The 57,430-nt window shown below is 61.8% G+C and carries 49 protein-coding genes and 2 pseudogenes (1 of these 51 running past the window's edge); 18 read left to right on the plus strand and 33 right to left on the minus strand.

Annotated features, from left to right (window positions below; all coding sequences use genetic code 11):
* A partial coding sequence (locus FUU19_RS04330) for an autotransporter outer membrane beta-barrel domain-containing protein (protein WP_230507080.1) occupies positions 1-1,550 on the plus strand: 1,550 nt, incomplete at its 5' end.
* 455 nt (positions 1,551-2,005) lie between these two features.
* Positions 2,006-2,857 carry a helix-turn-helix domain-containing protein gene (locus FUU19_RS04335; protein WP_141972005.1) on the plus strand — a complete coding sequence of 284 codons (852 nt, stop codon included), beginning with the start codon at positions 2,006-2,008 and terminating at the stop codon, positions 2,855-2,857.
* Here FUU19_RS04335 and FUU19_RS04340 read toward each other — a convergent pair.
* From FUU19_RS04340 to FUU19_RS04355, 4 genes are all read right to left on the minus strand, one after another.
* Positions 2,847-4,631, minus strand: coding sequence for an ATP-binding response regulator (locus tag FUU19_RS04340; RefSeq protein WP_141972007.1), 1,785 nt, complete (start codon positions 4,629-4,631; stop codon positions 2,847-2,849). The two genes, FUU19_RS04335 and FUU19_RS04340, sit on opposite strands and share 11 nt — an antisense overlap.
* Positions 4,628-5,122 carry a putative pterin-binding protein gene (locus FUU19_RS04345; protein ID WP_141972010.1) on the minus strand — a complete coding sequence of 165 codons (495 nt, stop codon included), beginning with the start codon at positions 5,120-5,122 and terminating at the stop codon, positions 4,628-4,630. The genes FUU19_RS04340 and FUU19_RS04345 overlap by 4 nt, the downstream gene beginning before the upstream one ends.
* Before the next feature lie 157 nt (positions 5,123-5,279).
* Positions 5,280-6,632, minus strand: coding sequence for a glutathione-disulfide reductase (gene gorA / locus FUU19_RS04350; RefSeq protein ID WP_025304617.1), 1,353 nt, complete (start codon positions 6,630-6,632; stop codon positions 5,280-5,282).
* Between the two features lie 130 nt (positions 6,633-6,762).
* A complete protein-coding gene (locus FUU19_RS04355; RefSeq protein ID WP_004931012.1) occupies positions 6,763-7,605 on the minus strand; it encodes a 23S rRNA (adenine(2030)-N(6))-methyltransferase RlmJ in 843 nt (280 codons plus the stop codon).
* Between the two features lie 135 nt (positions 7,606-7,740).
* Between FUU19_RS04355 and FUU19_RS04360 the strand changes: the two genes are divergently transcribed.
* The 4 genes from FUU19_RS04360 (at position 7,741) to rsmJ (ending at position 11,538) form a co-directional block, all read left to right on the plus strand.
* A complete protein-coding gene (locus FUU19_RS04360) occupies positions 7,741-8,145 on the plus strand; it encodes an ASCH domain-containing protein (RefSeq protein ID WP_230489941.1) in 405 nt (134 codons plus the stop codon).
* Between the two features lie 16 nt (positions 8,146-8,161).
* Positions 8,162-8,623 carry an HIT family protein gene (locus FUU19_RS04365; RefSeq protein ID WP_197811485.1) on the plus strand — a complete coding sequence of 154 codons (462 nt, stop codon included), beginning with the start codon at positions 8,162-8,164 and terminating at the stop codon, positions 8,621-8,623.
* Positions 8,624-8,740: 117 nt separating this feature from the next.
* Positions 8,741-10,783, plus strand: a complete 2,043-nt coding sequence (prlC, locus tag FUU19_RS04370) for an oligopeptidase A (protein WP_230489943.1) — start codon at positions 8,741-8,743, stop codon at positions 10,781-10,783.
* Between the two features lie 8 nt (positions 10,784-10,791).
* Positions 10,792-11,538 (plus strand): 16S rRNA (guanine(1516)-N(2))-methyltransferase RsmJ, encoded by a 747-nt coding sequence (gene rsmJ / locus FUU19_RS04375; protein ID WP_230489944.1) that lies wholly within the window; start codon positions 10,792-10,794, stop codon positions 11,536-11,538.
* 28 nt (positions 11,539-11,566) lie between these two features.
* Here rsmJ and FUU19_RS04380 read toward each other — a convergent pair whose 3' ends face one another.
* The 10 genes from FUU19_RS04380 to FUU19_RS04425 all read right to left on the minus strand — a co-directional run bounded on the left by FUU19_RS04380 (position 11,567) and on the right by FUU19_RS04425 (position 22,706).
* Positions 11,567-12,166 carry a KpsF/GutQ family sugar-phosphate isomerase gene (locus FUU19_RS04380; protein ID WP_141972018.1) on the minus strand — a complete coding sequence of 200 codons (600 nt, stop codon included), beginning with the start codon at positions 12,164-12,166 and terminating at the stop codon, positions 11,567-11,569.
* The gene (locus tag FUU19_RS04385) at positions 12,166-13,803 is read right to left on the minus strand and encodes an FGGY-family carbohydrate kinase (protein WP_038873847.1); all 1,638 of its coding nucleotides are present in this window, start codon (positions 13,801-13,803) and stop codon (positions 12,166-12,168) included. The genes FUU19_RS04380 and FUU19_RS04385 overlap by 1 nt, the downstream gene beginning before the upstream one ends.
* 10 nt (positions 13,804-13,813) lie before the next feature.
* Positions 13,814-14,767, minus strand: coding sequence for an ABC transporter permease (locus FUU19_RS04390; RefSeq protein WP_230489945.1), 954 nt, complete (start codon positions 14,765-14,767; stop codon positions 13,814-13,816).
* A gap of 1 nt (position 14,768) precedes the next feature.
* Positions 14,769-15,758 (minus strand): ABC transporter permease, encoded by a 990-nt coding sequence (locus FUU19_RS04395; RefSeq protein WP_015379367.1) that lies wholly within the window; start codon positions 15,756-15,758, stop codon positions 14,769-14,771.
* Positions 15,751-17,250 (minus strand): sugar ABC transporter ATP-binding protein, encoded by a 1,500-nt coding sequence (locus FUU19_RS04400; protein ID WP_141972022.1) that lies wholly within the window; start codon positions 17,248-17,250, stop codon positions 15,751-15,753. The genes FUU19_RS04395 and FUU19_RS04400 overlap by 8 nt, the downstream gene beginning before the upstream one ends.
* A gap of 105 nt (positions 17,251-17,355) precedes the next feature.
* Positions 17,356-18,342: an autoinducer 2 ABC transporter substrate-binding protein gene (locus FUU19_RS04405; protein WP_141972024.1), complete on the minus strand. Its 987-nt coding sequence runs from the start codon at positions 18,340-18,342 to the stop codon at positions 17,356-17,358.
* Between the two features lie 329 nt (positions 18,343-18,671).
* Complete coding sequence (gene gdhA / locus FUU19_RS04410) at positions 18,672-20,015, minus strand: NADP-specific glutamate dehydrogenase (RefSeq protein ID WP_033649380.1); 1,344 nt, start codon at positions 20,013-20,015, stop codon at positions 18,672-18,674.
* A gap of 199 nt (positions 20,016-20,214) precedes the next feature.
* Complete coding sequence (uspA, locus tag FUU19_RS04415) at positions 20,215-20,652, minus strand: universal stress protein UspA (protein WP_004930988.1); 438 nt, start codon at positions 20,650-20,652, stop codon at positions 20,215-20,217.
* A gap of 267 nt (positions 20,653-20,919) precedes the next feature.
* Positions 20,920-21,828, minus strand: a complete 909-nt coding sequence (locus FUU19_RS04420; RefSeq protein ID WP_141972026.1) for a LysR family transcriptional regulator — start codon at positions 21,826-21,828, stop codon at positions 20,920-20,922.
* A 104-nt stretch (positions 21,829-21,932) separates the two neighbouring features.
* Positions 21,933-22,706 (minus strand): SDR family oxidoreductase, encoded by a 774-nt coding sequence (locus FUU19_RS04425; RefSeq protein ID WP_025304606.1) that lies wholly within the window; start codon positions 22,704-22,706, stop codon positions 21,933-21,935.
* A 432-nt stretch (positions 22,707-23,138) separates the two neighbouring features.
* Here FUU19_RS04425 and uspB point away from each other — a divergent pair, with 432 nt between their 5' ends.
* Positions 23,139-23,474, plus strand: a complete 336-nt coding sequence (gene uspB / locus FUU19_RS04430; RefSeq protein ID WP_016930435.1) for a universal stress protein UspB — start codon at positions 23,139-23,141, stop codon at positions 23,472-23,474.
* 73 nt (positions 23,475-23,547) lie between these two features.
* On the opposite strand, the gene pitA is transcribed toward uspB, so the two are convergent.
* The gene (gene pitA, locus FUU19_RS04435) at positions 23,548-25,050 is read right to left on the minus strand and encodes an inorganic phosphate transporter PitA (RefSeq protein WP_141972028.1); all 1,503 of its coding nucleotides are present in this window, start codon (positions 25,048-25,050) and stop codon (positions 23,548-23,550) included.
* 300 nt (positions 25,051-25,350) lie between these two features.
* On the opposite strand from pitA, the gene FUU19_RS04440 reads away from it, so the two are divergent.
* Entirely contained in the window at positions 25,351-26,550 is a 1,200-nt protein-coding gene (locus tag FUU19_RS04440; RefSeq protein WP_202670441.1) for an aminoacetone oxidase family FAD-binding enzyme, read from the plus strand.
* Positions 26,551-26,824: 274 nt separating this feature from the next.
* On the opposite strand, the gene FUU19_RS04445 is transcribed toward FUU19_RS04440, so the two are convergent.
* The 4 genes and pseudogenes from FUU19_RS04445 to FUU19_RS04460 all read right to left on the minus strand — a co-directional run bounded on the left by FUU19_RS04445 (position 26,825) and on the right by FUU19_RS04460 (position 29,708).
* Positions 26,825-27,247 (minus strand): VOC family protein, encoded by a 423-nt coding sequence (locus FUU19_RS04445; RefSeq protein ID WP_141972032.1) that lies wholly within the window; start codon positions 27,245-27,247, stop codon positions 26,825-26,827.
* A gap of 145 nt (positions 27,248-27,392) precedes the next feature.
* Positions 27,393-27,809, minus strand: a complete 417-nt coding sequence (locus tag FUU19_RS04450; RefSeq protein ID WP_141972034.1) for an SRPBCC family protein — start codon at positions 27,807-27,809, stop codon at positions 27,393-27,395.
* A 36-nt stretch (positions 27,810-27,845) separates the two neighbouring features.
* A pseudogene (locus FUU19_RS04455) lies at positions 27,846-28,644 on the minus strand (SDR family NAD(P)-dependent oxidoreductase).
* Between the two features lie 53 nt (positions 28,645-28,697).
* Positions 28,698-29,708, minus strand: coding sequence for an aldo/keto reductase (locus FUU19_RS04460; protein WP_230489948.1), 1,011 nt, complete (start codon positions 29,706-29,708; stop codon positions 28,698-28,700).
* Positions 29,709-29,849: 141 nt separating this feature from the next.
* On the opposite strand from FUU19_RS04460, the gene FUU19_RS04465 reads away from it, so the two are divergent.
* On the plus strand, positions 29,850-30,749 hold the full coding sequence (locus FUU19_RS04465; RefSeq protein ID WP_141972040.1) for a LysR substrate-binding domain-containing protein: 900 nt from the start codon (positions 29,850-29,852) through the stop codon (positions 30,747-30,749).
* A gap of 16 nt (positions 30,750-30,765) precedes the next feature.
* Here the strand turns inward: FUU19_RS04465 and FUU19_RS04470 are convergent, their stop codons facing one another.
* The 3 genes from FUU19_RS04470 to FUU19_RS04480 are packed head-to-tail and all read right to left on the minus strand — an operon-like array spanning position 30,766 to position 37,138.
* Positions 30,766-32,958 carry a virulence factor SrfC family protein gene (locus FUU19_RS04470; protein WP_230489950.1) on the minus strand — a complete coding sequence of 731 codons (2,193 nt, stop codon included), beginning with the start codon at positions 32,956-32,958 and terminating at the stop codon, positions 30,766-30,768.
* Positions 32,955-35,900, minus strand: a complete 2,946-nt coding sequence (locus tag FUU19_RS04475; protein WP_230490338.1) for a virulence factor SrfB — start codon at positions 35,898-35,900, stop codon at positions 32,955-32,957. The genes FUU19_RS04470 and FUU19_RS04475 overlap by 4 nt, the downstream gene beginning before the upstream one ends.
* Positions 35,900-37,138 (minus strand): SrfA family protein, encoded by a 1,239-nt coding sequence (locus tag FUU19_RS04480; protein ID WP_230489952.1) that lies wholly within the window; start codon positions 37,136-37,138, stop codon positions 35,900-35,902. Before FUU19_RS04480 ends, FUU19_RS04475 begins: the two co-directional genes overlap by 1 nt.
* 292 nt (positions 37,139-37,430) lie before the next feature.
* On the opposite strand from FUU19_RS04480, the gene FUU19_RS04485 reads away from it, so the two are divergent.
* Positions 37,431-38,345 (plus strand): DMT family transporter, encoded by a 915-nt coding sequence (locus tag FUU19_RS04485; RefSeq protein ID WP_230489954.1) that lies wholly within the window; start codon positions 37,431-37,433, stop codon positions 38,343-38,345.
* Here the strand turns inward: FUU19_RS04485 and pdxR are convergent.
* Positions 38,342-39,835 (minus strand): annotated as a pseudogene (gene pdxR / locus FUU19_RS04490) (MocR-like pyridoxine biosynthesis transcription factor PdxR). The gene FUU19_RS04485 and the pseudogene pdxR overlap by 4 nt on opposite strands.
* Positions 39,836-39,996: 161 nt before the next feature.
* Here pdxR and FUU19_RS04495 point away from each other — a divergent pair.
* Positions 39,997-40,908 (plus strand): arginase family protein, encoded by a 912-nt coding sequence (locus FUU19_RS04495; protein ID WP_230489957.1) that lies wholly within the window; start codon positions 39,997-39,999, stop codon positions 40,906-40,908.
* 16 nt (positions 40,909-40,924) lie between these two features.
* Here FUU19_RS04495 and FUU19_RS04500 read toward each other — a convergent pair whose 3' ends face one another.
* The 8 genes from FUU19_RS04500 to FUU19_RS04535 all read right to left on the minus strand — a co-directional run bounded on the left by FUU19_RS04500 (position 40,925) and on the right by FUU19_RS04535 (position 48,374).
* Complete coding sequence (locus FUU19_RS04500) at positions 40,925-41,548, minus strand: LuxR C-terminal-related transcriptional regulator (RefSeq protein ID WP_197834620.1); 624 nt, start codon at positions 41,546-41,548, stop codon at positions 40,925-40,927.
* A gap of 108 nt (positions 41,549-41,656) precedes the next feature.
* Entirely contained in the window at positions 41,657-42,196 is a 540-nt protein-coding gene (locus FUU19_RS04505; protein WP_230489958.1) for a fimbrial protein, read from the minus strand.
* An 18-nt stretch (positions 42,197-42,214) separates the two neighbouring features.
* Positions 42,215-43,219 carry a fimbrial protein gene (locus FUU19_RS04510; RefSeq protein WP_142110654.1) on the minus strand — a complete coding sequence of 335 codons (1,005 nt, stop codon included), beginning with the start codon at positions 43,217-43,219 and terminating at the stop codon, positions 42,215-42,217.
* Positions 43,220-43,233: 14 nt separating this feature from the next.
* Positions 43,234-43,845 (minus strand): fimbrial protein, encoded by a 612-nt coding sequence (locus FUU19_RS04515; RefSeq protein WP_197834621.1) that lies wholly within the window; start codon positions 43,843-43,845, stop codon positions 43,234-43,236.
* 11 nt (positions 43,846-43,856) lie between these two features.
* Positions 43,857-44,603, minus strand: a complete 747-nt coding sequence (locus FUU19_RS04520; protein WP_141972058.1) for a fimbrial biogenesis chaperone — start codon at positions 44,601-44,603, stop codon at positions 43,857-43,859.
* A 24-nt stretch (positions 44,604-44,627) separates the two neighbouring features.
* Positions 44,628-47,129 (minus strand): fimbria/pilus outer membrane usher protein, encoded by a 2,502-nt coding sequence (locus FUU19_RS04525; protein ID WP_430726435.1) that lies wholly within the window; start codon positions 47,127-47,129, stop codon positions 44,628-44,630.
* A gap of 71 nt (positions 47,130-47,200) precedes the next feature.
* Complete coding sequence (locus FUU19_RS04530) at positions 47,201-47,752, minus strand: fimbrial protein (RefSeq protein WP_230489962.1); 552 nt, start codon at positions 47,750-47,752, stop codon at positions 47,201-47,203.
* A gap of 91 nt (positions 47,753-47,843) precedes the next feature.
* Positions 47,844-48,374 (minus strand): fimbrial protein, encoded by a 531-nt coding sequence (locus FUU19_RS04535; RefSeq protein WP_141972064.1) that lies wholly within the window; start codon positions 48,372-48,374, stop codon positions 47,844-47,846.
* A 757-nt stretch (positions 48,375-49,131) separates the two neighbouring features.
* On the opposite strand from FUU19_RS04535, the gene FUU19_RS04540 reads away from it, so the two are divergent.
* From FUU19_RS04540 to fetB, 5 genes are all read left to right on the plus strand, one after another.
* The gene (locus FUU19_RS04540) at positions 49,132-49,545 is read left to right on the plus strand and encodes a hypothetical protein (protein ID WP_038871468.1); all 414 of its coding nucleotides are present in this window, start codon (positions 49,132-49,134) and stop codon (positions 49,543-49,545) included.
* Positions 49,546-49,547: 2 nt separating this feature from the next.
* Positions 49,548-50,675 carry an FKBP-type peptidyl-prolyl cis-trans isomerase N-terminal domain-containing protein gene (locus FUU19_RS04545; protein WP_230489963.1) on the plus strand — a complete coding sequence of 376 codons (1,128 nt, stop codon included), beginning with the start codon at positions 49,548-49,550 and terminating at the stop codon, positions 50,673-50,675.
* Between the two features lie 37 nt (positions 50,676-50,712).
* Positions 50,713-51,000, plus strand: coding sequence for a FaeA/PapI family transcriptional regulator (locus FUU19_RS04550; protein WP_141972068.1), 288 nt, complete (start codon positions 50,713-50,715; stop codon positions 50,998-51,000).
* Between the two features lie 191 nt (positions 51,001-51,191).
* A complete protein-coding gene (gene fetA, locus FUU19_RS04555; RefSeq protein WP_230489965.1) occupies positions 51,192-51,869 on the plus strand; it encodes an iron efflux ABC transporter ATP-binding subunit FetA in 678 nt (225 codons plus the stop codon).
* The gene (gene fetB / locus FUU19_RS04560) at positions 51,856-52,629 is read left to right on the plus strand and encodes an iron efflux ABC transporter permease subunit FetB (RefSeq protein WP_060441406.1); all 774 of its coding nucleotides are present in this window, start codon (positions 51,856-51,858) and stop codon (positions 52,627-52,629) included. The genes fetA and fetB overlap by 14 nt, the downstream gene beginning before the upstream one ends.
* Positions 52,630-52,665: 36 nt before the next feature.
* Here fetB and FUU19_RS04565 read toward each other — a convergent pair whose 3' ends face one another.
* The gene (locus tag FUU19_RS04565; protein WP_141972072.1) at positions 52,666-53,502 is read right to left on the minus strand and encodes a TIM barrel protein; all 837 of its coding nucleotides are present in this window, start codon (positions 53,500-53,502) and stop codon (positions 52,666-52,668) included.
* A gap of 32 nt (positions 53,503-53,534) precedes the next feature.
* On the minus strand, positions 53,535-54,977 hold the full coding sequence (locus FUU19_RS04570) for a sugar porter family MFS transporter (RefSeq protein ID WP_049202853.1): 1,443 nt from the start codon (positions 54,975-54,977) through the stop codon (positions 53,535-53,537).
* A gap of 556 nt (positions 54,978-55,533) precedes the next feature.
* Here FUU19_RS04570 and FUU19_RS04575 point away from each other — a divergent pair.
* Positions 55,534-57,039 carry a CoA-acylating methylmalonate-semialdehyde dehydrogenase gene (locus FUU19_RS04575; RefSeq protein WP_202670431.1) on the plus strand — a complete coding sequence of 502 codons (1,506 nt, stop codon included), beginning with the start codon at positions 55,534-55,536 and terminating at the stop codon, positions 57,037-57,039.
* 77 nt (positions 57,040-57,116) lie between these two features.
* Positions 57,117-57,430: the beginning of a 5-deoxy-glucuronate isomerase gene (gene iolB / locus FUU19_RS04580; protein ID WP_230489966.1), read on the plus strand. Its footprint extends 508 nt past the window's final position; 314 of the gene's 822 nt are visible here — the first part of the coding sequence; it begins with the start codon at positions 57,117-57,119; the stop codon falls past the right edge of the window.

Raw genomic sequence — 57,430 nt, forward strand, 5'->3', positions numbered from 1 at the left:
TGCTGGCCGTCAACGGCTCGGTCACCTCGGCCGTCAGCGTGCAGAACGGCGGCATCGTCGGCGGCAGCGGCACGGTCGGTTCGCTGACCGCCCGTGATGGCGGCACCGTGGCGCCGGGCAACTCGATCGGCACCCTGAGCGTGGCCGGCAACGTCAGCTTCGAACCGGGGTCGCGCTACGCGGTGGAAGTGGGCCCGAACGGCCAGAGCGATCGGATCCAGAGCAGCGGATCGGCGACGATCGGCGGCGGCGAGGTGGCGGTGACGCTGGAGAACAGCCCCAACCTGCTGACGCAAAGTGAGGTGCGCAGCCTGCTGGGCCAGCAGTACACCATCCTGACTGCGCAGCAGGGGGTGAGTGGGCAGTTTGACGCGGTGGCGCCGAACTACCTGTTCCTCGGCACCGGGCTGAGCTACCAACCGACCGGGGTGACGCTGAGCGTCGGGCGCAACGGCACGAGCTTCGCCAGCGTGGCGCAGACCTCGAACGAGCGGGCGGTGGCGGCGTCGGCGGATGCGCTGGCGGCGGGCAACCCGGTGTACGAGAGCCTGCTCACCAGTGGCACGGCAGGTGAAGCGCGGCAGGCGTTCCGTCAGCTGTCGGGGCAAATCCATGCGGATATCGCGTCGGCGCTGGTGAACGACAGCCGCTACCTGCGTGAGGCGCTGAACGGGCGTCTGCGCCAGGCGGAAGGGCTGGCGAGTTCGTCGGCCATCAAGGCGGACGAGGGCGGGGCCTGGGCGCAGCTGCTGGGGGCGTGGGACCACGCGTCGGGCGACGCCAACGCCACGGGTTATCAGGCCTCGACCTACGGGGTGCTGGTCGGGCTGGACTCGGCGGCGGCGGACGACTGGCGGCTGGGGGTGGCGACCGGCTACACCCGCACCTCGCTGCACGGCGGGTACGGGTCGAAGGCGGACAGCGACAACTACCACCTGGCGGCGTACGGCGACAAGCAGTTCGGGGCGCTGGCGCTGCGTGGCGGGGCGGGCTACACCTGGCACCGCATCGACACCAAGCGGTCGGTGAACTACGGGATGCAGTCGGACCGTGACACGGCGAAGTACAGCGCGCGCACCGAGCAGCTGTTCGCGGAAGCGGGCTACAGCGTGCAGGGCGAGTGGCTGAACCTGGAGCCGTTCGTGAACCTGGCGTATGTGAACTTCGAGAACAACGGCATCGCGGAAAGCGGCGGCGCGGCGGCATTGCGCGGCGACAAGCAGCACACGGATGCGACGGTGTCGACGCTGGGCCTGCGTGCGGACACCGAATGGCAGGTGAGCGCGGGCACGACGGTGGCGCTGCGCAGTGAGCTGGGGTGGCAACACCAGTACGGCGGGCTGGAGCGAGGCACCGGGCTGCGGTTCAACGGCGGCAACGCGCCGTTCGTGGTGGACAGCGTGCCGGTCTCGCGTGACGGGATGGTGCTGAAGGCGGGAGCGGAAGTGGCGGTGAACGAAAACGCCACGCTGTCGCTGGGCTACGGCGGGCTGCTGTCGCAAAACCATCAGGACAACAGCGTCAACGCCGGCTTCACCTGGCGCTTCTGACCTTCAACGGTCATCACAATGACAACGGAGCCGGCATGCCGGCTCCGTTTTTATTTGCGGCTGCGGGGTGAGTCCGTATGATGGCGCGGCGCCAGGGCAATAAAAAACCGGGACCCTGACGGATCCCGGCTCAAAAGTGGGTAAAACAGATTAGCGCTAAAGGCTCAAGCCCCGTTTTGCTTGTGCAGTCCGAGCGATGTGATCATCGTCTCAGTAGCGGCAACGGAACAAATTTTCCCTGGTGTTACTATGGTTATTATTAAAAAACGTGCTGGTGTTATTTTTTATAGTGTATTGCTGTATGTCTCTTTTGATACCATGTTTGACGATGCAACATGGTATGTCAAGCAACGTTTTTAACGCATAATTGCATCAGATGCTAGTTTTAGATGTGGCTTTTTCAGCGGAAATAATCAAAACGACTGATAAATCAGTAAAAAAAATCGAAGGAACAAATGGATAACAATCACCAAAAATTCGATTCACAGTCGATTGCCAATCGGGTCAGAGAGCTGTTTTTACATTACGGGATTGGAAAACGTCAGCATGCCCGAGAGCTCAGCCGCATCTTGGATCTGAGTTTTTCACATGCGCACCGCAAACTGAAAGGGCAAAGCCCCTGGACGCTGGAACAGATCAACAGCGTCGCGGCCGCGCTGGGAGAAACGCCGGCGGCGATCGCCGATTTGAGCGCCGAACACGAGACGCCCGAACCCAACATGGCGCGCGATGCCATCTTTGTCGTGGCGGGGGTGGCGATACCTTGCGTCGGGCACATCGGCGATGAGCTTCCTGCCGGGCGGCCGGCGGAATTTGTGGCGCTGCGCGTGGAAGGACAGTGGCATATCTATCGCGCCGATGAGGCACCGGCAGGCCCGCGTTACGGCGTCGATTTGATCGAAATCCGGCCCGGCTACGGCGACGACGAGCGGCTGAGCATTGCGGTATTGGACGATTCGCATCAGGCGGCCGATGAGCTGGCCAAGTACCTCGGCGGCTGCGGTTTCAACGCGGTGGCGTTTTATGACGTCGACAGCTTCTGCCTGGCGTTGCAGCAAAGCCTGTTCGACGGCTACGTGGTGGACTGGCTGATCGGTGAGGAAACGGCGGATCGCTGTATTGCCACTATCCGCGCCTCCGACAACCCGGATGCGCCGGTACTGGTGCTGACCGGGGAGCTGGGGACCGACCGACGCGAGTCGGAGATCGCTCAGGCGATGCGTGAGTATGACGTGCTCGGCCCTTATGAAAAGCCGGTGCGGCTCCATGTGATCGAAGCCGCACTGCAACGCTGTTTTAATCTTTAGCGGGGAACACCTCGGCCAGCGCACTCGACAGCGCATCCAGCCGGACCGGCTTCATCAGGTAGTTGTCGAACAGGGCGCGCTGGTCCGCCGTCAGCTGCTCCGGCGTGTAGGCGCTGATGCCGATGATCGGCACATGGCGGTTGGGGCCGCGACGGTTGCGCAGCTGCCTGGCCAGGGCGGCACCGTCGATGCCCGGCATTTGCAGATCCAGCAACAGCGCGTCGTAAGGGCGTCTAAGCAGCTTCTGCAACGCGCGTTCCGGCGAGTCACACAGTTCGTGCTGATAGCCCAACTTGTCCAATAGCGCCGCAAAGGCGTCACCCACCGACTTGTTGTCATCCACCACCAGGACCTGCTGCGGCTTCTGCTGCAAAGAGGCATTGGCGGCGGCGGGTTCGTCGGCACGTTCGTCTTCACTGATCTGCACCGGAATACTGACGATAAAGGTGCTGCCCTTCTTGATTTCGCTGTACACCGTGATGGTGCCGTCGAGCAATGTCACCAGGCCGTGCACGATCGCCAGCCCCATTCCCACGCCCGCATATTGCTTGGTATGCGACTGATCCAGCTGGGTAAAGGGTTTGAAGATCTGATCGAGCTGGTCTTTTTCGATACCGATACCGGTGTCGGTCACTTCGATGATCAACGAACTGCCGCCGGGTTGGCGGCGCAGGCAGCTGTGCAGCGTGATGCTGCCGCTTTCGGTGTATTTATAGGCGTTGGTCAACAGGTTGACGATAATCTGCCGGATGCGCAGCGGATCGGAGTGCACCAGCAGGTGGCTGCACTCCACTTCGCAGCTCAGTTTGACCTGCTCTTTGCGGGTCAGGGTGGCGATTTCGTTGGCGGTCTCCGCAATCAGCTTCTGCGCGTCGAATGGCACGATGCGCAATTCCATCATGCCGCTGTCGAGGTGCGCGTAGTCGGTCAGATCTTTCATCTGGCTTTCGATTTGCTGCGCGGCGGTCTCCAGCCGTTGGAAGGTATCCGCATGCTCCGCCGACACTCGGGTATTCACCAGCACGTCGATGGCCGACATCACGCTCTGCAATGAGGTGCGCAGCTCGTGGCCGATCGCGCCGAGGAAAGCATTTTTGGTGCGGGTCGCTTTCTCCGCCTCAATCGCCTTGGCCTGTTGGCGAATGGTCAGCCGCTGCTGGCGGAACACGATCAGGGTGATGGCGATCAACGCAATCACCGAGAACATGACGATCACCAACCCATAGAAAATGATGTGCCGTTTCTCGATGTAGTCCTCATAGGCGGCGGTACGCTGCTTCACCTCGGCGTGGTCGGTCAGGTTGGCCATTTCGATGGAATAAGGTTTGATGGCCTTCATGGCGGCGAAAACCTGGTCGAAGTCGATTTTCGGGCTGTCCAGCAGCTTATCGATGCGATCCATCTGCAGACGCATCTGTTTGACCACTTCCGGGTAACCCGGCTCGGCGTACAGCGGCTGGGTCGATTCGGAGACGGTTTCCAGCACGTAAAAGCGCGAATAGAGGATTTCGAACCGCAGCCGCAGATTGTCGTTGTCCACCTGCGGAGCGTGGCTCTGCTGCTCGACGAAGGTGTCGAATTCCGCCAGCTTGATGGAGAACTTGGCGATCGACCACGAGTAGTTCTCCTGCGTGCCGGCGATGGCATACAGCCCTTTCTTCGACAGGGTGGCGCTGTAGTAATAGAGCGTGACGGTCGACGCCACCAAAAACAGCGCGGCGAAGATGGCCGGGATCGCCAGTCTGCTGCCGTTCTTAAAGGTCGTCAGCTTCATTTGATCACGATCCTGTCGACTTGCCAGATAAAGCGCGAGTTGTATAACGGCGAGTTCAGCTCAGGCCCTGCGGCGTCTCGCGGGTACACCAGGAACAGCGGGCCGAAGTTTCTAAGCTTCAACATCTCCCCGTCCATCTTGTAGGCCAGGATCATGTTGTACTTCTTGACGTCGGACAGCGGCACGTCGATGTAATAATCGTTCAGCGCGTAGAAGGTCAGCGTTTCGCCCTTGGCGCCGACGCGCTCCAGGATGTCAGCCACCGAAATCCCTTCGAACTTTCTCTGCGGTGTCCAGGAGGTGGAGGTGGTGATGCTGTGCAGCGGCATCGCCAACAGTTGCTTGTCGGTGAACAGATAGCTTTTTTTGACCGGGTCGGTCACGTTGTCGATCTTGCCCGCCACTTCCAGGGTAAAGCTGAGCGCGCTGCTCTGGGCGATAATCAGGGCCACGCAGGCCATCGCAAGGGTTTTGCATAGTTTGAACAGCATAGGTGTTCTCCAGAGGCGCGGGGAGGTTGTATCAGTCCCGCTAATTTATCAGGCAGAATAATGGCAGAAAAAGCAGGCGGGTGCGAAGGGAATAGTAAACCGCACAAAAAGAACAGGCCGGTATTTACCCGGCCTGTGAGTGGGCTAACCGCAGGGGTTAGCGCATGGTGACGAACTCTTCCGCCGCGGTCGGGTGGATCGCCACGGTGTTGTCGAAGTCCTTCTTGGTGGCGCCCATCTTCACCGCCACTGCGAAGCCCTGCAGGATTTCGTCCATGCCGAAGCCGATGCCGTGCAGGCCGACGATCTTCTCTTCTTTACCCGCGCACACCAGCTTCATGCGGCACGGCTGACGGTGCTGCGTGACGGCGCTGTACATGGCGGTGAAGGAGGATTTGTATACCTTCACGTTGTCCGCGCCGAATTTCTCGATGGCTTCCGGCTCGGTCAGGCCGACGGTGCCGATCGGCGGGTGGCTGAACACCACGGTGGCGATATTGCTGTAATCCAGGTGTTCGTCCGGCTTGTTGTTGAACAGGCGCTCGGACAGGCGGCGGCCGGCGGCCACGGCGACCGGGGTCAGCTCTACCGCGCCGGTGTTGTCGCCCACTGCGTAGATGCCTTTGACGTTGGTGTTCTGGAACTTATCGACGTCAATGTAGCCTTGCTCGTTGGTCTTCACCCCGGTAACGCCAAGGTTCAGGTTGTCAGTCGCCGGTTCGCGGCCGATGGCCCAAATCAGGCAGTCGACGGTGAATGCCTTGCCGTTTTCCAGCTGCAGCGTCAGGCTGCCGTCGGCGTTCTTGACGATCGCTTTCGGCACCGATTCGGTGTGCAGGCTCGGCCCTTCGGTGTTCATCACTTCCACCAGGGTTTCGACGATCATCGGATCGAAGCTGCGCAGCGGCGCGTGCTTGCGCACGAACAGGTGCGTTTCCGCGCCCAGCGCGTTCAGCACGCCGGCGATCTCCACGGCGATATAGCCGGCGCCGACTACGGCGACGCGCTTCGGCATGGCGTCCAGCTCAAAGAAGCCGTCGGAGTCGATGCCGTATTCCGCACCCGGAATAGCCGGATGGCTCGGGCGGCCGCCGGTGGCGATCAGGATGTGGTCGGCGGTGATGGTCTCGCCGTTCACTTCCACGGTGTGCGCATCCACGAAGCGTGCGAAGCCTTTGATCACGTCGACCTTGTTCTTGCCCAGCACGTTATCGTAGGAGTTGTGGATGCGATCGATATAGGCGGTGCGGTTGGCGACCAGCTTCTTCCAGTCGAAGGCGTTGACGGTGGTGTCGAAGCCGTAGTCCGGGCCGTACTGATGGATGGCCTCGGCGATCTGCGCCGCGTGCCACATGACTTTTTTCGGTACACAACCCACGTTTACACAGGTGCCGCCCAGCTCTTTGGCTTCAATCAGCGCACACTTTTGGCCGTACATGGCTGCCCGGTTGATCGATGCGATACCGCCGCTGCCGCCGCCAATTGCTAGATAATCGTAATGTTTCGTCATCTGGGATTTCCATGAGTTGTGAATTTGAAGAGGGTAAGAGTTTAACGCCTGACCGGGGTTTGTCGCAAAGATTGCGTCGATGGCTGCGATAGGTGGACGCAGGGCGCGGCGAACCGCGCCCTGCTGGGGATTATTCCGGTACCACCCAGTTCACCAGATGGTGACCGATGCCCGACGGCACCAGCACCTTGTGCAGCCACGGCAGCACGTTTTTCATCTGCTGTTCCAGCTTCCACGGCGGGTTGATGACGATCATGCCGGAGGCGGTCATGCCGCGCTGATCGCTGTCGGGTTTCACCGCCAGTTCGATCTGCAGAATGCGGCGAATGCCGGTGGCTTCCAGATCGCGCAGCATGCGTTTGATCTGCTGGCGCATCACCACTGGGTACCACAGCGCGTAGGTGCCGGTGGCAAAGCGCTTGTAGCCTTCCTGAATGCCTTTCACCACGTCCTGGTAATCGGTCTTCATTTCATACGGCGGATCCATCAGGATCAGGCCGCGGCGCGACAGGGGCGGCAGCTGGGATTTCAGCTGCTGATAGCCGTCGGCGCGCTGCACTTTGGCGCGTTCGTCTTTCTGGAACTCGCTGCGCAGCAGCGGGTAGTCGCTCGGGTGCAGCTCGGTCAGGTGGATTTTGTCCTGCGGGCGCAGCAGCTGGCGGGCGATCAGCGGCGAACCGGGATAGTAGCGCAGCGTGCCGGAACGGTTGAAGTTGTGCACCACGCTCATGTAGGCCGCCAGCTCTTCCGGCAGATCGTCGCGCTGCCACAGCAAGCCGATGCCTTCCAGGTATTCGCCGGTGCGCTCGGCGTGTTCGCCGCTGAGCTGATAACGGCCCGCGCCCGAGTGGGTATCCAGATACAGGAACGGCTTCTCTTTTTCCTTCAGCGACTCGATGATCAGGCTCTGAACGGTGTGTTTGAGCACGTCGGCGTGGTTGCCGGCGTGGAAACTGTGGCGATAACTTAACATGACGGGTGGCGGTTCCTTGTGCTCCGCAGACGGAGCATTCAATGCAATAAGGCTTATAATCTGCACAGTATAAACTGTCTGGCCGGGAAAAACCGGACTCCGTTGCCGCAGACGTTAACAGAAAGGGACAGGACGATGAGCAAACAGGCGATTTTGGCGAATTACCCCGACGCGGCGCGCTGGGCGTTCGGCGACGGCCCCGCGTTAGCCGACGAACTGCTGGGATTGGTGCTGAGCGGGGATAAAACCGCCACCTGCAGTTCCTATGCGAGCTATCGTCGGGAACAAACCCCGAGCATCGGCGATTACAACATCGTTCTCGATGGCCGCGGCGAACCGGCCTGCGTGATCAGAACGCTGGCGCTGCGCCTGGTGCGCTACGACCAGGTGACCGCCGAGATGGCGGCCAAAGAAGGCGAAGGCGACAAAAGCCTGGCGTTTTGGCGCGAGGGGCATCAGGCATTCTTTACCCGCGAGGGGAGCTTTGTGCCGGACATGTGGTTGGTGTTCGAAGAATTCGAACGGGTTGAAACGCTGTGAATCACAAGGAGAAAGGATGAGCTGCATTTTTTGCGACATCGTGGCGGGCAAGGCGCCGTGCCATAAAATCTGGGAAGACGACGACCATCTGGCGTTCCTGTCCATCTTTCCCAACACCGACGGCTTCAGCGTGGTGATCCCCAAGGCGCACCACCCGAGCTACGCCTTTGACCTGCCGGACGAGGTGCTGAGCGCGTTGATGCTGGCGACCAAGCGTGTGGCAAAGCAGCTGGATCGCGCGTTCGACGACGTCGGCCGCTGCGGCATGGTGTTCGAGGGCTACGGCGTTGACCATGTGCATGCCAAACTGATCCCGCTGCACGGCACCGCGTCGCTGGATCAGTGGCGGCCGATCGAATCGACCTCGCCGAAGTTTTTCGCGCGTTACGAAGGCTACATTTCCTCCCACGACGCCGCGCGCGCCGACGACGAACAGCTGGCGGCGCTGGCCGCACGCATTCGCCAACGCGCCGTTTAAGGCACGAACGATCAACGCCGGGCATTGATTTTCCTGTTGCCTGGCTCCATGTTAGAGATTCATACGCATTTTAAGGCTCGCCCCGTGGCGGGCCCCAACGCTAATCAGGACTGCCCTATGACAAATCCGTTGCTGACCCCGTTTTCCCTGCCGCCGTTCTCGGCGATCCGCCCTGAAGATATCGTGCCTGCGGTGCAATCCGCGCTGGCGGACTGCCGCGCCGCGGTAGAGCGCGTGGTCGCGCAGCCGGGGCCGTTCACCTGGGACAATCTGTGTCAGCCGCTGGCGGAGTCGGACGATCGCCTGTCGCGCATCTGGTCGCCGATCGGGCACCTGAACTCGGTGAAAAACAGCCCGGAGCTGCGCGCCGCCTATGAGCAGGCGCTGCCGCTGCTGTCCGAGTACGGCACCTGGGTTGGCCAGCACGAAGGGCTGTACCAGGCCTATCGCAGCCTGAAAGACGGCGCGGCGTTCGAGGCGCTGAGCGTGCCGCAGCGCAAGGCGGTGGACAACGCGCTGCGCGACTTCGAACTCTCGGGCATCGGCCTGTCGGCGGATAAACAGCAGCGTTACGGCGAGATCGTCGCGCGCCTGTCCGAACTGGGTTCCACCTACAGCAACAACGTGCTCGACGCCACCATGGGCTGGAGCAAGCTGATTACCGACGAAGCCGAGCTGAGCGGCCTGCCGGAGAGCGCCCTGGCGCAGGCACAGGCGATGGCGCAGGCAAAAGAGCAGGACGGCTGGCTGCTGACGCTGGACATGCCGAGCTACCTGCCGGTGCTGACCTACGCCGACAACCGCGCGCTGCGCGAAGAGATGTACCGCGCCTTCGCCACGCGCGCCTCCGATCAGGGGCCGAACGCCGGCAAATGGGACAACAGCGAAGTGATGGCGGAAACGCTGGCGCTGCGCCATGAGCTGGCCCAGCTGCTGGGCTTTGACACCTACGCCGATAAGTCGCTGGCGACCAAGATGGCAGAAAGCCCGGAGCAGGTGATCGGCTTCCTGAGCGATCTGGCCAAACGCGCCCGCCCGCAGGCCGAACAGGAGCTGGCACAGCTGCGCGCCTTCGCCAAACAGCACTATGGCGTGGACGAGCTTGAAGCCTGGGACATCACCTACTACGGCGAAAAACAGAAGCAGCACCTGTTCTCCATCAGCGACGAGCAGCTGCGCCCGTACTTCCCGGAGCAGCGGGTGGTGGAAGGGCTGTTCGAAGTGGTGAAACGCATCTACGGCATCACCGCCAAAGAGCGTAAAGACGTGGAGACCTGGCATCCGGACGTGCGCTTCTTCGATCTGTTCGACGCCGACGGCGAGCTGCGCGGCAGCTTCTACCTCGATCTGTACGCCCGCGAAAACAAACGCGGCGGCGCCTGGATGGACGACTGCGTCGGCAGCCTGCGTAAGGCCGACGGCACGTTGCAAAAACCGGTCGCTTACCTGACCTGCAACTTCAACCGTCCGCTGGGCGACCAGCCGGCGCTGTTCACCCATAACGAAGTGACCACGCTGTTCCATGAGTTCGGCCACGGTCTGCACCACATGCTGACGCAGATCGATACCGCCGGCGTCTCCGGTATCAACGGGGTGCCGTGGGATGCGGTCGAACTGCCGAGCCAGTTTATGGAAAACTGGTGCTGGGAGCCGGAAGCGCTGGCGTTTATCTCGGGCCATTACCAGAGCGGCGAGCCGCTGCCGAAGGCCATGCTCGACAAGCTGCTGGCGGCCAAGAATTACCAGGCGGCGCTGTTCATCCTGCGCCAGCTGGAGTTCGGCCTGTTCGATTTCCGCATGCACTTCGAATACAGCCCGGAAAAAGGCGCGCAGATCCTGCCGACGCTGGCGGAAGTGAAGAAAATGGTGGCGGTGGTGCCTTCGCCAAGCTGGGGCCGCTTCCCGCACGCCTTCAGCCACATCTTCGCCGGCGGCTACGCGGCGGGTTACTACAGCTACCTGTGGGCGGAAGTGCTGTCGGCCGACGCTTACTCGCGCTTCGAAGAAGAGGGGATTTTCAACGCCGAAACCGGCAAATCCTTCCTCGACAACATCCTGTCGCGCGGCGGGTCGGAAGAGCCGATGGCGCTGTTCAAACGCTTCCGTGGCCGCGAGCCGCAGCTGGATGCTATGCTGCGTCATTACGGCATTAAAGGATAACCCGACACGTGAGCGTGTGTTTATTGTGTGAAGCAGGCGCCGATCCCGGCGCCTTGTCTGTTTTGGCGCAGCGCTGGCAGCTGACGTCCGACGACGACGCGCCGATGGCGCTGGTGCTGACCCCGCAGCGGCTGGAGCTGCGTAAGCGCGACGAGCCGAAGCTCGGCGGGATCTACGTCGATTTCGTCACCGGCGCCATGGCGCACCGGCGCCGCTTCGGCGGCGGCCGCGGCGAGGCGGTGGCCAAGGCGGTCGGCATCAAGGGCAGCTACCTGCCGGACGTGGTGGACGCCACCGCCGGGCTGGGGCGTGACGCCTTCGTGTTGGCGGCGCTGGGCTGCCGGGTGCGGATGCTGGAGCGCAATCCGGTGGTGGCGGCGTTGCTGGACGACGGCCTGCAGCGCGGCTATCAGGATGCGGAAATCGGCCCGTGGCTGCGCGAGCGCCTGACGCTGTTGTACGCCTCCAGCCTGACGGCGCTGGCGGATCTCAGCCCGCGCCCCGAGGTGGTGTATCTCGATCCGATGTTCCCGCACAAGCAGAAAAGCGCGTTGGTGAAGAAAGAGATGCGGGTGTTTCAATCGCTGGTAGGCAGCGACGATGACGCCGACGGCCTGCTGGAGCCGGCGCGCCGTTTGGCCACCAAGCGCGTAGTGGTGAAACGCCCGGACTACGCGCCGCCGCTGGCCGACGTGCCGGCGCACGCCGCCACGCTGACCAAAAGCCACCGTTTCGACATCTACATGCCGCTGTAATGTCTGCCGGGCCCGCCGTGTCGGGCCCTCAGTTTTCCTCCCGCAAACTTTTCCCCACGCCGCCGCCCGGATGCACCGCCAGCAAGGTGTCCTTATCATAACCGCTGCGCGTCATCAGGCAGGCGCAGGCGGCGTCGAAGATCGCCAACACCAGCACAATTGAGGTGGTGGCCAGCATGTTCAGCGGATCTATCTCCTTTTGCACCCCGGTGGCGATCGTCAGCTGCGCCGCCTGCGCGATGGCGGAATGCGGGTTTTCCGTCACCGCGATCAGCGTTACCCCCTTGGCCTGCAGCGTCGGCAGCAGGCGGGTCAGTTCGTCGGAATTGCCGCCGCGCGAGATCAGGATCAGCAGATCGTCGGCGCGCAGAAAACCCAGATCGCCGTGCGCCGCGCCGGTGGCGTCGAGGTAGACCGCCGGCCGCTCCACGCAGGCCAGCATATGGGCTATCTTGCGCGCCGCAATCCCCGAGGTGCCGACGCCGGTGACGGCGATTTTACCGCGGCAGTCGGCCAGCAGCGCCAGCAGCCGTTGCCAGGTGTGCGCGTCGAGGCGCTCGCCCAGCTGCGCCAGCTCCTGGCTGTAGGTTTGCCAACCCTGCACGGCCTGCCGCCACTCCTGCTGCATCACGCCTCCTCCTGCATCAACCGGCGGTATTTCATGTGGTCGTTGTACAGCTCGTGGAACACCCGGTATTTGCGGTCGTAGTAGCTTTTTATCTGGTTGGTCTGCGGCGTGACCGTCTTGCCGATGCGGCTCATGGCGCTCATCGCCTCCGGCAGGGTGTCGAACACGCCCGCCGCCACGGTGCCCATCATCGCGCCACCGAGCAGCATCGCTTCGCTTTCCTCCGGCAGCAGCATGGCGCAGCCGGTGGCGTTGGCGTGCTCCTGCACGAAGATCGGGTTTTTGGTGCCGCCGCCGCTGGCCATGATGGTGTCGATGCTGTAGCCGCTGTGGTTCATGGTTTCGATGATGTGGCGGGTGCCGAGCGCGATGGCCTGAATGGTGGCGAGGTAGTGCAGCGCCATGTCCTCCGGCGTGCGCGACAGCTTCAGCCCGGTCAGGATGCCGGTCAGCGTCGGGTTGGCGCGCGGCGAGCGGTTGCCGTGGAAGTACGGCAGCATGTGAATGTCCTGCGTCAGGAAGGCGATATTCTCCGGCTCGCCGGCCATGCGGCGCAGAATGGCGTTCAGCACCTCATAGATGGTCTGCCCCTGGGTTTTCGCCTGCGCCAGCAGCTCCGGGTAGCACGGGTGCGACTGGATGACGTGGTCGATCAGCGCGCCGGTGGCGGACTGGCCGCCCTCGTTCAGCCAGTATTCCGGCAGGATCGCCGAGTAATACGGCCCCCAGACACCGCCGATAAAGCGTGCGGTGCGCGACATCGCCATATGGCCGGTGGAGGTGCCGCCGATCAGCGCGACGCGGCGGTTGAAGTCGGCTACCTCGCCGGAGACGCCGGTGGCGCCCAGCGTGCCGAGGGTGCCGGCGTGCGCGTCGATGATTGACACGCTCACCGCCGTGCCGGCGATCAGCCCCATCTCGCTGGCGGCGCGCTGGGTCAGGCCATGGCCCAGCGGCTCGCCCATCATTTTGACGTCGCTGCCGATCTTGGCCGCGTCGTGTTCCAGCACGTCTTCCAGCCCGATCTGCTGGAAGTAGCTCTTGTCCCAACGCTGCTCGTGGCCGAGATAGGTCCACTTGCACACCGTCGAGCACAGCGAACGGGTGGCGTCCTGGGTGGCGCGCCAGGTGAGGAAGTCCGGCAGATCGAACAGGTAGCCGGCGTTGGCCCAGGTGGTAGGCATGTGCTGTTTCAGCCACAGCAGTTTCGGCGTCTGCATCTCCGGCGAGATAATGCCGCCGACGAAGTCCAGCACCCGGTGTTTGGTGGCGTTGATGCGCTCGGCCTGGGCGATCGCCCGGTGATCCATCCACACGATGATGTTCTGTTCGGTGCGGCCGGAGGGGCTGACGGTCAGCGGCTTGCCCTCTTTATCCAGCACCACCAGCGAACAGGTGGCGTCGAAGCCCAACCCCTTGACCTGGATCGGGTTGATGTCGGCCTGGTTGACCGCGTCGCGTACCGCATTGCACACCGCCTGCCAGATGTTATCCGACGATTGCTCGACGAAATCCGCCTTCGGCCGGTACAGATCGATGGCCCGGCTGGCCTGGCCGACCATGCGGCCGTTGAGATCGAATACGCCTGCGCGCGCGCTTCCGGTGCCCACATCTACGCCAATAAAATAGCTCGCCATTATTTTCTCCTCAGGCTTTTCGATTCTGTAACGCGATAAACAGGATCAGCACGCCGCCCCACAGGGCCATGGTCAGGTAGCTGCTGACCCCCAGCAGATTGAGGCCGCTTTCCAACATTTGCAGCACGATCAGCGCCAGCACCAGCCCCAGAATACGGCCGAAACCGCCGTCCGGGTTAATGCCGCCCAGCACCGAGGCCAGAATGGTCACCAGCAGATAAGATTCGCCGTAGCCGGCCTTGGCCGAGTTGAACTTGGCCATCATCAGCAGGGCGGCGCCCCAGCCGAGCAGCGCCGACAGGATATACACCGCGATCTGCACCCGCGCGGTGTTCACGCCGCTGAAGCGGGTGGCCTGCTCGTTGGAGCCGATCAGGTACAGGCTGCGGCCCAGCGTGGTGTGCTCCAGCAGCAGCCACAGCCCGACCGCCACCAACAGGAACAGGATCAGCGCCACCGGTACGCCGAGCACGGCGCCGTTGCCGAGAAATTGAATCGCCGCCGGGAAGCCGGAGATCACCGCGCCGTTGGACAGCAGGATATTCAGGCCGGTGATCAGGGTCATGGTGCCGAGCGAGGCGAGGATTGGCGAAACACCGATCCAGGCCACCAGCACTCCGTCCAGTGCGCCGATCGCCACCGCCACCAGCAGGCCGGCCAGCAGCGCCAGCACCAGGAACAGCGGCTGGTCGGGATGGCTGACGATGATCGCCGCCATCACCAGCGAACAGGCGTTGGCGCCGGCGATGATCGACAGATTGATGCCGCCGGTCAGCATGGTGATGCCCATGCCGAGCGCCAGCAGGCCGAGGATCGGCAGCTGCGAGGCGATCGACTGGAAGTTGCCGAGGCTGAAGAAGCGCGATCCGAGCAGCCAGGCGAAGAGCAGCGCCACCGCGATGATGATCGCGCCCTGCAGGCGAATGATCCGATCGCTTGGGATCAACCGAGTTAACTGCGTCATGTCAGATCTCCTTGAGCAGCTTGCGTTTTTCGTTCCAGGCGGTGGTGCTGATGCTGATCAAAATGATCGCGCCGCTGAACACCTGGTGCCAATAGGCCGAGACGCTGAGCAGCGTCAGCCCGTTTTGCAGGAAGGCCAGCAGCACCACGCCGAGCAGGGTGCCGGTCAACGATCCGCGGCCGCCGCTCATGCTGGTGCCGCCCAGCACCACCGCCGCCAATACCGTCAGCTCGAAGCCGAGCAGCGAGTTGGGCGCCACCGACTGGGTGATCTGCGCCTGCACCACCGCCGCGACGCCGGCCAGAATGCCCATGTAGCCGTAGACGCAAAAATGCAGCCGCAGCAGGTTCAACCCCAGGCGCGACGCCGCGTCGCGGTTGCCGCCCATGGCGTAGATCTGGCGCCCCAGCCGGGTGCGGTTCATCAGCACGCCGGTGACGACGATGGTCGCCAGCAGGCACAGCAGCGGCAGCGTCAGGCCGTAGTCGTAGCCGTCGGCGCCCTGGAACGAGAACCAGTTGATGCCGTTCATGAACCAGTCCGGGAAGCCGTACAGCCAGGTACCGTTGGTGGCGTATACCAGCAGGCCGTAGAACAGGTTGAGGGTGGCGATGGTGATGATGATCGCCGGCACCTTCAGCCAGTACACCAGGAAACCGTTCACCAGCCCGAGCAGCAGGCCGACGCCAATCGCCAGGGCGAACGCCAGCGGGAAGCTGCCGCCGTGCTGGATCACCCAGCTGGCCATCACATACTGGGCGATGGCGGTAACCGCCGGGAACGAAATGTCGATGCCGCCGGCGATCAGCACCACGAACAGCCCGCAGGCCAGGATGCCGAGAATGGCGTAGCTGGTGGCGACGTCGGTCAGGTTGCCGAGCGTCAGAAACTCGTCGGTGCCGGCGCTCAGGCCGATCGCCAGCAGCAGCACCAACAGGCCGAGATAAAACTCGTGCCGCCCGGCCAGGCGGGCCAATAATGACTTATCCATTCACCACCTCGGCGATCTGTTGTTCGGTACTCTGGTGCGGCGCGAATTCGGCGATCAGTTCGCCTTTGCGCATCACCATCACCCGATGGCTGTTGTAATAGGCTTCCGGGATCTCGTCGCAGATCATCAGCACTGCCATGCCCAGCTGCGCCAGATCGCGGGCGATCTGGTAGATCCCCTCTTTGTTGGCGATGTCCACGCCGACGGTGGGCGAGTCGAGGATCAGGATCTTCGGCTGGGTCGCCACCCACTTGGCGATGGCGATGCGCTGGGCGTTGCCGCCGGACAGGGTTTTCACCGGCAATGCGCTGTCGGACACCTTGATGTTCAGATCGCGGATCAGTCGGTTGACCAGCTCAGTCGCCTTGGCGTGATCCAGCAGCCCGAGCGAGGTATGCAGCCGATCGAAGACGGTGACGATGGTGTTGTCGTAGATCGATTGCTCCATGATCAACCCCTGCGTCAGGCGATCTTCCGACACATAGCCGATGCCGTGGCGCACCGCTTCGCGGTTGTTGTGCAGCTGCACCGTGCGGCCCTCGATGCGGATCTCGCCGCTGTCCGGCCGCGTCATGCCGAACAGGCTGAGGCACAGTTCGGTGCGGCCGGCGCCGAGCAGGCCGACGATCGAAACGATCTCGCCGCCGCGCAGCGCCAGATTGACGTTGCGGTATTTCTCGCCGCGGCTGAGGTTGCGCACCTCGAGCAGCGGCGCCTGTTCGGCCGGCGGCAGCGGCGGCAGCGGGCTGTAGTGGAAGCGTTGGCCGGTCATCAGGAACGCCAGTTCATGGCTGTCCAGTTCGCTGGCCGGCCAGGTGCCTACCAGCTTGCCGTCGCGCATCACGCTGATGCGATCGGCGACTTCCATCACTTCATCCAATCTGTGGCTGACGAACACCACGCAGATGCCGGCCGCCTTCAACTCGTTGACCACCCGCAGCAGGCCGTCGACCTCCTGGCGGGTCAGCGAGGCGGTCGGTTCGTCCATAATAACCAACCGCGCTTCGGCGGCGATGGCGCGGCAAATCGCCACCAGTTGCCGATCGGCGATCGACAGTTTTTCCACTTTTTTATCGGGATCGATGTGTACGCCGACCCGCGCCATGGCGTCCAGCGCCGTCTGGCGCATCAATCGCTTGCGCACCCAGAAGCGGCCACCGGGCAGGTAACGGTGGATGGCGATGTTCTCCGCCACCGTCAGGTTGGGGAACAGCGACAGGTCCTGGTAGATCACCTGTATGCCGTAATAACCGGACAGCTGTGGCGTCAGGGCGTGGAAGAGTTTGCCTTCCAGCGAAATATTGGCGCCTTTTTCCGGCTGATAGACGCCGGAGATGATTTTAATGATGGTGCTTTTGCCGCAGCCGTTTTGCCCGGCCAGGCAGTGCACTTCGCCTTTATTCAGCGTCAGGTTGATCTGGTCTAATGCCAGCACGCCTGGGAATCGCTTGCTGATATTCTCCAGGGTGATAAATGCGGGGGAGGCTGTCATAACGTTAACCTGTGCTTGCGTAGCGGCCGAAGCCCTGGGCGCAGCAACGCTGCGCCCCTACGAGGGTTTAACTACTTTCCCGGTGTGGCGAAATTACGCGAAAAATCAGAATCCGAGCGATTGGGCGTTGTCTTTGGTGACTTCCAAAATCTTATTAAACCGAATCACTTTGTGTTCCATATCGACGTCGGCCTTGCCGAGGCCCTCGATCGACAGGTCTTTGTTCACTTCCTTGCCCTGCAGCAGCTGGTCGGCCACCGTCACCAGCGCATAGCCGGCGTCTTTCGGATCCCACAGCAGCGCTTTCTTGATGTCGCCGCGCATCAGGTAAGGGGCGGCCTGCGCCGGCATGGCGATGCCCACCACCGCGATTTTGTCCTTGGCGCGTTTCTTGGCCACCGCCTGGCCGGCGCCGATCGGGCCGAGCGAGCCGAAGCCGATGATGCCCTTCATCTGCGGGTAGGTTTTCATCAGATCCAGCGTGGTGGCGTAGGATTTGTCGATGCTTTCCGCCACCGGCAGGCGCGAGGTGACTTCAAACATGTCCGGGTATTTTTCTTTCTGGTATTTGATGGCGAAGTCGGCCCAGGCGTTGTGCAACGGCACGGTCAGCGAGCCGACGTAGATCGCGTAGCCGCCTTTGCCGCCCATGTCTTTCGCCAGCTCATCGACGTTGGCCTGCGCATATTTCTCGCTGTCGATGGTCTCGATGTCCCACTGGCCGATCTGCTGGTCCGGGGATTCATGGGTCAGCACCACGATGCCTTTGTCGCGCGCTTTTTTCAGCACCGGCTCCAGCACCTTGGCGTCGTTCGGCACCACGATGATGGCGTTGACGTTCTTGGCGATCAGATCCTCAATCACCTTGACCTGCGCGGCCGGATCCGGCGTAGAAGGGCCAGTCTGGTAGGCGTTGACGTCGAGTTTTTTCGCCGCTTCGTTGACGCCCACTTCCATGCGGTTGAACCACGGGATGCCGGTCACTTTGGCGACCACGGCAATCTCATACTTATCAGCGGCGAACACAGGTGTTGTCGATAACATGCACGCAGAAACCACACATGCATTTAATAATGCGAGGTTAAATTTCATTAGCTGTACCTTTTTTTATCTGTAGGGGTGGCGGTTTTTCCACCGCTGCAGATTACAAAGGAATGGAAGAGGGGGCGTAGCTGAAGTTAATGAAATGTGATCTGTGCACATTTAAGTAAAATAGTGGCTTATTTAATGTTAAATAAATGTTTAATTATTTGGTAGTGGTAAATTTACTACCGATTAAATGGCAATATATAACCATTTATTAACCTTTATTTAACGAGTTGGCATCATTTAGAGGGCGTGAAAGCATAAAAAAATGCCGGCGCAGAGGCCGGCATTGAAGCATTTAATCGATGTGTGAACAAGATCACCTTTGCGCCCGATTACAGTACGCCCTGCGCCAGCATGGCGTCCGCGACCTTGACGAAACCGGCGATATTCGCGCCGTGCACGTAGTGGGTTTGCTTGCCCTCGCCACCGTATTCCACGCAGGCGTGGTGAATATCCGCCATGATATGTTGTAAACGTACATCCACTTTCTCTGCCCGCCAGCCGATGCGCGCGGCGTTTTGCGCCATCTCCAGCCCCGAGGTGGCGACGCCGCCGGCGTTGGCCGCCTTGCCCGGCGCGAACAGCACGCCGGCGTCGAGGAAGGCGTCGGTGGCCTGGATGGTGGTCGGCATGTTGGCGCCTTCCGCTACCGCCTTCACTCCGTTGCGGATCAGCGTCTGCGCCGCCTCGAGATCCAGTTCGTTCTGGGTGGCGCACGGCAGCGCGATATCCACCGGCACGTTCCATGGCTGCTGGCCCGCCAGATAGGTCAGGCCGCGTTCGCGGGCGTAGTCCGCCACCCGGCCGTAACGCTGGTTCTTGATCTCCGCCAGGTGCGCCAGCTTCTCGGTGGTGAAGCCGTCTTCGTCCACCAGGGTGCCACCGGAATCCGATACGGTGATCACGCGCGCGTCCAGTTCCAACGCTTTTTCGATGGTGTACTGCGCCACGTTGCCGGAGCCGGACACCGCCACCCGCATGCCCTCAAAGCCCAGGCCGTGGCGCTGCAGCATGGCGTCGGTGAAGTACACCAGGCCATAGCCGGTCGCCTCGGGGCGGATCAGGCTGCCGCCGAAGGAGAGACCCTTGCCGGTAAATACGCAGGCGGTGTTGTTGGACAGTTTTTTCATCATGCCGGCCATAAAGCCGACTTCGCGGCCGCCGACGCCGATGTCGCCGGCCGGCACGTCGGTGTCCGGCCCCAGATGGCGATACAGCTCGGTCATCAGCGCCTGGCAGAAGCGCATGATCTCCCCTTGGCTTTTGCCCTTGGGATCGAAATCGGAGCCGCCTTTGCCGCCGCCCATCGGCAGGGTGGTCAACGCGTTCTTGAAGGTCTGCTCAAAACCGAGGAACTTCAGGATCGACAGGTTCACCGACGGGTGGAAGCGCATGCCGCCCTTGTAGGGGCCGATGGCCGAGTTGAACTGCACGCGGAAGGCGCGGTTGACCTGCACCTGGCCGCGATCGTCCACCCAGCTGACGCGGAACTGAATGACGCGCTCGGGCTCTACCAGGCGCTCCAGCAGCGCCTGTTCGCGATAGCGCGGATTACGTTCGATAAATGGCCACAGCGAGGTGAACACTTCGCGTACCGCCTGCAGATATTCCGGCTGGTGGGGGTTATGGCGTTGTAACGAGGACAGGAAAGACTCTACCGATACGGCATATTCCATGGATAACTCCTTTTCGCATTAAATTTCCCCCGCTATTTCTTATAGATATGGGTATAGGCGATGCCCGGGGGAGGATGTTGTGTCTTTAGCGACTATATCATCGGAGGGCAGTTGATTATCAAGCGATTAATCGGCGTGGCGGCATGAAAAACGCCCGCAGGGCGCGGGCGTTGGGCAGTTAAGTTAGCAAGTGCTTACTTTATTCGTCTTCTTCATCGCGCAGCGGCACGATCAGCATATCGATGTGCACGGTATTGATCAGCTGGCGTGCGGAAGACATCAGCTTGCTCCAGAAGTCCTGGTGGTGGCCGCACAGCACCAGGTCCATGTCGTATTTCTTGATGGCATCGACCAATACCTGCGCCAGATCGCCGCTGCCGCTCAGGGTCTCGGTGATCGGGTAGCCGGCGTTTTGCGACAGCTCGGTCAGCGCCTGATGGGTTTCCTCGGAGATGCGTTTTTGCATGTCGCCGAGATTGACGTCGATAAGGCCGGTATAAAGGTCGGAATAGTTGACATCGACGTGGATCAGAGAAACTTTAGCGTTGTACGGCCGCGCCATCGAGACGGCTTTTTCTACCAGGATCTTGCTTTCCGGGGATAGGTCCACCGCGATCAGTATGTGTTTGTAAGCCATAAGAATACTCCTTCCATAAACATGCCGATTAAAAAGGGTTAGCAGGCGTTCCGTTTACCCGCCTGGCGCTTTTGGTTCCATAGTATCATTCGGATAACGCAATGATATGTTGGGGCGATCACACTGCGCCGCATCGAAAATCTCTCCGCCCGATACCTTTCGTTGTACACCCGCGCGGCGCAAAAGCCTATGGATTATGCGGATGCTGACGGTCTGACCGCTTGAATTATAAGCGTTATTAAACAAAGTATAGCGCTAAATGTGCAATCAGCGCTCCAGATGCGGCTGCAGCAGGCTTTCAAACCACTCATGAAACACCGCCAGGCGGCGCGATCGCTGGCGGCGATGGGGATAGATCAGGGCGATCGGCATGGAGGCGGCGCGGTGGCCGGGCAGGACTTCCACCAGTTCACCGGCGTCGAGCAGGTGTTGCACGTCGTAGCGCGGGATTTGCATCAGCCCCAGCCCGGCGCGGCAGCAGGCGATATAGCTTTCGGCGTTGTTGACCACCACCCGGCTGGGCAGTTCGAGGCGTTGCGTATGGCCGTCGTCGGTCAGGTATTCCCAGGGGGATTCACGGCCGGTTTTGGGCGAGGCGTAGCCGATGCTCCAGTGTCCCTCGATGAGATCGCCGGGCTGGCGCGGATGGCCGAATTCGCTCAGATAGGCAGGACTGGCGCAGTTGATCAGCGCGATATGGCCGAGCGGGCGCATTACCAGGCTGCTGTCGTGCAGATCGCCGACGCGCACCGCGCAGTCGACCCCTTCCTGCACCAGATCGATGGCGCGATCGGCGGAGCCGAGCACCAATTGCAGGTGGGGATGGCGCCGCAGCAGGCCGGGCAGCGCCGGCGCGATCAACCGGCGGGCGATGCGGCTCGGCACGTCGACGCTGAGCCGCCCGGAGGCCTGGCGCTGGCTGGCCTGAAACGATTGATCGATGTCTTCCACCTCGGCCAACAGCGGGCGCAGCCGCTCGAGCAGCTGTTCGCCGTCGGCGGTCAGCCGCACTTGCCGCGTGGTGCGGTGCAGCAGACGTACGCCCAGCTGCGTTTCCAGTTGCTGAACGGCGGCGGACACCGAGGCGCGCGGCACCTCCAGCGCATGGGCTGCCCGGATAAAGCTGCCCATTTCCGCCACCTGTACGAATACGCGGTATTGATTGAATCTGTCCATCTCGTTGACCTGCTGTTCCTTGGCGCCGTTTCTGACAGAGAGTGTAGCCGCATGGCGCGGTTGCGCGCGAGCAGGTGCGGGGGCGATATTTGCCCCCGTCGAACTTATTTGGTGGTGTAGCCGCCGTTGATCAGGATGGTTTGGCCGGTTACCCACCAGCCGTCGCTGACCAGATGGCGGATGAAGGGCACCACGTCTTCGATATCGGTCAGGCCGGTTTTGCTGAACGGCGACAGCGCTGCCGCCGTCTTGTGGTAGGCCACGGCGTCCGCACCCTCCGCCGGGTAGAAGAACGGGGTGTCCATCGGGCCGGGGCCGACCGCCGTCACGGAGATGCCACGCTCGCCGAACTCCTTGGCGGCGGCGCGGGTGAAATGCTCCACCGGCGCCTTGGTGCCGGCGTAAGCGGCGTAGAACGGCGTGAAGGCGCCAAGCAGCGAGGTGACCAGCGTGCAGATTTTACCGTTGTCGTTGAGGTGTTTGCCCGCCTCTTTCAGGAAGAAGAACGCGGTTTTGGCGTTAACCGCCGTCATCTCGTCGTACTCGGCCTCGCTGATGTCGACCATCGGCTTTTTCAGCACTTTGCCGACGGTATTGATGGCGATATCCGGCTTACCGACGGCGGCGACCGCATCGGCGAACAGCTTTTCGACCGCGCCCGCGGTGGTGAGATCGGCCTGCAGCGCGACGCCTTGCGCCCCGGCGGCCTGAATGGCGGCGACGGTTTTTTCCGCCTCGGCTTTGGAGGCGGCGCTGTTGTAGTGGATCACCACCGCTTTGGCGCCTTGTTCAGCCAAATCGCGCGCGATCAGCCCGCCGAGGTTTTTGGCGCCGCCGGCGATGAGGACGGTTTTTCCCTTGATTGAATGGTTTGCCATAACAGTTTCCTTGGATGAACGTAACGGAAACCTGAGTCTAGCCAGCGTGGGGGGAAAGATCAGCGGCGTAGCGCGGGATAGACTATCCAGAAAAACCGACTAATTACCGGCCGGTGGCGGTTCGTTGTCACGCCCCGGCGGGGGTGTTTCAACGCGTGGCGGTAAATTTTATCCACTGATCAGGCCAGTTTGCGTTTCATTAACCTACAATGATGGATATGGGCCTCATCATTTCCCCTCTGAGTGGAACCACGCTGTGCAAATCTCTCTGTGCGGTGCGGCAATGTCTCCGGAGGCGGTGGGTTATGGGCGTGGTCCGTGCAGGCAAAAAAGGGGATGAGAGCGGTAAGCTCCAGCAGAGTATCGGGTAATGAGGTAGGGCGGTTGGACCCGGCGGATGGCCGCGGATAACAACGCCTTGAGGGGGCAATCATGATCAGTACCGTCGCGCTGTTTTGGGCCTTATGTGTGGTGTGTGTGGTAAACATGGTGCGGTATTACTCTTCTCTGCGCGCGCTGCTGGTGGTATTGCGCGGCTGTGACCCGCTGCTGTACCAATACGTCGACGGCGGCGGTTTCTTCACCGCCCACGGGCAACCCAGCAAGCAGCTGAGGCTGGTGCGCTATATCTTTGCGCAACGCTATGTCGAGCACCACGATCCGGAGTTTATTCGCCGCTGCGAGCGGGTGCGCGGGCAGTTTATGCTGACCTCGGCCCTGTGCGGCCTGGTGGTCATCAGCCTGATAGCGCTGATGATTTGGTATTAATGCCTTCCTGTTTCCCTTGATGCAGGCAAAAAAAAGGCGGCCCTGCGGCCGCCTTTCTCATGATGCTTATCGCTTAGATCAGCTTTAACGCAACCCAATACAGCGCACCGGAAAGCAGAATCGAGATTGGCAGGGTCAGTACCCAGGCCAACAGGATGTTCTTCACGGTTTTGCTCTGCACGCCGCCGCCGTCCACGATCATCGTCCCGGCAACCGCCGAAGAGAGGACGTGGGTGGTGGAGACCGGCATGCCGGTATAACTCGCCACGCCGATCGACAGCGCCGCGGTCATCTGGGCCGATACGCCCTGGGCGTAGGTCATGCCTTTCTTGCCGATCTTCTCGCCGATGGTGGTGGCCACGCGTTTCCAGCCCACCATGGTGCCGAGCGACAGTGCCAGCGCGACGGCGACGATGATCCACATCGGCGCGTACTCGACGGTCTGCAGCAGATCCTGACGCAGGTTCTTCAGGAAACGCTGGTCGGCGGATGAGGTTTCCGGCAGCTTGGCGACTTTATCCGCCGTGTCGGTCACGCACATCAGCAGGCGGCGCAGGTGGCTGCGCTGGTCAACTGTCAGCTGATCGTAGCTTTGCAGGTTGGCGAGCATGCCCTGAGCCAGCTCGATCGCCGGCATGGCGCGCGAACTGTCGCAGTGGAACTCGGCCGGCTTGTTAGGCGTAGCTTCGTCATCCGGGCTTGGCACCAGCGGCGTCAACGACACCGCATGCGACAGTGCGTCACCGTGCTGCTGGTAATATTGCTGCAGGTGGGTCACGGCATCACGCGTACGGGTGATGTCATAACCGGTTGCATTCATATTGACCACGAAGCCGGCCGGCGCAACGCCGATCAGCACCAGCATGATAAGGCCGATGCCTTTCTGGCCGTCGTTGGCGCCGTGCGAGAAGCTGACGCCAATCGCCGACAGGATCAGTGCGATACGGGTCCAGAACGGCGGCTTGCGTTTGCCGTCGACCTTTTCACGTTCCGCAGGGGTCATGTGGATACGCTGGCGTTTCTTGGTGCCACTCCAATAGCGGCGCAAGGCGAACACCATCACTCCCGCTACCATCATGCCGACCAGCGGCGAGAACAGCAGAGAAAGGAAAATGCCAATCATTTTCGGGACGTTAAGCGCATCCACCACCGAAGTGTGGGTCATCAGGGCGTTGGTTAAACCGACACCGATGATTGCGCCTATCAGCGTATGGGAACTGGAGGCCGGCAGACCGAAATACCAGGTGCCGAGGTTCCAGATGATTGCCGCCAACAGCATGGAGAAGACCATGGCTAATCCGTGCGCTGAACTGACGTTCAACAACAGATCGGTAGGCAGCAAATGGACGATGGCGTAAGCAACACTCAAACCGCCGAGCATTACGCCAAGAAAGTTGAACAAACCTGCCATCACGACCGCAAGTTGCGAGCGCATGGCGCGGGTATAAATAACTGTAGCGACCGCATTGGCCGTATCATGAAAACCGTTGATGGCTTCATAAAACAACACGAACAACAATGCGAGAATTAACATCAGGCCGGTATGGAAATCCAGGCCAGCGAACAAATGCAGCATAAGCGTTACGCCAGTTTGTGGACATGAACGCCGCGCATTATCAGTGACAACCGGTGCCGGGGAAAAGGAAAATATGACGTTTTTTTGATTTGGACATGACGAAACGATGACGCGCCTATAACAAAAATATGGAATATCAACGCGTTAATCTCCTCTGACCTCTGTAATATTTTCTTACTATGGCGTTGGCGGCGCCGGGGCTTTACAATCTGCCGCCGTGAATTTGGCGGTGACCGGCGGCGAAACGGCGTAATATGGCGCTCTTTTGTCGCGATTGTGGTTTTGATAAGTGAGGCTCAGGTGGAACAGTTTGATGTCGTAGTGATTGGGGCGGGCGCCGCCGGCATGTTTTGCGCCGCGCAGGCGGGGCAACTCGGTTGCCGCGTGTTGCTGCTCGACAACGGCAAAAAACCGGGCCGCAAGATCCTGATGTCCGGCGGCGGGCGCTGTAACTTTACCAATATGTACGCCGAACCGGCGGCCTATCTGTCGAACAACCCGCACTTTTGCAAGTCGGCGCTGGCGCGCTACACCCAGTGGGACTTCATCGATCTGATCAACCGCTACGGCATCGCCTACCATGAAAAAACGCTGGGGCAGCTGTTCTGCGACGATTCGGCGCAGCAGGTGGTGGATCTGCTGGTCAAAGAGTGCGAGCTGGGCCAGGTGACGATGCGCCTGCGCAGCGAAGTGCTGGGTGTGGAGAAAACCGAGAACGGTTACGCGCTGGCGCTCAATGGCGAAAAAGTAAGTGCTCGCTCACTTGTGGTGGCCAGCGGCGGATTGTCCATGCCGGGGCTGGGCGCTTCGCCGTTCGGTTACAAGCTGGCGGAGCAGTTCGGCCTCAAGGTGCTGCCGACGCGCGCCGGACTGGTGCCGTTTACCCTGCATAAGCCGCTGCTGGAGCATGTGCAGACGCTGTCTGGCGTCTCGGTGCCGGCGGTGCTCACCGCCGAGAACGGCGTCAGCTTCCGTGAAAGCATTCTATTTACCCATCGCGGCCTGTCCGGCCCGGCGGTGCTGCAGCTGTCCAGCTACTGGCAACCGGGTGAGTATGTGAGCGTTAACTTACTTCCTGAGCTGGATTTGGCGGCCTTCCTGGATGATCAACGCCGGGAGCACCCGAACCAAAGCCTGAAAAACACCCTGGCGCTGCAATTGCCGAAGCGGCTGGTGGAGTGCTTGCAGACCCTGGGACAGTTGCCGGAGGCGACGCTGAAGCAGCTGAATGCGCCGCAGCAGGCGGCGCTGGTGGATCTGTTGCAGAACTGGCGCGTGCAGCCGAACGGTACCGAAGGCTACCGCACGGCGGAAGTGACGCTTGGCGGCGTCGACACCAATGAACTTTCCTCCAAGACGATGGAGGCCCACAAGGCGCCGGGGCTCTACTTTATCGGCGAAGTGGTGGACGTGACCGGGTGGTTGGGCGGCTACAACTTCCAGTGGGCCTGGAGCTCGGCCTGGGCCTGCGCCCAGGCGCTGGCGGCGCAGGGGCGTTAACGTTCAGCAGTGACGGATCAGGCCGATGTTGTTGGCATAAAACGCAGATACAACCCAGCGAGCGTCATAAAGCATTAGTAGCTGGTCGGTTGTCGAAAGCGCTTGCGGATCGCCGAGACCCTATTCATTAGACTTGTGAACCATTTCCCACGCCATGTCCGGTGTCGGCAGCAGCCGAGAGGGAATGATGTTCGGCAAGACAGCGAATACCAGAGCAAAAATCACCGAGGCGATCGGTTTTCTCAGCCGACGAGGTTTCATTTTCTCTTGTCTGTTAATTGCACCCTGCCGGCCCTTTCAATTCCACGCGATTGCCGTCCGGATCGCTGAAATAAATCGATGGCCCGTCGCCTTCCGCACCGTAGCGCGATTCGGCGGGGTCAACGTCGATGCCCTGCGATCGCAGATAGGTCAACAACGCGTCTTCGTTGAATGGATCGATGCGCAGGCAGACGTGATCGACATTTTGCCGATGAGGATCGGGCGTTTCGCCACCTTTTTTCCCCAGTACGCCGTTGACGTCCACCAGGTCAATCATGGAGGCACCGGCGCGCAGGTGCACCAGCCCCAAATCCGGTCGCTGTTTGGCGATATCACAGCCGACGATCTGGGTATAAAAACGCAGGCTGTTCTGCATATCGCGCACGCGTAGCACCACATGATCCAGCCGTTGCAAGTTGAAGGGGCGCACGGTCATCTCCTCAAATGAACATCTCCTTTACAGCATAAGCGGCGATGACGGATTTATCCTGCTTCGCGGCGTTCCCGTTCGTGCGCCCAAACCCCCAAAAAAAACGGCCGATGGGTGCAGCCATCGACCGTGGGGCTTAAGCGTTCAAGCGTTAACGAGGGAAGTTGTCGCTCAGCGCATCCAGGCCGCCCTGGTAGATGCCGCTGAACAGGGCGACGGCCTCGTCGTCGCTGATGTTGACCGGCGTGAAGCTGCCCGACCACTCCACGCGCGCCACGTTGGCGTCGTCGGTGGCGTGCACTGACAGGGTGGACAGGTAATTCACCACCGGGAACGGCGCCTGCATGATGGAGTAGCTGTAGCTGCGTTGACGGTTGTCGAACGCTTCCAGCCGCTCGATGACGGTGCCGCCGTCGGCGGTGGTTAAGGTACGCACGCGGCCGCCTTGTGAAACGACGCTTTTCGGGATGAACGGCAGCCAGTCAGGCAGGGCGTCGAAGCCGCCGATCAGTTGCCATACGGTGTCGGCAGATGCCGGGATGTCCATAGAGACGGATGTAGTAGCCATTTTCTTTCTCTCTTAATATCGGGTTCGGGTACAGGGTTACATTGCCAGCGTATCTACGACGCCACCGTCAACGCGTAGCGCCGCGCCGGTGGTGGCCGAAGACAGCGGAGAGGCGAGGTAAACGGCCAGGTTGGCCACTTCATCAACGTCCGCCGCGCGCTGAATAATGGAGCTTGGGCGTTCGGTTTTAACGAACTCGTCGGCCTGATCGCGTGCGCTGCGCCCGGATTTGGCCGCCGCATCCGCCAGCATTTCTTGCAGGCCTTCGGTAAAGGTTGGCCCCGGCAGAATGGCGTTGACCGTCACACCGGTGCCGGCGAGGCGTTTCGCCAGGCCGTGAGACACCGCCAGGTTGGCGCTTTTGGTGACGCCGTAGTTGATCATGTCCGCCGGGATGGCGACGCCGGATTCGGACGACACGAAAATAATGCGTCCCCAACGTCCTCTCGGTCATGCTCTGCGCGTAGTGGCGCGCCAGACGCACGCCCGAGAGGACGTTGACGTTATAGAAGTGCATCCACTCGCTGTCGGGCACGGTAAAGAAGTCTTTATCGTTGAAAATGCCCAGGTTGTTGATCAGCACGTCGGCTTTCGGTTCCGCGGCGAACAGGGTAGCAGCCCCTTGTTCCGTCCCGAGATCCGCGACCACGCCGCGTACCTGCGCGCCGGGCACGTTGGCGCTGATGTCGGCGATGGCGTGATCGACCCCGCTTTTCTGACGGCCGACGATCACGACGGTGGCGCCCGTTTTGGCGAGCCCGCGCGCGATGCCGAGGCCGATGCCGGAGGTGGAGCCGCTGACGACGGCGACTTTGCCTGAAAGATCCAGTTTCATCATGTATCTCATCGAGTTAATGGGGGTAATGGGGCCATGTGGCCCCATAAAACTTAACGAGTCGGCAACGGCGCGTTGTCGGCCACCAGTTTCTGACGGCGCATTTCGGCCCAGAATTCAGCCGGGATAACGGCGTCCAGCGCAGCCAGATCTTCGGCCATGCGGCCAGGGCGGCTCGAACCGGGGATCACGGCGGCCACCGCCGGGTTAGCCAGCGCGAACTGCAGCGCGGCGGCTTTGACGTCGACCTGGAAGCGAGCGGCGATCGCTTTGATTTGCGCTACCTTTGCCAGCACCGCCGGGGACGCTTTCTGGTATTCGTAGTGCTCGCCGCCGGCCAGCACGCCGGAGTTGTAAGGGCCGCCGACGACGATGTCGACGTTGCTCGCCAGGGCTTCCGGCATCAAACGCTGCAGGGCGCGTTCATGATCCAGCAGGCTGTAACGGCCGGCCAACAGGAAGGCATCCGGCTGCGTTTCGCTCAGGCCCAGCGCCAGTTCACAAGGCTCGACGCGGTTGACGCCGAGGCCCCAGGCCTTGATCACCCCTTCTTTACGTAGACGGGTCAGCGCGCGGAAAGCGCCGGTGCGGGCGATGTTGAACTGCTCAATCCAGTTGTCGCCGTAAAAATCCTGGGCCGGATCGTGGATCCAGACGATATCCAGGCGGTCGGTTTTGAGGCGCTTCAGGCTGTCTTCAATGGAACGCAGCGTGGCATCGGCGGAGTAGTCGTTGACGATCTTGTTCTTCAGACCGTGTTCGAACAGACCGCCTTTCTCGCCCAGATCGCGGGCGGAGGTGTCTTCTTCTTCGTCCAGCATGATGCGGCCCACTTTGGTGCTCAGCACATACTCGTCGCGCGGGTATTGCGACAGCACTTCACCCATGCGGATTTCCGACAGGCCGGAACCGTAGAGCGGTGCGGTGTCGAAGTAGCGAATGCCCAGATCCCAGGCGCCGCTGACGGTGGCTTGCACGTCCTCTTGCGGGATGTTGCGGAACATATTGCCGAGCGGCGCGCCGCCCAAACCGATCTTGCCAGGTAAAATATTTTTGATGCTCATAGTCGATCCTCAATACGTTATCTTTTCAGGGAAACTTATGGGGCTCATACCTGTCTGCCCCGTCACGAGGCTAAAGATAACGTGGCAAGTTGTGACTTGATAGGACATAATTTGTCTAAGTTAAGTCCTTTGAGGTCTCACATGATCGATTTACGTCAGTTGAAATACTTTGTCGCGGTGGCGGAAGAGGAGCACGTCGGCCGCGCCGCCGAACGGCTGCACATTTCCCAGTCCCCGCTGAGCCGGCAGATTTCCCAGCTTGAGGAGCGCCTCGGGTTGATGCTGTTTGAGCGCAATCAGCAGCGCATCCGCCTGACCGCCGACGGCCAGACGTTTCTGGCCGAAACCCGCGCCCTGTTGACGCACGCCAACCGGCTCGAGTCGCTCGGGCGCCGCCTGGGGCGGGGGGAAGACGGCGGGCTGTGCATCGGCTATATCGAAAATGCGATGCACTCCGGCGTTTTGTCGAACGCATTGCGATCGCTGCGGGTGTCCCGGCCGGATGTGCACATCGTGCTTTACAGCCAACCTTCTTCCATGCAGCTGGAAGGGCTGCGGCAGCGTAGCCTGGACGTGGCGTTGGTCAATACGGCGCCGGATCGCGACGATCAGGATTTGGACTATACGCAGGTGTTGGACGATCGCATGCTGCTGGCCCTGCCGCAGACGCATCCGCTGGCTGAAAGGGAGACGCTGCAGCCGGCGGATCTCACCGATCAGGCCTGGATCTCGGTGATCCACAAAGAGGATGCTCATTCGCGCGACGACTTCGTGGCGGCCTGCGTGAAGGCCGGGTTCGATCCGGATATTCGGCTGGAAGCGGGCGAGCCGCTGACCGCACTGGGGTTGGTCGCCGCCGGGTTGGGGATGACGCTGATCCAGCACAGCCTGCGGCATAACGCGCCGCAGGGCGTGGTGCTGCGCGAACTGCCCTGGATGCAATACACCACGCAGCTGTGGGCAGTGTGGCACAAGGCCAACCTGCGCCCGCTGGTCACCCATTTCCGCGAAGTGATGTCGGCCGGGCCGGCCTGCCACTGATCGCCGGCGGCGTCTACTATGGCACCGCGCGTAAAGCGGCCACGATCGCCGCCAGGTCGGCGCGCTGCTCGTCTGCCAGCGCGGGCTGCGCCTGTGCCGCATTCTCCGCCAGCAGGGTTTGCAGGCCGATCAGCCAGTCATAGATATAAAACGCGGTATTTTTGGTCGGCGTTGGCGCCAGCCGGGTTAGCCGCTGCTGGCCGCTCCAGTCCACCGCCGGCTGCGGCGGCGGGGTAAAGATCGGCTGGCCGGGGTTGACGCGGCTCTCGGGGCGCGTTGCCGTATCGCGCCGCGGGAAGCCGAGCCAGGCGACGAAGTCGCCCAGTAGCGCCAGCGCCTGGCTGATCTGCCGATCTTCACCCTGTTCCGGCAGGCCCCCGGCGTACAGCGCACGCTCCAGTTCGTCGTCGAGCTGCAGGCGGCAGGCGGCGCCGATCAGCGCATCGACCAGCAATTCCAGGTGCGGTTTCTCGACGCCAAGCAGATCCAACAACCGGCGGCTGTCCGGCAGCGCACGCAGATGGTTGATCCAATCCGCGAAGATCCGCGCGGCAAAAGGCGATGCGGGCTGACTGCCCGACGCGGTGGGTTCTTGCTCGCCGAACAGATCGATATCCAGCCCGAATGGTGAAGGCGCCATCGTCGGGGCTGGTGCGCTGTGCTGCTGTTGCTGATAAAGCTGGCGCAGCGTATCGCGCTGGGGCAGCAACCGTTCCAATAGTTCGCCGTGGCGGCCGGCCTGCGCCTGCAGTGCGCGCAGCAGCTGTTGCGCGCGTTGCTGCGTCGCGTGCGGATCGGCGGCGGTGAGCCAGTTGCCGAGCAGGCTTTCCGTCAGCTCGCGCTGCAATTCCTCACGCTGTTCGAGCAGGCGCGCTTGCTTGTGGGCCGGACGCGCCTGAGCGGCCAGATAGTTCACCATGCGGCGGCAGTCCTGTTCATCCAGCGCCAGCAGCGTGGCCCAGCTGTCGCCGGGCTCGCCGACCTGACGCTGGACGGCGTCGTCGGGCCGCGCTTTGCCTTCCTGACGCGAGTCGAACGGCGTGATTGCCCAGATTAAACCGGGCTTGCGGCGTTGGCGCAGCGCCGGGGTTTCCCCCTGGGTGTGGTTGACCCAATCGCCGAGCGCCTGGCCGACGCGCGCGGCGTCCTGCGGCGTGGCGGCGGCATCGGTTACCAGCAACAGATTGGCGTGCAGGCCGTCCGCACAGCGGGTCAATAAATGGGCGCGCTTTGCCTGTTGCAGACGCTGCGCCGGCTCCGCCTGCGGACAGCTGCGGCTGCCGGGCAGGTCGATCAGCGCCACATCGGCGGGCAGGCCCGCCTGCGCCGTCTGCGGCAGAACGGTGGTCACTTCGGCGGTCAGCCAGGCCAGATCGCTCAGTGCGATCTCCCGTTCATCGCCTTGTTCGGTCATGACGGCGATCGTGGCGTTTTCCGGTACGGCGTTTGCGGTCAGCTGCGCCAACGCGCGGCGCGGTGCATGAACCTGTCGGTTGTCGCCGAGGGTATGCAGCGCGTGCGCCAGCTGGCGATAACGCGCCGTCAACGTCGTCTCCTCTCCCCACAGCGGTGCAAACAGGCGCGCGCGATCGTCGATGCTCAGCTGCGGCGCCAGCGTCACTGCCTGCGGCCAGAAGTGCCTGTCGAGCGTGGGTTGCTCTTTGCCGCCGTGGCGGCGTTGATTGTCCCACAGCGCCAGCACGGCGTTGCCGTCGAGGCCATCGAGGGCGACGGCTTGGCGGTGGCGCGCCAACGCTTGCAAATGGCCGGCGATGGCGCGGGCGTCCCAGTCCGGGCGAAAGCCGCGCATCGCGGCGGCGTCGATCGTGATGGCCAACCACTGCGCTTCGTTGAGCAGCGCGAGGGCGATCGGATAATCGGCGGGCCCCGTTTCGGCCGCCGTGCAGTAGCGCACCGCGAGCGACAGGTCCGCGTTGAAGCGTTTGGCGCCAGGCGCCAGCGCCGCCAGCAGATGGGCCTTGGCGGCGGCGTTGTGGCCATACAAACCGATGGCGACCTGCGCAGGCCGGGTGTTTTCCAACTGGACGGCGCGGTTATGGCAACCGCGCAGACGCAGCGTCAGTCGATCGGCTTCCCGCTCCAGGCGGGCGGATTGTCGGCGTGTGGCGTCCACCCAGTCGATCGCCTGCACAATGCCGGCGCTGAGCGCGTTATTCGGGGCCGCTAGGGCAAAGGTGTGCGTTTTCATCGTGGGTAAATGCTCCCGCTGTCTATCCAGTAGTGGGTCGCACCGGAGGCGCTGGCAGCCAGGGTATTGAGTTTCAGTTGCAGGTGGTGAGCCGGGACGGGACTGCCGTCGGCCAGCACCGCCTGCGCGATCTTGACGCTTTCGGCGCCCTGCTCGGCGCTGGCGGTGATGGCCAGACGCAGGCCGATCACCGCGTCGCCGGCCAGCTTGCGCGCCAGCTGGGCGTCATTGATGGTCAGCGTATAGAGCGGGGAAGCCGGCCAGCGTTCGTTGTCCAACTGTCGGAAGCCCAGACGCAGTGGGCCGCGCAGCTGGAAGCTGCCGGCGGGATCGAGCGCGAAATCGGCGCGATCCAGATCGATGTCGCGGTAATAGACGTTATCGTCCGCCAGCATGTTGTTGCCGTCCAGCATGCCCAGATAGCGAATGGTGGAGTAGGGCTGGAAATCGCCGACGTTGAAGTAAAAGCTCTCCAGCCGCAGATCGATCGCCAGCAGGCACAGCATGGCGCCCACCGCGGCGGTGGATTTCGGGTTGTCGATGCGGCCGCGTTTGTTGAACGGGTACCAGCTGCGGGTGTGGTAGCCCTCAAGCGGCAGAATGCGGCTGGCGGGTAGCGGCTGCAGGTGGCGCAGCAGCGCCTGCACGCCGGGGAAACGCGCCGGGCGACCGGTCAGCAGCAGCACGTCGCAGGTATACAGCGCCACCACCTCGGCCAGCAGGCGCAGGCAGCGGCCGATGCCGATGCGATCGGACAAGAAGGCGGCGTGCAGATCGGCCAGGCGGATCACCAGCGGGGTGTGCAGAATATCGAAGGCGTCGCTGTCGGCTTCGCGCTGCACTTCGCCGTTGATAAACGCCAGCACCTGCGGCGTCGGCGGCTGCGGCAGCAGATCGCCGAGGTTGGCGGCGATTTCCGCCCGGCTGTCCAGCGGATCGTATTCTTCATAGGCACCGAGCAGCGCACGCCCGGCGGGCATGAAGATCTGCAGCGCGGCCTGCTGACGCAGGGTGGAAAGCCCGTCCATGCGCCCTTCGTTGCCGAACAGTTTGTCCATCAGCGCCGCGGCGGCGTTCACGCCGGCGGCTTCGAACGCCTGTTGCACGGCGGGCAGAACAAATTGCTGGATAATGTCCAGCAGGATGTCGTCGCCGGCGACCTTAAAGCCCTCGCGGAACAGCAGGCGCGGGTTGATTTTGATGTTGTTGCCCACGCCGTCGTCGAGCGAGTAGTGCGTGATCGCCAGATCGGTGGTGCCGCCGCCGATGTCGATGGAGGCGATGCGCAGCGTTTTCCCGGCCTGTTCACCCGGCGCCAGCGGCCGATCGGGCCGCGCCATGGCGGCGAAGAAGGCGTCGGTGCGGCCGGCGAAGTTCACCTGGGTTTCGTTGTACAGATAGACCATTTGGCCGCAGGTCGCTTCATCCCACTCGATCTGCACCTGCGGTGCCGGGAAGCGGGTGTGCGTGCCGTCAAATGGCGCATCCTGTGGGTGCCAACCGAGGGCTTTCCATACCAGCCCAATCGCTTCCTGCATGCGGCGACGGAAGATCTCGCGCTCCGGCTTCGGCATCGCCGAAGGCAGCGTCAGGATGATGGCGCGTAAACGGCGCGGCGCGGCGGCGTTCGGCATGCGGCTGCGTTGGGCGATGCTGTTGATCTGCATCAGCGCCTGCGCCAACAGCTCGCTCAACATCAGGCTCATCACCGCGCTGCGGCTGTAATGGGCGGCGAACACCGGCAGCCGTTCGGCCGTCGGCAGGGCGGACAGCGGCACGCCCTCATCGTTGATCAGGGTGGTTAACGGCGCGGCGGCGGCCATCGGCTCGTGCCGCTCGTTGAAGCGCCAGCCGGGCGCATAGCGCTCCTCGTCCCACAGATAACGCCGTGGGCTGGAGATGCCGGTGGTGCCTTCATGCCCTTCGCGTCGCTGCGCCAATTGCGCGGCCTCACGGCCGACGCGGGTGATGGACGGCCATTGGAAGGCATCGTCGCGCCCGCTCTGGAACGACAGATGCGGTTTGCCGAAGACGGCCTGAGAAAACTCCACCCGGCTCTCGAACAGTTCGTTGTAGACCTGATGCGGTTCGGACAGCGAGCGCAGCTGCAGCTCATAGGTTTGCTTCAGGCCGTTGCTCTCTTCCGGATGGTCCTCGACCAGCACGCCGCAGGTGTGAGAATTGCCGACGTCCAGCACCAGATCGACGTCGATCGCCGGTTGTTGCAGCGTCGCCGCCACCATTTTTATCTGCGGCACCGCCAGCTGATGACCGAGCATGTGCAACAGATTGAGGTAGTGCGCCTGATACTCGAAGGTTTTCAGCCCGGCGTTGATCTCCGCCTCGGCGCGCTGTTCCCGCTCGGTGGCACGCTGGCTGAACGCCTCGCGCAGCCAGCCGTCCACCCAGGTCAGATCGAGGAACTCGCCCAGCTCGTGGTTGCGGTGCGCCAGCGTGAAGTTCAGCCCGGTGCCGAGATCGCTTTCGCCCGGCGCCAACGCTTCCTGGCCGGGCGCGGCGGCACGGGTGTCGAAGGCCAGCACCACGCGCAGCAGGTTGCCGTCCTGATCCGGCTCATCCAACTGCACCACCTGCAGACGTGCCCAGTTATCCGGGCCCGATAAAAACATTCCCGAGGCGGTGTAGCGCAGGAACGGCAACGGCAGCCAGAGCTTATCCAGCAGGCGCAGCGACTGCTGCAGCGGGTAGCTGAACTCCGGCCGCACCACTTCGGCGGCTTGTCCGCCCTCGGCCGGCAGTTGGTATTTGCCGCTCTCGGCCTCCCATTGCAGGCGCAGCAGCGGGCCACTGGCGGTCTTGCGCACGAATTTGCCGGGAAACTCGGCGTCCAGCCGCGGCGTCAGGGCAAAGTCCAGAAACTGAATGCCGCTGTCCTGAATCAGCGTAACGCCGTGTTTGTAGTCAGTAAGGGGGGCCAGCATCATTTACTCTCACGCTTGAACGTCATGGGATAGGTGGTGTCCGCATCGTAGCGGCCGGTGCACTCCGCCGCGCCGGTCTCGCCCTGGCGGCAGACGATTTCCGGGATCTGATAGCGGCTGCCGTCGCTGCAGCGTGCCTTGGTGCGGCTGTTGATCACCAGATTGCCGGACTGCATCAGGCCGGCTTCGACCGCGACCCGACAGGTGACGCCGTCGCCGTAGGCGATGATGGCGTTGCCTTTGCCCGCGTTCAGGCGGTATTGCAGGCTGGGGCGTTTGCCGGTGATCGGATCTTTCAGCGCCACCGTGGCGCGCCATTTGCCGTTAAGGAAACGGGTGGAGCCGGCCTTCACCGCCTCGGGCGGTAGCACCAGCGCATTTTTGTCCGCCGGCTGCGGGATGACCGGCGCCGGTGGCGGCGGCATCAGCGTCGCGTGCGCCAGCGGCAAACGCAGCTTAGGCAACGGCGCGGCGGTTTTTTCCGGCGCTGCCGGAGGGTGCACCTCAGTCGGTATCGCCGGTTGCGGCGGCGGTGAGCGGTGCAGCCAGGCGGCCAGCGCCGCACTGCCTAACAGCAGCACGGGCAACAGCCACAGCGCGTGGCGCCGACGTGGGCGAACGACGGCAGGGGATTCGACGGGTACCGCCGGAGCGGGCACCGGTTCAGGCTCGGCGGCCGGGGCCGGTTTTACCGGTTCGACAAAGGCCGGTTTGCGTGGGGCGGCGGCGATCGGCACCGGTTTTTCCACTTCCGATTCGAGCGGGCGCAGGCAGGCTAACGGATCGTCCGGGCTCTGCGCCTGCGGTTTGATAAAGCCCCAAAAGGTCAGCACCGGCCGGTCGTCTACCAGGTAGACGTGGTTGGGATCGGGAATATGCATCGCTTTGGCCAGCAGCGCGCCGAACAGGCGGTGGCTGGGATGAGCGGTCGCCTGGGTCTGCTCCGTCAGGCTGCGGAAGGTCGCCAGGCAGTGTTCCAGGTGGCGCACCGCCTGCGCGCGTTGGGCGTCGCTGGCCGCCAGCCAGGAGGTGACCTTTCCCGGGAAGGGCGCATACCAGTCGATGCGGGTGCCGCTTTCGTTCGGCTGGGGGATCGCCAGACAGTCGGCGGCCTGTGGCTGCTGGCGAAGACGCAGGGTTTCCCGCAGCTGCTGCGCGCAGGCGTAGATCGGTTGCCCGTTCTCGCCTAAAGCCAGCACATCATCCAAACTGCCACTGCGTAAGAAGGGTTTCACCACGGCACCTTGTCCTGTTCTGCAAAAACGCATAAAAGTCCATGATACCCCGCAGGCAGTGCCGCCAAACGGCCAAGGACAGCCCGAAAAACGCCCTTCTCTGGCGTTAGCGGCGCACTTTGGCAACCGGCACAGTGAAAATCTCGCTATCTGGACCTGTCCGTGAACCGCTTTATCTGAAAAATAGAACGCAGCCCCGGCAAGCGACGCCGGGGAATGCTGTTCTCTTTCACTATGACCTCGCCTCGCGGGTTGCCGATTTCGGTATGCCTCAGGCGTGCGGAGCGTTCGCATCATGGACAGTCAGTCTGAAAAAACTCTCGTTGTTACCCCCGCTCATCCCGAGGTCGGGCATTCGGCTCAGGGCTGGATGAACGGCTTCCTCGGCATGATTATCTTCAGCGGCTCGCTGCCCGCCACGCGGGTGGCGGTGCTGGAGCTCGATCCGCTGTTTCTGACGGCGGTCAGGGCGGCGATTGCCGCCTTGCTGGCCCTGTGTGCGTTGCTGATCACCCGCCAGGCGCGGCCGACGCGGGCCGATTTGCCGCCGTTGCTGTTTGTGGCGCTCGGCGTGGTCATCGGTTTCCCGCTGCTGACGGCGCTGGCGCTGCAGCACACCACCTCGGCGCATTCACTGGTGTATATCGGCCTGCTGCCGCTGGCGACCGCCGGTTTTGGCGTCTTGCGCGGCGGAGAGCGGCCCAAGCCCGCTTTTTGGGCCTTTTCCGGGATCGGGGCCGCGCTGGTGGGGGCGTTCGCGCTGAGCCAGGGAAACGGCGGTACCTGGCAAGGGGATGCGCTGATGATCGGTGCGGTGCTGCTGTGCGGTCTGGGCTATGCCGAAGGGGCGGTGCTGTCGCGTCGGATCGGCGGCTGGCAGGTCATCTCCTGGGCGCTGGTGGTGGCGTTGCCGTTGACGCTGGCGGCCGCGTGGTGGGCGGCGCCGGCCGCTTGGCCTGCCGTCAGCGGCGCTGCCTGGCTGTCGCTGGTGTACGTCTCGGTGTTCAGCATGTGGATTGGGTTTATTTTCTGGTATCGCGGCCTGGCGCAGGGCGGCATCGCCGCCGTCGGGCAGCTGCAGCTGCTGCAGCCGTTCTTCGGCCTGGCGCTGGCGGCCTGGCTGCTGCAGGAAACCGTCCAGCCGATGATGATCGCCGTGATGGCCGGCGTGGTGGTTTGCGTGTTCGGCGCCAAGCGCTTTTCCCGCTAGGCACCGCTGCCGGTGCAGGCCAGGATCACCTGTCCGAGCCGTTCCACCGCCTGTTGCACCTGGCGGTCGGCATAACCGCCCAACCCCAGCACCAGGCCCGGTTCACCGTGGCCGGGTGCATACATCGGCGACACCGCCCGCAGCGCCAATCCGGCTTCGTTGGCGCATTGGGCGACCCGCACGTCATCGAGATCTTTCCTCAGCCACAGCACCATGTGCATGCCCTGCGATCAGGGCTGCACTACCGCCAAATCGGCGGGGATATGCGTGTTGATCGCCTCGATCAGCACCCGGCGTTTCTCGGCGTAGACGCTACGCATTTTGCGGATATGCCGGTCGAGATACCCTTCGGCGATAAAGGCGGCCAGCACGTGTTGATCCGCGCTGGGCGGATGGCGATCCATCAGGATCCTGGCGCCGCAAAAGGCGTCGACCAGCGGCGGTGGCACGATGGCGTAACCCAGCCGCAGGGAAGGGAACAGCACCTTGCTGAAGGTGCCGAGATAGAGCGTCCGCTCGGGCGCCAGCCCCTGCAGCGAAGGGAACGGGTGACCGGCGTAGCGCATCTCGCTGTCGTAATCGTCTTCCACGATCCAGGCCTGCCGCTCTTTGGCCCAGGCCAGCAGGGCGCTTCTTTTCGCCATGCTCATCGGCATGCCCAGCGGATATTGATGCGACGGCGTGACAAAGGCGGCGCGGGCATCGGCGGCCAGACGCACGCCGGCGGCAACATCGATGCCGTCGTCGACGACGGGCACCCTGATCATGTGCCGATCGCGAAACAGGCTGTCGAAAATGGCGGTAATGCCGGCGTAGGCGGGATCTTCCACCCAGGCGCTGTCGCCGGCGTCCAACAGGATCTGCGCGGCCAAATAGAGCCCTTGTTGCGTGCCGGCGGTGATGAGGATTTGTTGCGGCGTGCAGTTGACCGAGCGGGAACGGCGCACATAGTCGCAGATGGCTTCGCGCAGCGGCAACGCGCCCAGCGGATCGCCGTAGCCTGACGGGGCGCCGGGGCCGCGCGCCCGGATGCGGTTGCCGAGCCGCCGCCAGACATCGTCGGGCGCGGTATCGCCGATCGGCACCGAGACGGTGAACGGCACCGGCGGCAGCGCCCGCGCCTGGGCGGCGAAGCGCGCCAGATGCTGCGCCTGTGAAGAAAGCGGAACCGCGACCGCCGAACTCGCCTGCGCGTTGGCGTGCGGCGTGCGGCGCGGCGCCTGATAGTGAGCGACCCGGGTACCGGAGCCGGGCTGCGGTTCGAGAAAACCTTCCGCCGTTAGCTGAGCAAAGGCCTCCAATACCGTGCCGCGCGCCAGATTCAGCGCCGCCGACAGCCGACGCGTCGAGGGCAGCAGATCGCCCGCTTTCAGATCGCCCCGATGGATGGCCTGGCGCAGGGCCTGCGCCAGCTGGTGGCTAAGCTGGCCCGCCTGGCGATCGAGCTCGCCGAGGGCGGGGACGTCAACGACTTTGGCTGTTCTGGGCATGAATTCCGGTTCGCTTTGCAGTGTGAAAATAGGTGTTCAGAGTAAACCGCTTTTGCCCTGTTCGCTATGCGCCGCGCAAGATTGAAAAAAGAACGCGCGCCCGGCGCGGCGGCGCTTATGCTTTTGGCTACGACGACGTTTTTTGCACGGAGATCGCACGTATGCACCTCATTCTTGCACCGAGCAATCTGGGCCTGCGGCCGTTGCGGCCCGGCCATGTGCCCGGCGCCTGGCGGGCGCCGCAGGCGCTGATGGCGCAGCGGCTGGTGGAAAGGTTGGCGGCGGGCGCGGTCAGCACCCTGCCGAAGCCGTCGTATTCCCCGCTGGCGCAGCCGGGCACCCGCATTCGCAATGGGCATGCTATTCGCACCTTCAATTTACAGCTGGCGGAGGCGGTGGCCGCAGTACAGGAGGGGGGAGATTTTCCGTTGGTCATCGGTGGCGATTGTTCGGTTTTATTGGGCGCGTTAGCCGGGGCGCGCCGGGCGGGGCCGCTGTCCCTGGTGCATATCGATGGGCACAGCGACTTCCGCCACCCTGGCAATTACGATGCCGAACAGACGTTGGGGGCGGTGGCGGGGATGGATTTGGCGTTGGCGAGCGGCCGTGGCGAACCCCTGCTGACGACCTGGCCCGGCGTCACGCCGCCGCTGGTGCCGGAACGGCAAATCGTACAGCTGGGGGAACGCGAGAGCCGGGATGTGGACTTCGCCTGGCCGGATATCGCGCAGACGGCGATTGAGCGCATTGATGTTTTTACCGCCCACCGCATCGGGGAAGCGGAAATCGCCCGGCGGATCGAACGCGTCTTGGCCGCGCAGCCGCAGTGGCGCTTCTGGCTGCATCTCGACGTGGACGTACTCGATCAAACAGTGATGCCGGCGGTCGATTCGCCGGGGTCGCCCGGCATCGATCGGCAATGGCTGGAGGATATCGGCGCGCGTCTGCTGCAAAATCCGCTGTGCTGCGGCATGACGGTGACGGTATTCGATCCCGATCTCGACCCCACCGGCCATTATGCGGCGCTGCTTGTCGATATGTTGGCGGCGATGTTCCAGCAACCTGGCGCATAATGGCCTGTTATCGCCTTTACCCCAAACCCCGCTGGTTCAGCAGCACCTTATTCAGCTCGCTGTTTTTACGCACGTTGAGCTTGCGCATCGCCGAACGCTTATGGGCGCTGATGGTTTTCTGGCTGCGCTGCAGCAGGCCGGCGATGCTGCAGGCGGACATGCCGCTGCTCATCAACCCCAGCACCTTTTTCTCGCAGTGGCTGAGCGCGGCGATGCGGCAGGCCTGGCATTTCCACATGCCGGCGGCGTGCAGCGCCACCCACGGATGTTGGATGAATTTTTCCAACGCCATTTGCAGCTTGAGACGGATGGCGTAGGCCGAATCGCGCCGATGGATGCTGAACAGCGGCGGCAGGTTTTTCACCTGTTGCTGGGTCGCGTCGTCGAGGATCAGCAGGGTCAGCTGCCGCTGGCGCGGGATGCCGTAGGGGCTCTGGTAGCAGCAGGCGCAGCCCCAGCGCTCTTCCGGCGTGCGGAACACGATTTCGATGTTATCCAAGGCCTGCAGCGCCAGCGGCGAGAACTGCGGGTACCGGCGGTGGCATTCGTTCAGGGAGTGCAGATAGTCCTGCAGCAGCAGACGCAGCCCCTGCTGGTAGAAGTTATCGCTGTCGAACAGCGTGAAGCGAATATCTGGCATGGGTGGCTCCTTAAAAGGCTGCGGCACCGCGCCGGAGCGAACGGTGACGGCCAATCGCCGGCGTTCGCGCGCCGGTCGTTTTCCTGATTTCCCTGGGGCGGTGCGGGCTTATTGGTACGCCAGCACAAAATTGGCGACGGACGTGAATTCGCCTTCGGTAATGCTTTGGTTCTGAATCGCACTCGGCCGTCCCTGCACATAGGCGGTGAAGTTCAGGCTGTTGGGGCCGTTTTGCAGCGCGACGGCGCTGGTGGCCTTATTCAGATCGATATCTGCGCCCTGATGATCGAACAGGGCGATGGCGGCGCCGTTCGCGCCGTTGTTGATCGCCAGCCTGCCCGGCAGCTCTCCGTCTTCGGTGCCGCTGAAGGTCACGCTGACGGATTTGAACACCGTGGTCTTGCAGTCGGTCAGCTTGATGCTGAACGGTACCGGCGTGGTATGGCCGTAGCGGTACAGGGTTTTGACGATCACCGTGCCCATATCCACCAACTGATCGGCGGACTGCGGTTCGAGATTGCACGGGCGGCTCACCACGGTGCCGTGGAACTGCACCGGCGCGCCGATAAGCTCGGTGTTCGCCGCCGCCGGCACGGCGGCAAACCACCAGGGCGCGCAGCTCAGCAGCGCTAAAGCGCGTAGACGCATTTTCCGTTCCTCCCTCGGTTACTGGAATGCCGCCACGATGGTGGCCGATGCGTTGAATTCCCCTTCGCCGATCTCTGCGCCGCCGTTGGCGAACGGCGCCGCCACCAGGTTCCAGGAGCCGCCGTTGCCGATGTTCGGCACCGGGTAAAACTCATTCGGGATCACCAGCTGGCCGTTGTGCGTCAGCCGGATGCCGAGATCGTTCTTGTCGGTTTTGAACACCTCGTTGCTGAAGGCGGCCGCCGTGCCCGACACCGCCAGCTTGATGTTCAGCGTGCCGTCCTCGAAGCTGCCGCCCTCGCACTGGAAGCGCACCGGAATGCTTTGCGGATAGTTCGAGCCGTTGAGATCGCTGCCGCCGATCTCGCCGAACTCCACGTTGATCAGCTGGCCTTCGTTCACCACGCATTTATCCGGCACGTAGAGGATCGCGGACTGGATAAACACCTGCGCCATCGGATTGGGGCCGAAACCGCCGTCGGTTGAGCCGAGGCGGCCGTACATCTCGATGATCTGCCGATCGTTAATCTCGACGCCGTTGATGATCTTTTTGCGCACCCGGAAGGTGATCTTGCCTTTGGAACCGCTGCCGTAGTTGTTGACCTGTAAGTACGGCGGCTGGCAGCGGTGTTGGCTCAGCAAATTCGATTCGTTGTAAAAAGGCACGGTGACGTAGGCGTTCTTGTTGCCGGCAATCCACACCTCGGCTTTCAAATCCAAAAAGTCATTCAGTTTTAAATAACCGTTGCCGTAGTCGGAGGGGGGCAACGCCGAATCCGACTTGTAAAAGTGCGGGCTGGTGGGAATAGGGGTATCGCAATACACCTTGCCGGTATAGGTGCCGCCCAGATCATAGGGAAACAGTTTGGTGAACCCCACCTGGTTGGTGATGTTGGTTTCATTCAGATCGATATAGAACTGTTTCGGCCCGCCGTCCGGCGTGACGTAGCCGTTGGCCCAGGCGGCGGGGGCCGCCAGTGCAATCGCCAGCGGCAGGCAGAGTTTGGTCAGTTGAGTTTTCATCGCGTTCTCGAGCCTCACAGGTAAATCACCTGAATGTGCGCCACGGCGGCGAACCCGGCGGCCATCACTGCCCGTTGGGTGGATTCCACGCTGGCGCTGAACCACAGAGTGTTGCTGCCGGGTTGCAGAATGTAGGGGCGGCTGCGCTGATTCAGCTCCAGCACTTGGCCCTGCTGGTCTTGCAGCCGCAGGCCGATGCCCTGTACGCCGCCGTTCAGCTTCAGCAACGACGGGTTGTCGACGTCGCTTTCGCCGAGAAACACCAGCGTGGCGGCCTGCTCACCTTGCAGATAGAGGCGGCCGGCGTCGCCGTTGCGCGGGCCGGCCGGGTTATCCGCCAGCGCGCGCGCGCCCAGCAGGCAGTTGCGGAACGAGAGGCGAAAACGCACCGGCGCGCTGCGATCGCCGGCGTTGCGGAAGTCGCGTGCGCTGATGTCGCCCAGATCGACGGACTGATCCCGGCTGTCCGGCGTCAGGCTGCAGGGGGAGCTGAGCAGGCCGCCGTGAAAGCTGACGGTGCCGGTGGTGCCTTCGATCACGCCCAGCGGCGTTGCCGCCATTGCGCCGCCGCCGCACAGCAGTGCGCCGAGCAGCAGCGGGCGCAGTCGATCGGTGAATTCAGCCATGCTGGACCTCCTTATTTTTTCTCGGGCACGGCGGTGCAAACGCTGCCGTTGCAGGCGAAGCGCAGCTCCGGGTGGCCGCCGTAGTCGTTGATGTAGGTGATGACAAAGCTGTTCATGCCGGTCTCTTGCAGCTTGAGGCTTTCGCTGGATTTCGGCTTCAGCATCAGCGGCTGAAAACCGCCGATCGCGCCGCCGCCCTGTTTTTGCGTCTGCCGCGTCATGCCGGTCAGGGTGATATAAAACGGCGTCGGGTTGTCGACGGTGACGGCGCCGCCGCTTTTACGGAACACCAGCTTTTCCTGCCACACCTGGCCCTTGGGCGCGACGATGGCCTTCGGCCGGTAGAACAGCTTGATCTGCGTTTGCAGCGCCAGCTGCATCACGTTGGTTTTGGTGCTTTTCGGCGGAATTTCGCGCAGGTTGAAGTAGAACACCGACTCGCGATCCTGCGGCAGGCGATCCGCCTCCGGCGTCTTGGTGATGCGCACTACGCTGCGTTCGCTCGGCTCCACGCGCTGCAACGGCGGCAGCACCACCAGCGGCGAGGTGATTTTCTGGTGCTGCTCGTTCTCCAGCCAGGACTGCGCCAGGAATGGCAGCTCTTTGTTTTCGTTGACGATATTCAGGCTGATCGATTTGGCGTCGCTCACATAGACGGCGCGCGTGCGATCCAGCGATATCGCCGCGTCGGCGGTGGGCAGTACGGCGCTCAGGGCCAGGCCGGCGGCGGTCAGTAGCGTTATCGGGTGTTTGTTCATGTCATTATTTCTCAGCGTTACGGATTACAGGGTGGCGCACGGCAGCAGCAGCTGGTCCAGCGGCTTGGCGGCGCCCGGGATCACGATGCGGCAGCGGCGTTGGCCTTCCCAGGCGACGTCCAGTTTTTCCTCCGGCTGCACGCCGGTCAGGTAGACCGAGCCGCCGTCGTTGACCACCGCGACCTCGCGGCCTTTCTCGCTCAGGACCGCGGCGCCGAACGGCGGCTCGCTGCCGTCCGCGAGGCGAATGGTGGCCAGCAGCTTGCTGCCTTTCACCACCTCGAAGTGGCGGTAACCAATGGCGCCTTCGGTCAGCGTGCCTTGCACCACGGCGCGAGTGGCCTCGACGTCGTCCGCCAGCTTGTTGACGTCGATGCGGGTGTCGGTGTTGTAGTAGCTGGTGATGTCGGAAATCACCGCCAGCCCGAAACGGTTGCTGTAGGCGCGGCCGTTGTTGATCGGCACGCCGGCGATGCCGTCGGTGTCGAGCATCATGCGGCTGCCGCCGTTGCTCGAGTTCTGGTGCGCCGCGATACCGTGCCGGGTGGCGGTGAGGCCGCCGCGGAACGAGCCGCCGATCGACGAGTAGCTGTCCTGCTGGTAAGAGGCGCTGGCGTTCAGCGAGCCGAACGAGGCGTTGTGGGTGTAGTACCCGCGCGCCAGCGATTTGCCGGACTGATTGAAGCCGCCGCTGACCTGCCAGGTATTGTCCGGATCGCTGTAGTCGTTGTACGACGCGGTCTGCGTGACATCGCCATTGTTGGTTTGCAGCGCATAACCGACGCGCCGGCGATCGCCGATCGGCACGGTGAAGTTGAGCATCACGCTGTCGTCGGTGCGGCCCTGGTAATAGGTGCGGTAAGCCGACAGCGAGGCGGTGATGTTGCTGATATCGCCGACGCTGAACAGCTTGCTGGCCGACAGCCCGTAACGATCCTGAGTTCGCGCATCCCAATAGGTCTGATGCGAGTAGGTCAGGTAGGCGGTGATCGCCTTGGCGCTGTCTCCCGCCATAAAGGTTTTGCTGGCGGTGATGGTGTACAGCTCTTTCTGGCGGCCGTTGTAATTCTTGTCGTAATCGCCGTAACGCTCCTGCAGGTACTGCGACATGTTCATGAACTTGCGCTGCGAGAAGCGGTAGCCGGCGAAGGTGATTTGGCTGTTCAGCTCGTCGAAGCGTTTGGCGTAGTTGAGCTTGAACGACATGCCGCTGGCGGTCGGCTCGCCGGGCAGACGGGCGATCGACTGGGTGACGTCCAGCGACATGGCGCCGAACACGTTCAGATCGCGGCCGAGGCCGAGCGCCCAGGCGTTATAGTCGCCGCCGAGCAGCGCGCCGCCGTACAGCGACCAGGCGTTGTTCAGCCCCCAGGAGAAGTCGCTGGCGGAAAACAGCGGCCCCTGGGTGCGGTGGTCGTAGGCCGAGGTTTTGCCGAGCGCCACGTTGTAGCGCACGTAGCCCGGTCGGGTCAGATAAGGAATGGTCGCGGTATCCACCTGGAAGGTCGAAACGGTGCCGTCCTGCTCTTCCACCTTGACGTCCAGCTTGCCGCGCACCGAGCTGTTGAGATCCTGAATGGCGAACGGCCCGGCGGGCACCGTGGTTTCGTACAGCGTGCGGCCTTCCTGCGAGACGGTGATCTTGGCGTTGCTCTTGGCGATGCCGCGCACTTCCGGCGCGTAACCCTGCAGGTTGGGCGGCAGCATGCGCTCGTCGCTGGCCAGGTTGAGGCCGGTAAAGCGATAGGCGTCGAATACCCCGGAGTCGAGATAAATTTCGCCCAGCGTCAGCTTGGCGGCCTGCATCGGCAGCGCGCGATAGGCGTAGATCTGGTTCCAGTCGAAACCGGTGCTGCGATCGCCGGCCTGCTGATTGTAATTGGCCTGGTAGTCCGCGCGCAGGCGCCAGGCGCCCAGGTTGGCGCCCAGCGTGCCGTAGCTGCTCAGGTTCTGGGCGGTGTTGTTGTTGTGGTTCTGCTTGCCTAACTGGCCGCTCAGGTTGTAGTCCAGCAGCAGGCCGGGGATGCCGTCGTCCCACTGCTCGGGCGGCGTCCAGTCGGGATCGGAGTATTTCATCCACGCCTGCGGGATGGTGATCGCCAGCACGCCGCCGCCGATGCGATCGGAGACGGTCGCGCCTTTGATGCCGCGAATGTCGGCGCACTGGTTGTCGTGCCACAGGGTGACTTTTTTGGCCGCTTCTTCTTTCAGCGCCATTTTTTCCACCAGGTCAGGCGGCAGGCACACCTGGCTGCCGCTTTTGTTATCCGGCGACGGGAAATACTGAATGCTGCGCTGGGGCAGCGTTTTCTGGTTGATCTTGATGTCCAGCAAATAAGCGCCGGGCATGACGTAGTCGGCATCGGAGAAGCGCGAAAGATCCACTTTGCTGCGCTCGCCGATATCCAAGACGTCGGTATTGAATTCCGTGGCGGAAAATGCCGGACGCACCCAGAGGAAAGATAGAATGACGAGGAGAGGTAGGTGTTTCCGTGTCAGTAATGACGTCATAGCATAATCACTCATGGCAAGTCCGCGCCCAATAGCAGGTCATCCGTACGACCTGAATACGTAATGCTGTGCAGCGCCCGCCGGCGCTAGAGATAAGACAGGGTGAATTTGGCCAGAGAGCTGAAGCCGCCCGCCCGTGCCTTGTCGGGATGCAGGCGCAACTGCGCGCCGAAGCGCAGCGTGTTGTCGCCGGCGACAATCTGGTAATCCGCCGTCGTGCTGCCGAGCGGGATCGGGGTGCCGGCATCGGTCAACAGCTCGATAGCCACCCCTTTCGCCTCGCCGTAAACGCCCAGCAGGGCAGGATCCCGGCTGTCGGCGGTGCCGTCGAACGTGACGTTGGCCGCGCGATAGATGAAGTCAGGCCTTACCTGGCTGGCCAGTTCGCAGTTCACCAGTTTGATCGTGAAATGGCGGCGGCTGCCGATCAGCACCGATTGCCCGTCCTGCGAGGCGTCGCTCATGGAGATCAGACCGAAATCGACGGTTTGATCCAGGCTGTCGCTGGCGATGCCGCACGGCGTTTCGACGATGGTGCCGCCCAGGCTGACTTTGCCGTGGCCCTGATTTTTCGCTGCCGCCGCCGCGCTGCCTACGCTGAGCGCGATGAGCAACAGGCCGCAAAGGCGGATAGTCATGCTGGCGTCTCCCTGTCTTTCCCTGTTCCCTTGCCGGTATCCTCGGCATGCAATAAAGCGGGGGATGCCCTGAGACATCCCCTGTGGGGTATTACAGGTAAGCCAGGGTGAAGTTCGCCACGCTGGTGAAGTCGCCCGGTACCACGGTGCTTGAGGCGCCGCTGCCCTGCAGGTAGGCGGCGAATTTCAGCGAGTTGTCGCCGTCGTTCAGGCCCTGGCCGTCGGTCGCGGTGCCCAGTTCCACTTCTTTGGAGTGCAGGTTGTCGTAGATCACGATGCCGGCGCCGGTTGCCGTGCCGCTCAGGGCCAGCAGTTTGTTGTTGATCGGATCAGGCGTGCCGGTAAAGGTCACCTTGACGTTCTTCATGGTGGAGATGGAGCAATCTTTCAGCTCGATGTTGAAAGGCTGCATGCTGGATTTACCCTGATTAGCCAGGATGCGGCTGCTGATCTGGCCCATTGGCACGGTCTGATCAACGGATTCCGGCGCGACGCTGCATGGCGCATCGATAATTTCGCCGGTAAAGGTGACTTTACCGCTGCCCTGATTAGGTGCTGCATGCGCAACAGATGCGGAAGCGAAAGCAATCACGGTTGCCAGCATTAATTTATTCAGTTTCATTTCTCAGGTTCCTGTAGAGAGTTTTTAAATAAAAAGAACAGCACATCTAAATCCCCCGCGGCGGCGGCAACGCCATGTCGCCGGCCGTGCGGTTGGAGCCAGATCCTTTTGCTCTGGGCAATACGCCAACATCCGTTATTTATGAGAAATAACGACATTTGGAAAATCGACAGTGGATTTTCTGGTAAATAAAATACGAGTTTTATGTGTGGCGTGTTGCTGGGAATATTCTTGCAAATAATAGTATTGCTTGGAAATAGATTTTATTAAATTAAGTCAAATTCAGAATATAAAACCAAAAGGAAAAAGAAATATATTTGCTTTAAAATCAATAGATCGTATACAAATATTATCCAGTATAAATCACTATATAAATAACGATATGCGAGATATTAGATCGGGAGAAATAGGGGGGCACCTACAATTCACAATATTGTTTTGCTAATATCGCCCTTAGGCAGCAGATGATGCATTTCCTTTTAGAAACAAAATATAAAACACAATTCATTGTTTTTATTGTTGTTTTATGATTTTCTGTTCACGAGTGATTGGGTTTCTTATTCGCGTTTAACTCGCGTTTAGATCTAATTAATTAACAATTGAATAACAATTTCGCCGGTAGTGAATTATTCTATCGCACTGCGGTATAGGGATTTTTCGCTGCCTAACCCCTTTTGATTAATCAAATTAAGGCATGTGCTGCTGCCGTTCGCCACATAATGATGACCTAAGTGACAATTAAAGGATTATAAACGGAATGATAACGATGATTAATGCTTGTGGCGGACGCCGCAAGGTGGGATTGGCTATATTTTTGCTGTCTTTTATGGTGCTATCTGGCTGTGCGGACGGTAGCAAGACAAAACTGAATTCTGTGAAAAAACTTTCACAGAACAATCCTAATGATAAATCCGATGAACAACGCATCGCGCTTTGCCAACAACGGGTTAATTCGTTAAAAAATATTAATCCACAAAGTTACCAAAAGCGCATTGCCTATTTTAACGGCCTGCTTTCCAACGCCTCGGGATATGCCGGGGTGCGCGGCAACGTGGATGAGAGTACCCGTAAAGCGATTGATGCTCTTTATCAATATAAAACCGAGAAATTCTGCGCCGACGTCGAGCATGAGCTGATGTCCGATCTGTCCAGCCGGGTTGAGAATCTGTAGCCATGAAGCGATGCGCGCAAGGATGGGCGATAGGTGTATTGCTGTTGGCGGTGAACGGGGCTGCTTGCGCCGCCGACGACGGCATTCCCGCCCTGTTGAAGTTTGCCGAACAACGGCAGGCGCCGCCGGCCGCGCTCAAGGAAGAAGCCGCGCGTAAACCGGCGCCCGCACCGGCTGCCAAACCGGCTGCCATCGCCGGGGCAGACGGCGTTCGTTTAACTTCACTGAAGCAGTCTTTGCAACAGCAGGCGGAGAAAATCCGTCAGTTGGAGCGGCAGTTGGCGGCGGCTCAGGCCGCAGCGGCGCCGAAACGGGAACGGGCCATCGTCGATATTCGGCCGCTGGCCGATGCCCTGAAGGGATTGCGGCAAGCCGTTGCGCCGGTGCCTGAGGTGGGCGCATTGGCCGCTTCGCTCACGCGGGCCGAACAGCGCAGCGCAAGTTTGGCGGTGCAGTTGGCGCAGCAGCAGAAGCGGATCGACACCTTGCTGGCCGAGCGGCAACAGGCACCCGAACCGCCCTTGCTGGCCAGCGAGGCGGACAAACAGGCGTATGCCGCCGGCGTGTCTCTGGGGCGCGACATTGTGCACTTGCAGCAGGAGAACCGGCGCGCGGGGCTGGAGGCAGACCGGCAGCTTTTGCTGGCCGGCATCGCCGATACCCTGGCCGGGCGGTTGCGGCTGGATGAGGCCGCCATCGACAGCGCGCTGCGCACGGCGCAGCAACGTTTGCAGCAGACACCGGCTCCTCCGCTGGACGACAAGGCCTATCTGGCCGATTTCGCCCGCCAGGAAGGGGTAAAGCGGGATGCACTCGGTTTCTACTACCGGGTGGACTATGCCGGCAGCGGCGCGATCGGCGCCGACGATCGGGTGGATATCGTGGTGCGCGAAAGCCTGACCGACGGCCGGGTGGTCAAAGATATGGAGCTGGCGGGAACGGTGATTTCGCAGCCGTTGACGCGCTATCCGCCGCTGTTTCGCGCCGCTATCGAGAAGCTGCAGCGCCACGGTTCGATCACGCTGGTGGTGCCACCGCCGCTGGCGTACGGCAAGCAGGGCAGCCCGCCGGCAATCCCCCCGGACGCCACCATGATTTACACCCTGCGCATTGCTGACGTGCAGTCGTGAGCAGGGTGCTCAGCAGTAACCACTCAGGAGGAATGCTATGGCCAAGGCGCCGAAAACGTTTGAAAGCAGAAAATCGCTGATGCTGAATGTGTTGCAAGGATTGTGCAGGGATCGCGTGGAAGGGTCTGGGGGCCATCATCCCCCGCCGGAGCAGTGGCCGAAGACGCGCGAGCTGGCGGATAAATGCGGCGAAAATATTTATACCACCCGCACCCTGCTGCTGGCGCTGGAAAAGGAGGGCAAGGTTCATTGCACCCATCGCAGCATCAATAACTCTCTCCGCTGGTACAGCGGCGACGAACAGGCAGCGATAAAAAAAGAGTGATTCGACCCTGGCGGTCGCTTTTGACTATTCCTACAGCTAATCATTAATTAATCTTATCATTTTGGCGGGGCGTTTCGCTCCGCCAATCCTCCTTTCCACGCTCTGCCACCCGCGCAGGCATTGCTAAGATGTTTTTTGCGGCCATATACTTATCGCTCAGACGGGAACAGGTGTAGGGAGCCGGCATCGTAATGAAGGAAAAGAAAGACATACTGAGATTGGATGATATTCATTATCAAATAGACGACCAGGTGATCCTGGACTCCGTCTCTTTCACGCTGGGTGAAGGCGAGTTCAAACTGATCACCGGGCCTTCCGGCTGCGGGAAAAGCACGTTGTTGAAAATCATCTCTTCCTTAATGGATCCGACCAGCGGAAACCTCTATTTCGACGGTCAGGCGATCGCCGAGATGTCGCCGGAGGCGTATCGCAAGCAGGTCTCTTACTGCTTCCAGACGCCGTCGCTGTTCGGCAATACGGTTTACGACAATCTGGCGCTGCCCTACCAGATCCGCCAACAGCCGCCGGCCGAGCGAAAAATGAAGGCCGATCTGGCGCGTTTCGGGCTGCCGGAGGCGATGCTGACGAAAAGCATCAATGAGCTGTCCGGCGGGGAGAAGCAGCGCGTGTCCCTGATCCGCAACCTGCAGTTTATGCCCCGGGTGCTGTTGCTCGATGAGATCACCAGCGCGCTGGACGAGGAAAACAAACGCAACGTCAATGAGATAGTGCATCAGCTGGTGGCGGAGCACCAGCTGGCGGTGCTGTGGGTGACGCACGATACCGAAGAGATAGCGCATGCGGATGAGGTGATCACCCTGCGCGCGCACGGCGCCGAGCAACAGGAGCAACAGCATGAATCAGCATAACATCACCAACGAATCCTTGGGCTTGTCGATGATCCTGGTGGTGGTCGCCATCCTGATCAGCCACCGGGAAAAGCTGGCGCTGGAAAAGGACATTATCTGGAGCATCTGCCGCGCGGTGGTGCAGCTGATCATCGTCGGCTACGTGCTGAAGTATATTTTCGACCTGGATAACGCGCTGCTCACCGTGTTGATGGTGCTGTTCATCTGCTTTAACGCGGCCTACAACGCCAAGAAGCGCAGCAAGTACGTCGAACACGCGTTCGTGACGTCGTTTATCGCCATCACCACCGGCGCGGTGCTGACGCTGGCGGTACTGGTCTTGACCGGCTCCATCGAATTTACGCCGATGCAGGTGATCCCCATCTCCGGGATGATCGCCGGTAACGCCATGGTGGCGGTGGGGCTGTGCTACACCAACCTCGGCCAGCGTTTCAAAAGCGAACAGCAGAAGATTCAGGAGATGCTCAGCCTGGGGGCGACGCCCAAGTTCGCTTCGGCGGCGCTGATCCGCGATAGCATCCGCGCTTCGCTGATCCCGACCGTGGACTCGGCGAAAACCGTTGGGCTGGTTAGCCTGCCGGGCATGATGTCCGGGCTGATCTTCGCCGGCATCGACCCGGTGAAAGCGATCAAATACCAGATTATGGTGACCTTCATGCTGCTTTCTACCGCCAGCCTGTCGACCATCATCGCCTGCTATCTGGCCTACCGTAAGTTTTACAACGAGCGCCACCAGCTGGTGGTCGGCAACCTGAAGTAACGCCATGAAAAACGGCCTCCGCGGAGGCCGTTTTTTTTACCCTTGCAGCAGGGCAATGCTGTGGCGGATTTCCCGTTCGATATCCGCCTCGCTCCAGCTGTCCAGCTGCGAAGAGAAGGGCTCGAAGGCATAGACGCCGGTGTAGCCCAGGCGTTCCAGGTTCTGCACCTGGCGGCGGCTCTCCAGCCGATCGCCCGCGCTCAGCATAATGCGCTCTTCGTCGCTCAGCGCGCCTTTATCCCGCCCGTCTTCCACGCCGGACAGATGCACCAGGCCGATCTGCGCCACCTGGATCTGCGCGTCGAAGTCGGCCTGCGTCACATCGCTCAGGTAGTGGTGGAAAGTATCGAGCACGATGCGGTACGGCGCGCCCGAATCGCGGATGAGCGCCTGGGTCAGCAGCGACGATCGCAGCGAACTGATGCCGAAGCCCAGCGGCTCGACGTACCCCTGCACGCCATAGCGCGCAAACAGCGGCGCCAGCAGCCGCAGCGCGGTAAGGGTGTCATCGCGTTTTTGCTGCTCGCTGCGCCTGTCGTCGGCGCTGCAGTGCGGGCACAGCACCAGCGCCCGGCTGTGGATGGCCTGCGCCTGCGCCAGCAACGCTTCGGCGCGTTGCTGCAGCGCAGCGGGGTCGTCTACCCGATTGAACATGCCAAGGGCGTTGATCGTGACGACCTCGATGCCGTATTGCGCAGCGAGCGCGTTGAGCTGCGCGTCGCTCAGATCGTCAGTTACCTTGCCGCTGGGCATGTCGTTGCGCAGCTCAACTTTGCTGAGCCCACAGCGTTTCACCAGGCGGAAAAAACTGTCCAGATCGAGATTCGGCGCGATCTTGCGGTTAATGCAGAAGCGGTCCAGCGCAAGGGTCATGAGTCATTACTCCAGCGGTCAGGGTTGAGAGATCAGGATTTGCCGTTTTCCAGCGGCAGCGGCTTGCCGTCGGGCAGGGGGTGACGGTGGCGTTTGGCCAACACCACCTGCTCCATTTTTTCCAGTGAGACGCCTTTGGTTTCCGGAATGTAGCGGCCGATGAACCAGTAGCTGAACAGACAGCAGGCGGCGAAGATCCACATCGGGAAGGCGCCGTGGAAATGCGAGAACAGGTAAGGGTGGTCGTTGATCATCGGGAACGACTGCGACACCGCGAAGTTGGCGACCCACATGCAGCCGACGGCGATGCTCATTCCCTGCGCGCGCATGCGGTTCGGGAAGATTTCCGACACCAGCACCCAGGCGCCGACGCCCCAGGAGAGCGCATAAAACACCATGAAGAACAGCATACCGAACAGCGCGAAATAGCCGGTGGCCTGCGTGTAGAGCGCGTACGAGGTGAGCAGCAGGCCGGCGATGGCGCCCAGCGTGCCGTAACGCATCAACGGAATGCGGCCCATGCGATCCATCAGCATGGCGCCGATGACCGAACCGACCAGCTGTAGCACGCCGATCCAGATGGTCTGAAACAGCGCTTCCTGCGCGTTTTCGGTCACGGTTTTCAGCACCACCGGCGCGTAATACATCATTACGTTGACGCCAGTCACCTGCTGCAGCATGGCGATCATGCAGCCGACGAACAGGATGAAGCGTACCCGCACATCGCCGTAGTTCAGCTTCCGGTGCTGCTGCTGTTGATCCTGCTGCAGCGAGTCTTTGATTTCTTTCAGCAGATTCTGCGCGTGGGCGGCGTTGGAGACCTTGGTCAACATCGCCAGCGCCTGATCGTCACGGCCCATCATCACGTTCCAGCGCGGCGATTCGGGAATGACGAACACCAGGATGCAGAACAGAATGCAGGGGATCACGCCCGAGGCGAACATCCAGCGCCAGCCCATTTCCACCAGCCAGGCTTCGCTGGCGAGGCTGGCGATTTTGAAGTTGACGTAGAAAATCACGATCTGACCGAAGACGATGGCGAACTGCTGCATGCTGAGCGCGCGCCCGCGCATGTCTTTTGGCGACACTTCCGACATGTACATCGGCGACACGGTGGCGGCAATGCCGACCGCCAGCCCGCCGATGATGCGGTAGATGACGAACCAGGTGAAGGTCGGGGCCAAGGCCGCGCCCACGGCGGACACGGTGAACAGCAGCGCCGCCAGCATCAGCGCCTTTTTACGGCCCCAGCGCGCCGCCAGCGGCCCGGCGGCGAAGGCGCCGACCACGCAGCCGATCACCACGTTGGAGACCGCCCAGCCGGTTTCGGCCGGGCTGAGACTGAAATAGGTTTTCAACGCTTCAATCGCGCCGGAAATCACGGCGGTATCGTAACCGAACAGAATGCCGCCCAGGGCGGCGATGCCGCAAATTCGCAATATGTAGCCGGTATTGTGCTTACGCTGATATGACATGTGTTGCTCCGATTTTTATCCTGGCTTCCGTCCGCACGGTTGGGTTGTCGGGAAGAGGGCGAGCGGAAGGGTGTGAACCGTGCCTGTCATCAAGGCGATGTCGTCGATAAATGCTGGAACAAACAAGAACATTTATTTCATAATTAGTGAATAATGGAATATTGATTTTTAGATCCAGTTCAAAAAAAACCGTCGCGAGCGATTCGGACACCTTGGGCGAGCGGGGGCCGGCGGTAACGGCGACAGAGCAGGCACAGTGCGGGTTTTCTGTAGCAAAGTCAGTGTGTATTACCCCTGTTTTCTCCACCGCCGTTGCGCTTTCCCTGGCACGGTAATGAAAGCGCTAATCCGATCGACACCGCAAAATTGCGACCTCACGCACTAAAAACAAATTTTTCAAAACAATTTATTTGAAACTTTTTTTTCAATGAAATAGAGTTTGCTGCATCCGGTCAGGATTTAGCCGGCTTGCCGACGGGGTTTGGCGAGCGGGACGATTAACGCCGCGCCGCCGGCGTGTGGCCAGGCGACAGCGGACTTGAAAAGAGGGCGTGACATGAAAACCGTGGGTAACTTTATTGGCGGGCAGGTGTGCCTGAGCAGCAGTAATCAAACCGTCGACGTGCACAACCCGGCCAGCGGGCAGGTTGAGCGGCGCGTCACGCAGAGCACCGCCGCCGAAGTCAAACAGGCCATCGACGTGGCGCATCGGGCGTTCGCCGACTGGTCGCGCACCACGCCGCTGCGCCGCGCGCGCATCATGTTCAATTTCAAGGCGTTGCTGGAACAGCACCGCGACGAGCTGGCCGAGCTTATCGTCAGCGAGCACGGCAAAGTGTATTCGGATGCGCTGGGCGAACTGACGCGCGGCATGGAAGTGGTCGAATTCGCCTGCGGCATCCCGCATCTGATCAAGGGCGAATACTCATCTGACGTCGGCAGCGGCGTCGACAGCTTCTCGCTGATGCAGCCGCTGGGCGTGGTGGCGGGCATTACCCCCTTCAACTTCCCGGCGATGGTGCCGATGTGGATGTTCCCTATCGCGCTGGCCTGCGGCAACACCTTTATCCTCAAGCCGCCGGCGCTGGTGCCTTCCGCCTCGGTGCGTCTGGCGGAGCTGCTGAAAGAAGCCGGCCTGCCGGACGGCGTTTTCAACGTGGTGCACTGCGCCAATGAAGACGCAGCGCAGTTGTGCACCGATCCGCGCATTCAGGCGGTGAGCTTCGTCGGCTCCTCTACCGTGGCGGAACATATCTATACCACCGCCAGCGCACACGGCAAGCGGGTGCAGGCCTTCGGCGCGGCGAAGAACCAGGCGATCGTCATGCCGGACGCCGATCTGGACGCCACGGTCAACGCGTTGATGGGGGGGGCGTTCGGCTCCGCCGGTGAGCGCTGCATGGCGCTGCCGATCGCCGTGGTGGTCGGTGACGACACCGCCGATAAACTGATCGCCAAGCTGAAGCCGCTGATCGCGCAGCTGCGCGTCGGGCCGGGCTTACAGCAGGGCGGTGAAGAGAATGAAATGGGGCCGCTGGTGTCGTCCGCCCACCAGAAAAAGGTGCTGGGCTACATCGATCTGGGCGTGGAAGAAGGCGCCACCCTGGTGGCCGACGGCCGCAATTATCAGGTGCCGGGCTATGCTGAGGGTTACTACGTCGGCGGCACGCTGTTCGACCATGTGAAACCGAATATGCGCATCTACCGCGAAGAGATCTTCGGGCCGGTGCTGGGCATCGTGCGGGTGCCGGACTACCGTGCCGCCATCGACACGGTGAACGGCCACGAGTTCGGCAACGGCAGCGCCATCTTTACCGGCAGCGGCCACTACGCGCGCCAGTTCGTGCAAGAAGTGCAGGCCGGGATGGTCGGCGTCAACGTGCCGGTACCGGTGCCGATGGCGTTCCACAGCTTCGGCGGCTGGAAGCGCTCGGTATTCGGTGCGCTGAACGTGCACGGCACCGATGGCGTGCGCTTCTACACGCGTATGAAGACCGCCACCGCGCGCTGGCCGGCCGGGCAGCAGACGGTGTCCGAATTCAGCATGCCGACGCTGGGTTAAGCGATCGCAGAGCATGAGCGGGCCGTTGTTCCTTTGGGGCAGCGGCCTTTGCACGGGGAGTTAACAGGAGAATCGAGATGTCTTCACTGCTTGCCAAATGTCAGACGCCGAACGCCGAAGGGCGCATCCAGCACGTGACGCCGGAAAATGCCGGTTGGCGCTATGTCGGCTTTGACGTTTACCGCCTGGCCGCCGGGCAGTCGCTGCAGCTTGAGTGCGGCGATAAGGAGCTGTGCCTGGTGCTGGTGGCCGGTATCGCCTCCGTCGCCACGCTGCGCGCCGAATACCCGCATTTCGGCAAGCGCATGAGCCCGTTCGAACGTACGCCGCCTTATGCGGTGTATGTGCCGCACCACGATCGCATCGACGTGCGGGCAGAAACCGATCTGGA

This window comes from Serratia montpellierensis (genome assembly GCF_020858655.1).
Taxonomy (GTDB): domain Bacteria; phylum Pseudomonadota; class Gammaproteobacteria; order Enterobacterales; family Enterobacteriaceae; genus Serratia; species Serratia montpellierensis.

Bases quoted from the DNA above. Each gene is read 5' to 3' on its own strand.
- FUU19_RS04335 (WP_141972005.1), top strand. From the start codon at position 2,006: ATGGATAACAATCACCAAAAATTCGATTCACAGTCGATTGCCAATCGG.
- FUU19_RS04340 (WP_141972007.1), bottom strand. From the start codon at position 4,631: ATGAAGCTGACGACCTTTAAGAACGGCAGCAGACTGGCGATCCCGGCC.
- FUU19_RS04345 (WP_141972010.1), bottom strand. From the start codon at position 5,122: ATGCTGTTCAAACTATGCAAAACCCTTGCGATGGCCTGCGTGGCCCTG.
- gorA (WP_025304617.1), bottom strand. From the start codon at position 6,632: ATGACGAAACATTACGATTATCTAGCAATTGGCGGCGGCAGCGGCGGT.
- FUU19_RS04355 (WP_004931012.1), bottom strand. From the start codon at position 7,605: ATGTTAAGTTATCGCCACAGTTTCCACGCCGGCAACCACGCCGACGTG.
- FUU19_RS04360 (WP_230489941.1), top strand. From the start codon at position 7,741: ATGAGCAAACAGGCGATTTTGGCGAATTACCCCGACGCGGCGCGCTGG.
- FUU19_RS04365 (WP_197811485.1), top strand. From the start codon at position 8,162: ATGAGCTGCATTTTTTGCGACATCGTGGCGGGCAAGGCGCCGTGCCAT.
- prlC (WP_230489943.1), top strand. From the start codon at position 8,741: ATGACAAATCCGTTGCTGACCCCGTTTTCCCTGCCGCCGTTCTCGGCG.
- FUU19_RS04380 (WP_141972018.1), bottom strand. From the start codon at position 12,166: ATGCAGCAGGAGTGGCGGCAGGCCGTGCAGGGTTGGCAAACCTACAGC.
- FUU19_RS04385 (WP_038873847.1), bottom strand. From the start codon at position 13,803: ATGGCGAGCTATTTTATTGGCGTAGATGTGGGCACCGGAAGCGCGCGC.
- FUU19_RS04390 (WP_230489945.1), bottom strand. From the start codon at position 14,767: ATGACGCAGTTAACTCGGTTGATCCCAAGCGATCGGATCATTCGCCTG.
- FUU19_RS04395 (WP_015379367.1), bottom strand. From the start codon at position 15,758: ATGGATAAGTCATTATTGGCCCGCCTGGCCGGGCGGCACGAGTTTTAT.
- FUU19_RS04400 (WP_141972022.1), bottom strand. From the start codon at position 17,250: ATGACAGCCTCCCCCGCATTTATCACCCTGGAGAATATCAGCAAGCGA.
- FUU19_RS04405 (WP_141972024.1), bottom strand. From the start codon at position 18,342: ATGAAATTTAACCTCGCATTATTAAATGCATGTGTGGTTTCTGCGTGC.
- gdhA (WP_033649380.1), bottom strand. From the start codon at position 20,015: ATGGAATATGCCGTATCGGTAGAGTCTTTCCTGTCCTCGTTACAACGC.
- uspA (WP_004930988.1), bottom strand. From the start codon at position 20,652: ATGGCTTACAAACACATACTGATCGCGGTGGACCTATCCCCGGAAAGC.
- FUU19_RS04420 (WP_141972026.1), bottom strand. From the start codon at position 21,828: ATGGACAGATTCAATCAATACCGCGTATTCGTACAGGTGGCGGAAATG.
- FUU19_RS04425 (WP_025304606.1), bottom strand. From the start codon at position 22,706: ATGGCAAACCATTCAATCAAGGGAAAAACCGTCCTCATCGCCGGCGGC.
- uspB (WP_016930435.1), top strand. From the start codon at position 23,139: ATGATCAGTACCGTCGCGCTGTTTTGGGCCTTATGTGTGGTGTGTGTG.
- pitA (WP_141972028.1), bottom strand. From the start codon at position 25,050: ATGCTGCATTTGTTCGCTGGCCTGGATTTCCATACCGGCCTGATGTTA.
- FUU19_RS04445 (WP_141972032.1), bottom strand. From the start codon at position 27,247: ATGACCGTGCGCCCCTTCAACTTGCAACGGCTGGATCATGTGGTGCTA.
- FUU19_RS04450 (WP_141972034.1), bottom strand. From the start codon at position 27,809: ATGGCTACTACATCCGTCTCTATGGACATCCCGGCATCTGCCGACACC.
- FUU19_RS04460 (WP_230489948.1), bottom strand. From the start codon at position 29,708: ATGAGCATCAAAAATATTTTACCTGGCAAGATCGGTTTGGGCGGCGCG.
- FUU19_RS04465 (WP_141972040.1), top strand. From the start codon at position 29,850: ATGATCGATTTACGTCAGTTGAAATACTTTGTCGCGGTGGCGGAAGAG.
- FUU19_RS04470 (WP_230489950.1), bottom strand. From the start codon at position 32,958: ATGAAAACGCACACCTTTGCCCTAGCGGCCCCGAATAACGCGCTCAGC.
- FUU19_RS04475 (WP_230490338.1), bottom strand. From the start codon at position 35,900: ATGCTGGCCCCCCTTACTGACTACAAACACGGCGTTACGCTGATTCAG.
- FUU19_RS04485 (WP_230489954.1), top strand. From the start codon at position 37,431: ATGGACAGTCAGTCTGAAAAAACTCTCGTTGTTACCCCCGCTCATCCC.
- FUU19_RS04495 (WP_230489957.1), top strand. From the start codon at position 39,997: ATGCACCTCATTCTTGCACCGAGCAATCTGGGCCTGCGGCCGTTGCGG.
- FUU19_RS04500 (WP_197834620.1), bottom strand. From the start codon at position 41,548: ATGCCAGATATTCGCTTCACGCTGTTCGACAGCGATAACTTCTACCAG.
- FUU19_RS04505 (WP_230489958.1), bottom strand. From the start codon at position 42,196: ATGCGTCTACGCGCTTTAGCGCTGCTGAGCTGCGCGCCCTGGTGGTTT.
- FUU19_RS04510 (WP_142110654.1), bottom strand. From the start codon at position 43,219: ATGAAAACTCAACTGACCAAACTCTGCCTGCCGCTGGCGATTGCACTG.
- FUU19_RS04515 (WP_197834621.1), bottom strand. From the start codon at position 43,845: ATGGCTGAATTCACCGATCGACTGCGCCCGCTGCTGCTCGGCGCACTG.
- FUU19_RS04520 (WP_141972058.1), bottom strand. From the start codon at position 44,603: ATGAACAAACACCCGATAACGCTACTGACCGCCGCCGGCCTGGCCCTG.
- FUU19_RS04525 (WP_430726435.1), bottom strand. From the start codon at position 47,129: ATGAGTGATTATGCTATGACGTCATTACTGACACGGAAACACCTACCT.
- FUU19_RS04530 (WP_230489962.1), bottom strand. From the start codon at position 47,752: ATGACTATCCGCCTTTGCGGCCTGTTGCTCATCGCGCTCAGCGTAGGC.
- FUU19_RS04535 (WP_141972064.1), bottom strand. From the start codon at position 48,374: ATGAAACTGAATAAATTAATGCTGGCAACCGTGATTGCTTTCGCTTCC.
- FUU19_RS04540 (WP_038871468.1), top strand. From the start codon at position 49,132: ATGATAACGATGATTAATGCTTGTGGCGGACGCCGCAAGGTGGGATTG.
- FUU19_RS04545 (WP_230489963.1), top strand. From the start codon at position 49,548: ATGAAGCGATGCGCGCAAGGATGGGCGATAGGTGTATTGCTGTTGGCG.
- FUU19_RS04550 (WP_141972068.1), top strand. From the start codon at position 50,713: ATGGCCAAGGCGCCGAAAACGTTTGAAAGCAGAAAATCGCTGATGCTG.
- fetA (WP_230489965.1), top strand. From the start codon at position 51,192: ATGAAGGAAAAGAAAGACATACTGAGATTGGATGATATTCATTATCAA.
- fetB (WP_060441406.1), top strand. From the start codon at position 51,856: ATGAATCAGCATAACATCACCAACGAATCCTTGGGCTTGTCGATGATC.
- FUU19_RS04565 (WP_141972072.1), bottom strand. From the start codon at position 53,502: ATGACCCTTGCGCTGGACCGCTTCTGCATTAACCGCAAGATCGCGCCG.
- FUU19_RS04570 (WP_049202853.1), bottom strand. From the start codon at position 54,977: ATGTCATATCAGCGTAAGCACAATACCGGCTACATATTGCGAATTTGC.
- FUU19_RS04575 (WP_202670431.1), top strand. From the start codon at position 55,534: ATGAAAACCGTGGGTAACTTTATTGGCGGGCAGGTGTGCCTGAGCAGC.